The sequence below is a fragment of the Streptomyces sp. NPDC048196 genome (assembly GCF_040652715.1).
GTDB classification, from domain to species: Bacteria; Actinomycetota; Actinomycetes; order Streptomycetales; family Streptomycetaceae; genus Streptomyces; species Streptomyces siderophoricus.
The window spans coordinates 1-57671 of record NZ_JBEZMM010000016.1; the positions used below are offsets into that span (position 1 = coordinate 1).

Below are 57671 nucleotides of genomic sequence, written 5' to 3' on the forward strand. Positions count from 1 at the left end.
ACCACCCATCCGCCCACTCGCCCGGCCCCCCGCCGGCTCCCCCGCTGTGCTGGCCCGCGGGCCGCGCGGCCCTCCCCACCGCGCACGGGCGGCCCGGTCCGCCTACGCACTGCCCGAGCGGGCGCCGGACGCGCTCATCGACGAGCTCGGCGGGATGCTCTTCGCCTCGCTGGCCCGAAGTGACCAGCGGCGCAAGGGTGAGCAGTACCTGCGCGGCCTGCTGTCCGCGCAGGGCCGCAAGTCGATCCGCAACATCGCCTCCTTCGTCGGCGGCCGCACCGCCGAGCAGAGCCTGCACCACTTCATCAGCTCCTCCACCTGGCACTGGCGGCCGATGCGCGCGGCGCTGGCCCGCTACGTCGACCAGGTGCTGCGCCCGGAGGCCTGGGTGGTGCGGCCGATCGTCATCCCCAAGGCCGGACACCACTCCGTCGGCGTCGAGCGGCGCTACATCCCCTGGCTCGGCCAGGTCGTCAACGGCCAGCAGGCGCTGGGGGCGTGGGCCGCCACCGCACACGCCGCCGTCCCGGTCGACTGGCAGCTGCTCGGGGCCGGCGACCAGGACGGCGGCGCGCCGGACGAGCGGCTCGCGGCGACCCCGGTGGGCTGCGCCGCGGCGACCGTCACCGGGATCGGCGGCGGCTGGGGCGTCAGCGCCCGGCCGGTCGTTCTGGACCTCCCTGGCGCCGAACTCCCCGAAGCGGTCCGGCAGTTCGCGGAAATCGGACTGCCGCTGGTGGCCGTCGCCTCCGGGACCACCCGGGTCGTCCCGGCCGATCCGGCGCTGCCGGGCCCGGCCGGCCGGGAGTTCTCCGCCCAGCAGCTGCTGCACATGGTCCGTACCCTGCGCCGGCCGGTCGACTGGTACGACCCGCCGGCCGGAACGGTGCGCCGCACCCAGGTCGCGGGCGTCCGGGTGCACCTCGCCGGGGTGCCGCGGAGCCGGCCGTTCCTGCTGGCCGGTGAGTGGGACGCGGCGCGCGGCGGGTCCGGCCACTACTGGCTGAGCGATCTGCGCGGGGCCACCCCCGGCCAGGTGCTGCGGCTGGGCAAACTGGCGCTGCGGGTGGACCGGGACGTCGTCGAGGTCTCCTCGCAGGTCGGCCTGATGGACTTCGAGGGCCGGTCCTACGAGGGCTGGCACCGGCACACCACGCTCGCCTCGGCCGCACACGCGGTCCGCATCCTCGGCGGTGTGGAGAGCGTGCAGCGGGCCGGGTGAACCACGCTCCGCTCCCCGGCCGGTCTCAAGGCAGCAGGCGGTGGGCCGGCGGCGGTGCCGCGGAGCCGTCCTCGTACGGGCGGAGCGCGCCGCGCACCCGCTGGAGGCGCAGGGCGAGCTGGATCTCCAGGGTCTGGGCGGGCTTCTGCCAGTCCGGGCCGAGGAGTTCGGTGATCCGCTCCAGCCGCCGGGAGACGGTGTTGGGGTGGACGTGCAGCGCCTCGGCCGCGTACGTCGGGCTGCCGCCGGCGTCGAAGTACGCCTCCAGGGTCGGCACGAGCTGGGTGAACCGCTGGGCGTCGTAGGCGAGCACCGGGCCGATGGCGTCCTCGATGAAGCCGGAGACGTCCCGGACGTCACCCAGCAGTACGCCGAGGAAGCCCAGGTCGCGGGCGGAGGCGGTGGTGCCGTGGCAGTCCAGCGCGGCCAGCGCGTCCAGACAGCGCATCGCCTCCTGGAACGCCGGGCGCACCGGCTCCAGGCCGGTGAAGGGGCCCGCCGCGCCGACCGTGACGGGGTGGTCGAGCAGCGGGGTGAGCGCGTCGGAGACCGCCTTGGCGGCGGCGCCCGCGTCCTCGCCGGGCAGCAGCAGCGAGATCACCCCGTCCCGGATGCTGCGCAGCCCGCCCATCCGGTAGGTGTACGACGAGGCCCAGATCAGGGCCCGGCCCTGGGCGCCGCCCTCGGGCCGGGCGACCACCACGACGTGCGGCCGGTCCAGGTCGATGGAGAGCCGGCGGGCCCGCTCCTGGAGCTGCTCGGTCTGCCCGTGCGGGACGGTGAGCAGATCGTCGAAGAAGGCGTCGCGGATCTGGCTCTCGGCGATGGTCGTGCTGCGCAACATCAGCTGCATGACGGCGGCGGTGCGGGCGGTCTGCGCCAGCAGCCGCTGGTCGATCCCCTCGGTGCCGGACGGCCGGACCACGAGCGTGCCGAGGTCCTCGGCGCCGGCGGCGACCGGGGCGACCCAGGTGCCGTCCGGCAGCCGGGCCGGCCGGTGGTGGTGGTGCGCGTCGAGGGCGGCCCGGGCCAGCACCTCGGGCTCCGGGCCGGGCCGTTCGCCGGCCGGGGCGAGGGTGGCCCCGTCCGGTCCGACGACCAGCACCGCGGCCTCCAGCTCCTCGCCGGCCAGCTGGGCCAGCGCGTGCAGATCGCCGCCCTCCAGCAGCAGACCGGTCAGCCGGGCCTGCGCGTCCTGGCCGCGTAACGCCTCGGCCAGACCGGACTTGGCCGCGGACACGGCGAGTTCGAGCTCGGCGATCTCGGCCTGGACGGTGTTCAGGGTGCGGGACTTCTCGATCGCCACCGCGGCGAGGTCGGCGAGCGAGGTCATCAGCGCGATCTCGTCCGGGGTGAAGTGCCGGACCTTGCGGTCGGCGCAGTACAGCACCCCGAGGAAGGAGTCGGCGTGCCGCAGCGGGACCGCGAGGACCGCGCGCAGCCCCTCGGCGCGCACCACCCCGTCGATGACCTCGGAGTGCGCGATGCGCTCGTCGGAGAGGTAGTCCGGGGTCCAGAACGGGGCCGAGCCGCCCTGGACGTCCGAGGTGAGTCCGGAGGCGCCGGGCACCGGCATGCCCTCGGTCAGCGCGGTGGTCTGGCCGTCCGCGGTGTGGACGTAGAAGTCGCCGCCCGGGTCGCCGTCCGTCTCGGCCGGGAAGCTGATGTAGGACATGTCCACGTGCAGCAGCAGCCGGGCCCGCCGGGTGATCACCTTCAGCAGCGCGTGGAGGGTGTACGGGAGGGTGAGGTCGCGGGCCGTCTCCACCAGGGCGTTGAGGCCGGCCTCACGCTGTTCGCGGTGCTGGAAGAGGGCCTGGACCCGTAACCCGAGATCGCGGGCGCGGGAGAGCCGGGCGAGGTGTTCGGGCGGGGCGCCGGCGGCCCTGGCGTCATGGACGAGGGCGTCGAAGGCGCTGGGCGGGGCTTCCTGCGCGAGCAGTTCGAGTACGGCGACCACATCGGCAGCCGTCTCAGGACGCGAAAACACAAACAACCCCCCGCATGGCGAATCCCCCCTCGCGCCTGGGTTGAACGTAGAGGGTCGGGCCGGGGCAGTCAACGTGGGACTGAGCCAATGACGCGAAGGAAGACGTTTACCCAGCGGAGATGGAACAAATCCGTCCGGTCGAGGGTGTTCAGGACACCGGCCGGGGCCCCGGAGTGTGTTGCCTGGTGACCTTCTGGCCAAAGGTCCGCGTGAGACAGAGTGGGCACCCGGTGCGGCAGGAGAGCCGTACCGGCCACAATGTCAACGGCACGGGGGACCACGATGCGTGCAGCAATTCAGGACTACACCCGCTCGCTCGAACGCAGTGAGCGTGCCCGCACCCGCACGGACCGGCCGGACGTCTTCACCCTCCGCGGCCGCGAATGGGACCTCCTCGACGAGGTCTTCGCCCCGAACTACGCGCCCTCCAGCGGCGTTTCGCTGGAATTCCTGGGCTGCTTCGAGGAGGTGCAGCTGCCCCGCCGCGGCTCCCTGCTGGAGATCGGGTCGGGCACCGGCATCGTCGCGGTGATGGCGGCGCTGATGGGCTGCGACCGGGTGGTGGCCTCCGACATCAACCCGCAGGCCGTCCGCAACACCGCCCGCAACGCCCGCCGGCACGGCGTCGCCGGCCGGCTGCGCGCCGTCTACAGCGACCTGTTCGCGGCCCTGCCCGCCCACGAACGCTTCGACATGGTCTTCTGGCACTCCAACTACGTGCTCGCACCGGCCGATTACCGCTACCGCACCGCCCAGGAATGCGCCTACGTCGACCCCGGCTACGAGGCCCACCGCCGGTACCTCGCCGAGGCGCCCCGCTGGACCACACCGGGCGGCAGCGCCTACCTCCACTTCAGCAGCCGCGGCGACCTGGACGTGCTGTACGGCCTGGCCGAGGAGACCGGCCGGAAACTGCTCACCCGGCGCCGGCGGGAGATCCAGGACGGCCCGGACACCGTCGAGCACCTGCTCCTCCAGGTGGTGGCCGCCTGATGCGCATCCTCCTGGTCGACAACTACGACTCCTTCACCTACAACCTCGTCCACCACATAGCCGACGTCACCGGCGAGCAGCCGGTGGTGATCCGCAACGACGACCCGGACTGGCGCCCCGAGATGCTCGACGACTTCGACGCCGTCGTGCTCTCCCCGGGACCCGGCACCCCGGAACGCGCCGCCGACTTCGGCATCTGCCGCGAGATCGTGCAGACCTGCGAACTGCCGCTGCTCGGCATCTGCCTGGGCCACCAGGGCCTGGCCCACTGGCACGGCGGCACCGTCCGCCGCGCCCCCGAGCCCCGGCACGGCCGTACCTCCCCCGTCCTCCACGACGGCACCGGACTGTTCGCCGGCATCCCCTCGCCCACCGAAGTGGTGCGCTACCACTCGCTGACCGTCACCGACCTGCCCGCCGAACTGGAGGCGACCGCCTGGACACCGGACGGGGTGCTGATGGCGCTGCGCCACCGCCACCGGCCCCTGTGGGGCGTCCAGTTCCACCCCGAGTCCATCTGCACCGCGGACGGCCACCGGCTGATCCGCAACTTCGTCGAGCTGGCCCGGGCCCACCGGCCGGCCCGGCCACGGCCACAGCTCACCCCGGCGGCCCAGACGCCCGTGGACGACGCCCGCCCGCCGCGCCGCCTGGAAGTACTGGTCGAGACGGTGCCCACCCGCGCGGCCGACGAAGTGGTCTTCGACGCGCTCTTCCGCGGCGGGCCGTACGCCTACTGGCTGGACGCCTCCCGGCAGGACGCCGACCGCGGACGGTTCTCCGTCATGGGGAACGCCGCCGGCCCGCTCGCCCGGGTCGCGCACGCCGACGTCACCGCCACCACCGTCACCGTCACCGGCGCGGGCACCACCACGGTCAGCCACCGGCCGTTCCTGGACTGGCTCGACCACGACCTGCGCGGCCTCGACGTCCAACACCCCGATCTCCCCCGCGACTTCGCGCTCGGCTGGGTCGGCTACCTCGGCTACGAACTCAAGGCACAGTGCGGCGGCGAGCAGGCGCACCGCTCGACCGAACCGGACGCCACCATGGTCTTCGCCGACCGCGCCGTCGTCCTCGACCATCTGCACGGCACCACCTACCTGCTCGCCCTCGCCGAGGACGGGCACCCGGACGCCGCCCGCACCTGGCTCGCGGACACCGCCCGGCGGATCACCGCACTGGCCGGCCGCACCCCCGTCCCGCCGGCCGCCCCGCAGCCGCTGCGCGACCTGCGGCTGCGGCACGACCGGGAGCGGTACCTCCGGCTCATCGAGGAGTGCCAGGAGGAGATCGCCGCCGGCGAGACCTACGAGGTGTGCCTGACCAACATGGCCGAGGCGGACGGCGACCTCGACCCCTGGGACGCCTACCGGACGCTGCGGCGGGTCAGCCCGGCGCCGTTCGGGGCGCTGCTCGCCTTCGGAGAGACGGCCGTCCTGAGCACCTCCCCGGAACGGTTCCTCCGCATCGGCGCGGACCGGATCGCCGAATCCCGGCCCATCAAGGGCACCCGGCCGCGCGGCGCCACCCCCGCCGAGGACGCGGCGCTCCGCGACCGGCTGCGGACCGACGAGAAGGACCGCTCGGAGAACCTGATGATCGTCGACCTGGTCCGCAACGACCTGGGCCGCTGCGCCGAGCCGGGCAGCGTACGGGCCGACGACCTCTTCCGCGTGGAGAGCTACGAGACCGTGCACCAGCTCGTCAGCACCGTCCGCGCCCGGCTCCGCCCGGAACGCTCGGCGGTGGACTGCGTCCGGGCCGCCTTCCCCGGCGGCTCGATGACCGGCGCGCCCAAGATCCGCACGATGCGGATCATCGACCACCTGGAGGGCGGACCGCGCGGCGTCTACTCCGGGGCGATCGGCTACTTCTCGCTCTCCGGTGCCGCGGACCTCAGCATCGTCATCCGCACCGTGGTGCTCACCCCGGGCCGGGTCCGCTACGGCACCGGCGGCGCGATCGTCGCGCTGTCCTGCCCCGAGGCGGAGTTCGAGGAGACCGCGGTCAAGGCGGCGCCCCTGCTGGCCCTCACCGACGCGGACTTCCCCGGCCGCCGGCCGGCCCCGCAGCCCGCCTGACCACACCACCGGTCAGCCGACCGGGCCGCCCAGGAGCTTGCCGACGCGTTCGCGCAGCTCCTCCCAGGCGGCCCGGCGGTCGGCCAGCCAGGCCCGCTCCAACTCGCCCGCCAGCTGCCGCAGGCACACCCCGAACTCGGTGAGCACGGCCAGGTCCAGGCGGGCCGAGACATGCCGTCCGGAGAGCGTGTCACCGCTCAGCAGCGCCCGCCGGGACACCGCGTCCAGCGTCCGCCGGGTCAGCGCGCTGGTCACGCCCCAGGCCACCAGCCCGTCCGCATAGCGGGTGTCGGGCCCGGCCGGCCCGTGCGCCTCGGTGGCGGTCCACACCAGCCGCGGCGGCCGGGCACCCGCCGCGGCCAGCGCACGCCAGCGGTCCCCGGCCAGCCCGCGCTCGTACGCGTGGTAGACCAGCCGGGCGTGGGCGAGCGCGGTACGGCCCATGGGCGGGCGGCCGGGCGGCGCACCGGCCGCGGCGAGCCGGGCGTCGACCGCGGCGTCCAGCGGGGCGACCGGCAGCGACACGGCCGTGTGGACGCCTTCGAGCCGCAGTCCGGCCCGGCGGGCCCGCTCCAGACCGGTGAACAGGGCCTGTTGGACCTGTTCGTAGCGGTGCACGGAGAAGACCGGGGTGACGTCCACGCCGATGCCCTCGCCGACCAGCTCACCGATCGCCTCCAGCGACTCGTCGGTGGCCGGCAGCTTCAGCAGCAGATTGGGCCGGTCCACCGCCCACCACGCGGCCCGGGCCTCCGCGGCCAGGGCGCGTTCCACGACCGGCACCGGGTCGGCGGACACCAGCCCGGACCGGCCGCCGCTCGCCCGGTAGCGGCGCAGGAAGACGTCACAGCCCCACCGGGCATCGACGGCCAGCAGCCGGCGGGCCGCCTCCTCGGGGCGGCTGCCGCGTTCGGTGAAGTCGTCGAGCTGGGCCCGGTAGGCCGGCCCGGCCACCGCGTCGAGGAGGTCGTGACCCGAGGTGGTCAGGCCGGACAGCGGCCGTTTCGACGCCATCCTGGCCAGTTCGCCCGACGCCAGCAGGTCCCGTGCCAGGCCGTCGAGCCAGAGCGAAACGCCCTCACCGCACAGGCGTTGAAGACCGTCGCGGGTGTGCTGTCGCATGGTCATGGGCTCGGCTCTCCCTTCACGGCAACGCACGAGGGCAAGCGGCCGGGCGTTCCGGGGGATCGGGGACGGGGGACGGAGGGAGGGGCGGCGGGGGAGTCGGGCGGGGGGAGAGGAGGGAGCGGGAGGAGCGGGGGAGGGGAACGGCGGTGCACGGAAGGGACCGGGGGGAGGACGGAACGGGTACCGTCACCGGTCTGCTTCGACGATAGGGCGCAGGTGAGCGGCCCGGCAGCGGACGAACGGCTACTTCGTCAGGTGCCGTGCGGCGCCGGCGAGGAGCGCCGTCAGCACCGCGGCGAAGCCGCCGAGCGTGCCGAACAGCACGGTCAGCGCGCCGCGTTCGACCAGCGGGGCGGCCAGTGCCACGCCCGCGGCGCAGGCCAGCACGCCGGACATGGCGAGCACCGAGGCGGCGGTACCGCGGGCGCCGGGCGTCAGCAGCCGGGGCGCCCAGGTCTGCAGGGTGGTGTGCAGCGGGCCCCAGGCCAGGCCCAGCAGGACGGCCGCGGCGAACACCACCGGCACGGCCGGGCGCACCGCCAGCAGCACCGTCGCCAGCAGCCCCGCCGCGCCGCCCGCCGCGAGCAGTACCCGCGGCCGGCCGGGCCCGGGCAGCCGCCGCACCGCGACCGAACCGGCGCAGACGCTCGCGCCGTACACCACCGTGACCAGCAGCCCGGCCCGGTCGCCGGCGCCGACGGCGGTCAGCGTCGGGGCGAGCAGCGCGGGCACCCCGAGCAGGACCAGCCCCTCGGCCACGCCGAGCCCGGCCAGCACCCACAGCCCGCGGCTCCGTAAGAGCCGCAGCGACGGACGCGGCGACCGCAGCCGTGGGCCGTGGGTCCGTACGGGAGGAGGGGCGGCCGTCGGCGGCAGCGCGCGGGTGTGCCGGGCCAGCACCGCGGCGAGCAGGGCGACCGCCGCGAACACCGCCCGCCAGCTGGTGCATCGGGCCGCGAGACCGGCCAGCAGCGGGGCGCCGACGGCGACCGCGGAGGTCAGGGTCATCATCCGGGCGTAGGCGTGCCGGCGGTCGGCGAAGGCGCCCAGGGCGTCGTGGTAGAGCCCGGCGCAGGGCGCGACCGCGGCGAAGCCGGCGCCGCAGGCGGCCCGGGCGGCGACCCACAGCTGCGGATCGCCGGCCACCGCGGCCACCGCGGCGGACAGCGCGGCCACCGCCAGCCCCCAGCGCAGCGCCCGGCGCGGCCCGAACCGGTCGGACAGCCGGCCCCACAGCGGCAGTGTCAGGCCCTGGCCGAGGGAGTAGGCGCCGATCGCGGCCGTGACGGTGGCCAGGTCCGTGTGCAGCGCGGTGGCGAGCACCCCGAGCAGGGGCGCGGTGAGGTGCCAGTCGGCGTTGCCGACGGCGGCCGCGAGATGGAGGGCCGGCAGCCCGGCGGCGGTACGGCGCGCGGGCGCGGTTCCGGGCGCGGTTCCGGGCGCGGTCCCGGGTGCGGACCGCGCGGCGGCGGGCGCGGCCGGCGGGGAGAGCTGGGCGCTGGTGGACACTACGCCGCCTCACGGCCCTCGCCGGCGCCGGGGACGTCGTGGAGCAGCACATACCGGGTCAGCTCCACCCGGGAGCCGATGTCCAACTTGGTGAAGGAGTGCCGTAAATGGGTGTCGACGGTGTGCGGCGAGATGCCCAGCCGCCGGGCGACCGCGCGGTTGGTGAGCCCCTCCGCGACCAGCCGGGCGACCCGCAGTTCGGCCCGGGTGAGGCTGTCCCATCCGAAGGCGCGGGTGCCCGTGCGCCAGGTGCTGGAAAACGACTGAGTGGACATCGAGAAAGTCCCGTCCGTGAATTCGGCGGGCCGGTGAATTCGGCTGATCCGTAAGGGGAATTGCGGTGCGTTCACCGGCGCCGCGAGAACGACTGATCCACCGCCGAGTCTCGGCGCGGACGGGAAGGCGCGACAACGCGGGCGCGCCCACTCCGTCAAGTGGGCGCGACTAGGTCAACTCCGCATCATTCACCGGCCAGCCGGGGGAAGAGGGCCAGGGCGTTGGCCCGTCCGACGGCCGCCCGCTCCTCCTCGCCCCAGCCGTCGTATTCCGCGAAGCCGGCGGTGTTCTCCGCGGTGTGCGCGGCCGGCATGAACGGGAAATCACTGCCGTAGAGGATCCGCGCCGGATCGGCCAGCTTCTGCAGCGCCGGCAGGGCGAATTCATTGGCGGACATCGCGATGTCGTAATAAAGCCGGCGCAGGGTGCCGATGACGTCCGCGGGCGCCCGCTCGGTGAGGTACCGGCCGATGGTCGGCCCGTACGTCAGCCGCCGGGCGAGGAACGGCAGGGCGCCGCCCGCGTGCGACACGATCATCTTCAGCTCCGGCAGCCGGTCCAGCACCCCGTTGAAGAGCAGGCTGGCCACCGTGCGCGTGGTTTCGAAGGTGAACTCGTAGAGCGACGGCGGCAGATCGAAGGTCGCCAGGCCGGGGGTGGGCGGGGTCCCGGGGTGTACGTGCACCGGCACCCCGCGCTCGGCCAGCTCGGCCAGCACCGGCTCGAACACCGGATCGCCCAGGTAACGCCCCTGGTAGCTGGTCAGCACACCGGCCCCGTCCAGCTTCAACTCGTCCATCGCATAGGCGAGTTCGTCCTTGGCGGCGGCCGGGTCGGACAGCGGCAGCACGGCGAAGGCCGCGAACCGGTCCGGGTGCGCCTCGATCAGCCCGGCGAAGTACTCATTGACCGTACGGGCCATCCGGCGCGCCGCGGCGGGGTCCTCGTCCCCGTCGAGGAAGGTCACGCCCGGTGCGGTGATCGACAGCACCGCGGTGGCTATTCCGTTGCGGTCCATCACCGCGAGGCTTTCCTCCGGCGTCCAGGTCGGATAGTCGACCCCCGGAATCGCCACCCGGTTTCCCAGTGCCTTCGCATAGGCCGGCGGAATCGCGTGGTGGTGGATGTCGATCAGCGGCGGCAGGCGGTTCATGTGGGGTTCCTCTCGCTCACGGTGTGCGGGCCACGGCGTCGGACGTACGTCGCGCCGTTCAGACGTACGTCGCGCCGTACTTCTCGACGATCCGCATCGCGTTCGCCACGTCGTTCTCGTACTGCTCCGGCGGGGGCGGCGGGGTGTCCTCGTCCGCCGGCGTCCCGACCTCGGCGAAGAACTGCTCGACACCGCCCGGGAGGAACATGATCAGCATCTTGCAGGGCTGGTCGGACACGTTCTTGAAGCCGTGCACGGTGCCGTGCGGCACGAAGACGAACGACCCCGCCTCGGCGGTCAGTTTCCGGTCGCCGTTGAGCAGCTCCAGCTCCCCTTCGAGGAGGTAGAACGCCTCGTCCTCCTTGTGGTGGATGTGCGGCGGCGGCCCGCCACCGGGCGGCACGATGCCCTCCATCAGGCCCAGCGCCCCGTTCGTGGTGTGCACATCGGCCTTGATGGTGTAGCGGTCGCCGAAGACCCAGCGGCTCAGACCCGCGCCCGGCGGTACGTAGAGGGCCCGCGGCGCCCGCGGATGCGAAAAGCTCATGGTGACCTTCCCGGTAGAGGTGGTGGATGCGCCTACGCGCTGACGCCGCCGTCGAGGACCAGGTCGTGGCCGACCGCGAAGCCGGACTCCGCCGCGGCCAGCCACAGCACCGCCGAGCTGCACTCGTCCAGCGTCCCGGCGCGGCCCAGCGGCAGCCCGTTCGCCATCCGCTCGGCCCGCTGCGCCTCGGTCTCGCCGGGCAGCAGCGGCCACAGCGGGGTGTCGATCGGGCCGGGGCTGACCGCGTTGATCCGGATGCCGTCGGCGATGTACTCCTTCGCCGCGGTACGGGTCAGCTGGGAGACCGCGGCCTTGGTCGCCGAGTAGGCGCCGAGCCCCGGCAGCGTGATGTGGCCCAGGTTGGAGGCGTTGTTGACGATGACCCCGCCGCCGTGCTCCTTCATGAAGCCGATTTCATGCTTCATCGACAGGAAGACACTGGTGAGGTTGGTGGCCAGGATCCGCGCGAACTCCTCGTCCGGGACGTCCGCGAGCGGGCCCGCCGTGAAGGTGCCGGCGTTGTTGAAGGCGATGTCCAGCGCACCGTGCCGGTCCGCCGTGGTCGCCACGGCCCGTTCCACATCGGCCGGCACGGAGACGTCCGCCACCACGGCCGAGGCGGTACCGCCCGCGCTCTCGATCAGCTTCACGGTCTGCTCGATCGTCGCGGCCGTCCGCCCGGTGACCACCACGATGGCACCCTCCCGGGCGAAGGCCAGCGCCGTGTTGCGGCCGATGCCCGAACCGCCACCGGTGACCAGGGCGACCTTCCCGGCGAAACGCGCTGCCATGGGGAACTCCTCACGTCGTCATGCGGGTCAGAGCCCTCAGATGCACAACTGATCGCTGTCTGACCCGACTTGGATGGTCCGGTCCGGCCACGGGGGCCGGACCGGCACCCCGACAGTGGCCGGTTCCGGCCCGCCGGACATCCCCGGAACACGTGATGCGCACCGCCCCCGTACGGCGGGACGCTGGCCGGCAGTCCACCCCTCGCGCACGAGCGGGTTCCGCAACGTCCCCTGCCTGACCGGGAGTTCCGCATGACCGACATCGCCGACACCCACCTCCGGGCACGTCCCGGGGCCGGCGGCCGGGAAGGACCCGCCGCCCGGCCCCCCTGGGCGGTCTTCTTCCTGCTCGCCGTCATCCAGTTCATGGTCATCCTGGACGGCAGCATGGTCGTCTCGGCCATCCCGTCCATCCAGCGCGACCTGGACTTCTCGCCGTCCTCCATCGCCTGGGTGCTGGACGCCTACATGCTGGCGTACGGCGGATTCCTGCTGGTCGGCGGCAAGGCCGCGGACACCTTCGGCCGCCGCCGGCTGTTCTGCGCCGGCCTGGTGCTCTTCACCGTCGCCTCGCTCGCCTGCGCGCTGTCCGCCGACTCCTGGCAGCTGATCGCCGCCCGGGTCGCCCAGGGCCTGGGCGCCGCGCTGGTCTCACCGGCCGCGTTCGCGCTGGTCACCGACCTCTTCGAGGAGGGCCCGGTACGCAACCGGGCCATGGTGCTGTGGGGCGGTATGAACGGCGTCGGCGGCGCGGCCGGCGTGCTGCTCGGCGGCCTCTTCTCCGCCGTCGCCTGGCAGCTCGCCTTCCTGATCAACATCCCGGTCGGCGCGCTCGTCCTCGTCCTGGCACTGCGCAAGCTCCCCAAGGGCCGCCCCACCGCCACCGGCGGGATCGACCTGACCGGCGCCCTGGCCTGCACCGGCGGCCTGACCCTGGTCATCTACGCGGCGGTCCGCGGCGGCGCCCAGGGCTGGCTGGCCCCCGCCACCCTCCTCGAACTGGCCGGTGCGGCCGCGCTGTTCGCGGCCTTCGCCGTCCGCCAGCGCACCGCCCGCACCCCGCTCGTCCCCCGTGTGCTGTTCCGGATGCCGAACGTCGTCCTGGGCAATGCCGCCAACCTCCTCGCCGGCGCGATCCTGCTCGGCGGCTTCACCGTCGCCAGCCTCTACCTCCAGCAGGCGCGCGGCCTCGGCCCCGTACCGGCCGCGGCCCTGCTCGTCCCGCCGAACGTCGCCGCCCTGGTCGCCTCCCAGCTGTCCGGCCGTCTGATCACCCGGATCGGCGCGGTCGGCACGCTGCTGATCACCCTGCTGGTCCAGGCTGCCGCGGCCGCCTGGTGGGCCCTGGCCCTGGACGCCCACGCCCCGCTCCTGACCGCCTTCGTCCTGCCCTCGATGGTGTGGTGCGCGGCGCTCGGCGCGGCCCTGCCGTCCCTGTACGTGGTGTGCACCGGCGGCCTCACCGAGGACGTCGCGGGCAGCGCGTCCGGCTGGGTGCAGACGACGATGGCGGCCGGCAACGCGATCGGCGCCGCGGTGCTCACCGCGGTCGCCGCCGAACACACCACGTCCCTGGCGTCCCCCACCGGCGCCGACGCCCTCACCGCCGGCTACGCCACCGCCCTCTGGGTGGCCGCCGGACTCGCCGTGGCGGGCACGCTGTTGACGGTCCGCCTGCGGTTGCGACGCGAGGTGCCGGCGACGGCCTGACGGGACGGACACCTCCCCGTCCGGGGGCGGAGGAAAGGCAACGGTCTTTCCCCGCCCCCGCCGTGTTGCCGGCCGGGGCGCGGCGCGGGTCCGGAACTCAGTCCGGCTTCGGCCGGGACCGCAGGTGTCCCATCTGTGCGTGGCTGAGCTCGTGGGCCCGCCGCATGTGCCGGATGAGCACCTCCAGCTCGTCCTCGGTGTGCTCGTCGAGGAGCGCCTGCCAGCTCTGGCCGAGGTCGTCCCACACCGCGGCGACGCGGGCGATGCGGTCCGGCACCGGGGTGACCAGGACGCGGCGGCGGTCCTGCTGGTCGGGGGTGCGGGCAACGTAGCCGCCCCGTTCCAGCCGGTCGACCAGGCGGGTGGCCGAGCCGGTGGTCAGGCCGGTCATCTCGGCGATCTGCTTCACGGTGAGCGGTCCGGACTCCGCCGTCAGCAGGCTCAGGCACTGCACGTCGGTCGGGTGCAGCCCGAGATGGTCGGCGAGGGCCTGATTGAACAGGACGTAGGAGGCCAGGTAGCGGCGGGACTCGCTCGACAACTCCTCGTACAGCCGGGCCCGGTGCGGGTCTGTCATCTGGATCACACTCCAAATCGCTGCGCGGCGCAGCAATCTCCCCTAATCTTCTGCGTGACGCAGTTAATGCGTCGTGCAGCGATACTACCTCTTGGAGAATCCATGCTGACCATCGCCGTCACCGGAGCCACCGGCGCCCAGGGCGGAGCCACCGCCCGCGCCCTGCTGGCAGCCGGCCACCGGGTGCGCGCCCTCACCCGCCGTCCCGACTCACCCGCCGCCGACGCCCTGCGCGGCCTCGGCGCCGACGTACGCCACGCCGACTTCGACGACCGCCACTCGCTCCGGGCCGCCTGCACCGGAGCGGACTCGCTCTTCGCGGTCACCACCCCGTTCGGCACCGACACCACCACCGAAGTCCGGCACGGCAAGGCCCTCGTCGACGCCGCGGCCCAGGCCCGTCTCGGGCACGTCGTGTTCACCTCCGCCGCCCACGCCGACCGGGGCACCGGCATTCCGCACTACGAGAGCAAGCACCTGATCGAGGAGCACCTGCGGGCCGCCGGAGTGCCCTGGACGGTGATCGCCCCGGCGGCGTTCATGGACAACTACGCCGGCGGCTGGACCCTCGACGGACTGCGCCAAGGCACCTTCGGCTGGCCGATGCCTGCCGAGCGGCCGCTCACGCTCATTCCGGCCGCGGACATCGGCGCCTTCGCCGCGCTGGTCCTCCAGCGCCGTGACGAGTTCGCCGGCCACCGCATCGACATCGCCTCCGACGAGTGCACGCCCGGCCGGATGGCGGAGATCCTCGCGGCCGCCATGGGGTGCCCGGTCGCCCACCAGGAGGTACCCCTGGACTACGTCCGGGCCCGCTCGACGGACCTGGCGGCCATGTTCGAGTACTTCACCACCGTGGGCCTCGACGTCGATGTCGCCGGGCTGCGCCGCGACTACCCCGAAGTCGGCTGGCACCGCTTCACCGACTGGGCCGCCGCCCAGGACTGGCCCGCGCTGCTGGCCACCGCGCCTGAGCACCGGTGACGTCCTCCGCCGCGGCCGCGGCCGCGGCCATGGTCCGGATGACGCCCGGACGCGACCCACCCCATCCCACCCCACCCCCCTCTGGCTATCGAAGGAACGCACCCATGAAGCCGATCGGTTACTGGCTCAACCGCACCGACAAGGCCCTCACCCACCACATGAACGACATGCTGGCGGGCTTCGGCCTCACCCGGATCGCCTGGCAGGTCCTCAACGTCGTCCAGGACGCCCCCGACGTCCACGACACCGAAGTCCGGTCGGTCCTCGCCGCCAACGCCGACCCCGCCACGCTGACCGAGGTCATCGACGCCGTCCTCGCCGACGGCTGGGCGGCCCGCCCCGCACCGGACCGGCTCACCCTGACCCCCGACGGCCGCCGGCGCCTGGCCGAGGTGGCGGTGCGCGTCGATGCCTTCCGGGAACTGTCCATGACCGGCATCTCGTTGGACGAGTACCACACGGCCGTCCGCGTCCTGGAACGCATGTCCCTCAACCTCGAAGGGCCGACGAGCGACGGCCGTTGACCACGACGCGGAGGAGGGCCGGTGCGCCGGCTTCCGGCGTCGCCTCCCCGGGGCCCTGCCCACCGCGGACTCACACCGCCCAGGAACCCGCCGGCCCGGCCTCCGGATCGTCCAGCCACACCCGCTGCTCCTCAGCGGTCACGGTCAGCCCGAACCGGGAATGGCCCGGCCTCCCTTGCCCGACCCACCACCGATGGGCCGCCTCCACCTCGTCCCACAGCCGCCGCGGCCCGGACTGCCAGACCCGGGCCGCCTCCCCGTCCTGGAACCACACACAGGCCCATGAACGGTCGCCGCCCAACCCGTAGAACCACACCGGCCGGCCCCCGTCGCGCTTCTCGGCGACAACATGGCAGCAGTCCGGCACCTGCAGCCCGAGGGCGAACCGTTGCGGATCGAACTGCCCGCCCAGCACGTCCTGTTCGGTGAGCATCGTGGCCGACTCCTCCCCGTCGGCCACGCTCCCCGGCACGTAAGCGGAATGGTTGAGGACCGGCGCCCGCTGGGCCCGCAGCTTCATGAACTCCACCGGCCCGGTGAACCGCCCGGCCGCGCTCTTCCCGTCCGGCGCCACGACCAGCCGGGCCACCGCGTCCCCGTTCCCGAAGTGCGTCCCCCATGGGACGACGATGACGCCGCCGGGCCGGGTCTGCGTCACCCAGGAGTACGGAACAGCCCGCACCCCGCAGGTCGCAATGACCCGGTCGTACGGCGCACCCTCCGCATGCCCGTGGGCCCCATCCCCGTGCACCACCCGGATGCCGACCCCCGACCGCTCCGCCGCGGCGCGGGCCGCGGCGGCCACGGCCCCGTCCACCTCCACCGTGACGACGTTTTCGGGGCCGGCCCGGTGCGCCATCAGGGCTGCGTTCCAGCCTGTGGCGGTGCCGATCTCCAGGACCTTGTGCCCGGACCGGAGATCCAGTTCGTTGAGCATCCGGAAGACCACGGAGGGCATGGAGGCCGAGCTCGTGGGCACGGCGCCGGGTTCGGTCCCGGAGTGCTTCCCGTCGTCCCACTGCGTTACGACAGGCACGTCGGCGTCATCCGCGTACCCCCGCCACGCAGCCGGGTCGTCCCTCCGGCACACGGCCACACTCCGCCCGGCCGCCATGTCGAACGGCCAGATCAGCTCCGGGAGGAAGGCGGAACGGGGCACGGCGGCAAACACGGGCGCCCAATCCGAGGTCAGCGCGCCGGCCGCCATGAGGACGCGCCCCGGCGCGGCGTGGCCGGGGCGCGGCTCGTCGTGTCGCTCGGTGCTCAACGGTCGTCCCCCTTGGGTGGGTTGGGGATGCCGGGGCCGCCGTCGGGGGTGGGCGGCTGGTGCGGACCTGGGTAGGGCTCTCCAGGCAGCTTGTCGCCGCCGTGGTGCGTGGTTGTCCCGTTCATGGGGTCCCTCCCGAGGTGATTGTCCATGCGGTTGTGGTGAGGCTGATGACGTCGGAGGAGTACGCGGCAGTCGACGGCTTTGGAAAGGTCCCCCGACCTTTGGGCAGCCTCCAACTCACGTGCCAGGTCGGCACAATGGGCGCAGCTCACCGCTCACGCTCCCGGTAATCGTCGAGGAGCCATTGGCAGTCACGGGCGAGTTGACCGACCTGGACGTGGGCAGAGAGCCGACCATCGCCGAGCCCCTGCTCAGATTGGACGCGGATGCCGTTCAGGCGCTCCATGCGGCGGGACCAAGCGAAGCTCCCGCACTCGAACATCGCGGCATCGGCCTCGGAGTCGGGCAACAGAAGCGCGATATGTCCGCGCAGCAGCGTCTCGAAGTCGGCGAGTTCGCCAGTGGTAGGCGAGGAACCACGGAGCGCGTGCGCACCTTCGATGGTCTCTTCGATGGTGAGCACGTCGATCGGTGCCTGTGATGTCTTGAGACCAAGGGTGCTGGTGTGGCTGCCCATCGTTTCCCCTCGCGGCGGTTTCTTCTGGTTGAGACGACGATGTCGTCGGAGCGACGATGCGGGAATGACCGGCAGGGGTTACCGAGGCGGTAATGGACTCGTTGCCGATGGGGTACGACGATGGATCGTGTCGAGGAACATGTAGGGAAGCGGGTCTCATGGAAAACCCAGCACCGCTGCTGCCTCCAGAGGTGCTGGAGCGTGAGGACCTGCGCCGGGCACTCGACGAGCACGATTTCGCCGCAGCCCTCTCACTGATCAAGAAGTGGGGCGGGCTCAGTCAGAACAAGATCGCCGCCGTGTGCGGGCTCACGCCCGGGAAGGTGAGCAACGTCATCGCAGGGCATCACAGGATCACCTCGGTAGCTGTCATCCGACGCATCGCTGACGGCCTCCGGATTCCTGGGGCGTTCCTCGGGCTCGCCGCTCGTCCATGGGAGAAGGAGCCCCAAGGCTCCATGTCCTTAACAGAGGACTGCCGGCCCCGCGGAGAAGTGCCGTGGTGCCCTGGCGCCACCCTCGACTTGGCCGATCACCTGACCAGGAGCGATCTCGTGATGACCCGCCGCGCAGCCACGCGCGCTCTGTCCGCTGCTGCCGTGACAGGGACCGTACTCTTCGAATCCCTCGAAGGCTGGTGGCACCCTGCTCGGGCCGACGAGCGTCCTCGGCGTCCGGGGCGGCTCGGTGCGCGGGACCTGGACGATCTGGAAACCACCGCCCGCACCTTTCGAGCCTGGGATCACCGATACGGAGGAGGGCTGCGCCGCAAGGCAGTTCTTGGGCAGTTGAACGAAGTCGCATCTGCCCTCGACGAGCGCCAAAGCGCCGCCGTCGAACGGCGTTTGTACGGTGTCATGTCCCAACTTGCCGGAACGGCGGCAACCATGGCGTGGGACTCAGGTCTAGCAGGCAGGGCCCAGGAGTACTACCTCCTCGCGCTCCGGTCGGCACACGCGGCCGGTGATTCCGCATTCGGCGCCAACGTCCTGGCCGGCATGGCCCGGCAGATGATTTACGCCGGCCGTCCCCAAGACGCCCTGGAGCTCGTACGTCTCGCCCAAGACGGCGTACGGGACACCGCTGGGCCTCGGATGCAGGCGTTGCTGCGCACACGCGAGGCGTGGGCTCTTGCTGCGATGAGCCGCATTGCTGCCTTTCGGAGGGCAACAGCACAGGCAACCGAAGCCTTGGCCGGTGCCTCCGACTTCGAAGAGCCCTACTGGATCGCCTACTTCGATGAGGCCGAGCTTGCGGGCGTCACCGGCGGACGGCTCCTTGACCTGGCTCGGCAGGACCCGCGTCAGCATGCGGAGACGGCGTCGGAAGCAATTCGTAGGGCTCTGGAACTACGTGGGCAGGAGGCCGGCCGGAGCCATGCCCTGGACTGGATCGGTCTCGCCGAATGCCGGTTCCTGATCGGCGACATCACTGGTGCTGCGGAGGGGGCCCGGTACGCGGTCGATGCGGCAGCCCGTACCCGATCGCGGCGGGTCCGTGATCAGCTCGCCCAGCTCTATCCGTATACGGTCGGCAGAGATGCGCCCGGGCCCGTGCGCGAGGCGCGGGACGGGATCAGAGATCTGCTGGCCGCCTCAGAGAGACAGGGAGACAGCGCGTATGACCACCATCGCGGTGACCGGGCACACGGACCTCAGCGAGGCCACCGTGCCGCTGGTGCGGGAGGCCGTACGGGGGCTGCTGCGGGAGCACGGCCGTGGGGAACTGGTCGGTGTCTCCTGCCTCGCTCGTGGCGCCGACACGCTGTTCGCCGAGGAGGTCGTCGAGGCCGGGGGGCGGCTGGTGGTCGTGCTGCCGTCACGCGACTACCGGGGGGCCAAGGTGAAGCCCGACCACGCCCCGGTTTTCGATCGGCTGGCGGCGGCCGCCGAGGTGGTGACCATGCCGTACGACGTGGCCAATCGGCACGCATACGAGGCGGCCAACACAGAGATGCTGAAGCGGGCCGAGCGGCTGGTGGCGGTGTGGGACGGGGCGCCTCCCAGCGGTAAGGGAGGCACCGCGGACGCCGTCGCGCAGGCGCGGGCGCTCGGGCTGCCCGTGGACGTCGTCTGGCCGGTGGGGTCAGCACGCGGCGCGTAGCCGGACCTACGAGCAAGGCCCCGCGGACGACCGTCCGCGGGGCCTGTGCCGTAGGAAAGGCGCTGCGTTACGCCGTGCCCGCCTCCACCGGCTCGTTCGGAGCGGCGGCCGGGGCCGCCACCGCGTTCGGCGTGCGGGACCGGAGCCAGCTGCGGGTGCCCAGGACCGTGGCCAGGAGGACCAGGAAGGCGCAGGCGAGGGTGACCGCGCGGACGTCGAAGGTGTCGATGACCCGGCCGCCGTACCAGGAGCCCAGCGTGGCACCGACCTGGAGGGCGGAGACGTTCACCGTGACCGCCAGCGTGGGCGCCTCGGCGGCGGCGCTGAGGACGCGGCCCTGGAGGGCGGGGAGGATCGCGAACGTCGCGACGGCGAACAGGAAGAAGAAGGCCCAGGCGAGGGCCGTCACCGGGGCGGCCAGCCAGAAGAGGGCGCTGGTCGCGGTGAGCGCGGCCAGGGTGCCGGCGAGTGTCGGCAGCAGCGCCCGGTCGGCCAGCCGGCCGCCGATCCAGTTGCCGAGGATCGAGCCGATGCCGTAGACGACCAGCATGACGGGAACGGAGGCCGCCGGGAAGCCGCCCACCTGGGTGGCCAGCGGGACCATGTACGTCACCACCGTGAAGAAGCCGCCGGTGGCCAGCGCGGTGGTCAGGATGCCGATGCGGATTTCTTTTTTGGTGAAGACGCGCAGTTCGTCGCGGACGGAGGTGGGGGTGCCCTCCGTACCGCCGGGGATGAGGGCGGCGAGCAGGACGACGCAGACCAGGGAGAGGACGGCGGTCGTGCGGAACGGGGCCTGCCAGCCGAACTGCTGGCCGATCAGGGTGCCCAGCGGGACGCCGAGGACCGAGGCCAGGTTGAAACCGAGCAGCACCTTGGAGACGGCCGAACCGGCCTTCTCCGGCGGTACCAGGCTGGCCGCGACGACGAAGCTGGCCGCCGCGAACGTGCCGTGCGAGAGCGCGGCGACGATCCGGCCGGCGACCAGCACGGCGTAGTTCGGCGCGAACGCCGCGATCGCGTTGCCGACCGTGGCGGTGACCATCAGGGCGAGCAGCAGGCTGCGGCGGGACATCCGGGTGGTCAGGCCGGTGACCAGGGGGCCACCGAAGACCACCGTCGCGGCATAGGCCGTGATGACCAGACCCGCGGTCGGGATGGACACGCCCAGCCCGGCGGAGAGGTCTTCGATCACCCCGCCGGGCAGCAGCTCGCCGGTGCCGATGACGAAGAGCGACATGGTGAGGGCGAAGAACTTCAGGAACATCTGGGATCTCTCTCTGGGCGGGGCCCGTGAGGATGGAGAGGGAGGGGAGGGAGCGGGAGCGGTCAGCCGGCGGGGGCCGGCGGGGTGGGGAGGGCGTCGAGGTCGAAGCCGAAGTGGGTGCGGTAGGCCGCGAACACCGCCTCGTCGTCGGGGAGTTCCTCCTTGGTGCGGGTGCCGTCGACGACCTGGACGAGCTTGCGGCCGCTGAGGGTGACCCGGCCCTGGGCCGTCGGACGGGTGCAGAACAGCTGGGTGAGGAACGGGGAGTCGTCGGCGCTGCGGAACCACCACAGCGTGGGCCGGAAGTCGTCCACCGTGCGCGGGCGGGGCTCGATCCGGTACTGGTGGGAGCCGTTGCGGTAGACGTCGAGGTCGCCGTTCGGGGCCTCGCGGAGCTCGAAGGTGCCCTGCGGGTCCTCCTGCGGCGCACGGGAGTCGAGGCGGAGCGGGTGGCGGAAGCCGCGGCCGTAGCCGACGTCGACCAGCCAGGGCTCGGCGGAGTCCTCGGCGATCACCTTGAGGATCAAGTGGCCCATGAGCGGGCCGAGTTCGCCGTCCTCCAGGACGCGGCCGGCCATGACGGTGACGTCGTAGCCGAGGGCGCGCAGGACCTCGGAGAACGCGCCGTTGAGCTCGTAGCAGCCGCCGCCGCGCCGCTGCTCGGTGATCTTGGGTATGGCGTCCGCGCCCATGTTGATGGGCAGCCGGAGGTTGAAGTCGATGTTCTCGAAGGGGATGCAGAGGACATGGCGTTCGTGCAGCTCGCGCAGGGCGGCGACGGTGGGCTTCTCGGGCCGCTTGGTGCCCATGCGGTGCAGGTAGGCGTCGACCGCCTCGGGGGTCAGCATGACGGGCTCCTCAAGATCAGCAAGGGGGTTCGGTGGGGGCGGTCCGGCGGTCCTCGACGACCGGCCGGGTCGGGCGTCGTCAGCAGCGGACCAGGGCCAGCCCCGCCGCCATGCCGCCGCCGAAGCCGGCCAGCAGCGTCAGGTCGCCGGGGCGTACCGCGCCGGAGTCGACGGCCGCGTCGAGGGTGACGGGGACGGAGGCGGCGCCGGTGTTGCCGTAGTCGGCGACGGTCGTGTGCAGGCGGGCGTTCGGCAGCCCGAGGGCGTCCGCGAGCTCGTCGAGCATGATCGCGTTGGCCTGGTGGGGCACGAGGTGGTCGATCTCGTCGGGGCGGACGCCGGCCCGGCGCAGCATCTCGTGCACGGCCGGCGGGACGTGCTCGGCGACGAACTCGCGCACCGCACGCCCGTTCATCCGGAAGTAGTGGGCGCCCTCGGCGAGGGTCTCCTCCGAGGCCGGGCGGCGGCTGCCGCCCGCGGCCACCTCGATCAGGTCCCGGTAGGCGGGGAAGGTGGCGAGATGGGTGGCCAGCACGCCGCGGCCGGCGTCGGTGGGTCCCAGCACCACGGCGCCCGCGCCGTCACCGAACAGCACCGTCGTCCGGCGGTCGGTGCGGTCCAGGATCCGCGAGTAGACGTCCGCGCCGATCACCAGCGCATGGCCGCCGGAGGCCAGCAGGGTGCGCTGCACCACGGACAGCGCGAAGACGAAACCGCTGCACACGGCGTTGAGGTCGAAGGCGGCGGTGGCCGGGGTCGCCCCGATCAGATCGGCGACGACGGCGGCGGTCGGCGGCTGGGGGGTGTCGGGGGTGGAGGTCGCCACGACGACCAGCGACAGATCGCGGGCGCTGATGCCGGCGCTCCTGAGCGCGGCCCGGCCGGCCGCGGCGGCCAGATCGCTGGTCGCCTCGTCCGGCTTGGCCCAACGCCGGGCCCGGATACCGGTCTTGCGCACGATCCAGGCGTCGTCCACCCCTGCGGGCTCGCCGGCCTCGTCGTTGCCGACCACATGGCCCGGGAGATACGAGCCGGTGCCCAGCACGCCGACCGGCGACTGCCCGCCGGGCGGGCGGCCGTGCGCTGTCGTTGCCAATGTCATCTCGCATCCTTCGTCGGGTGAGAAGAACGTGCGGTGTTTTCCCGGTCCACGATGGCGAGACGGTTGAATGAGCGTCAATTTGCTTCGGATTACTTTGTCAACTGGCCGGTACTTTGTCATTACCCGGGCCGGAAAACGGGCCCGGGCAGTTCCCGCGCGCGGCGCGGCCGGACCCACTTGACTGAGTACCGGAATCTGTATTGGTGTTCGACTATTACGCGCCACAGACTTCCCGGTGCGTGGCTAGCTGCTGCCGCTGATTAATCGGGAGGAATGAAGTGCGTAGTCTGGAACGCCTGCATTCGTTGCCGGCGGAACAACAGCCGGATTGGCCGGACACCGGAGCGCTGGAGGCCGTACGCGAGGAACTGGCGCGGGCCGAACCGCTGGTGCGCGCCGCGGACGTGCGGGAACTGCGCGGGTTGCTCGCCCGGGCCGCGGCCGGTGAGCTCCAGGTGATACAGACCGGCGACTGTGCCGAGGACCCGGCCGAGAGCACCCCCGGCGACGTCGCCCGCAAGACCGCGCTGCTCGACATGCTCGCCGGCACCATGAAGCTCAACACCGACAAGCCGGTCATCCGGGTCGGCCGGATCGCCGGGCAGTACGGCAAGCCCCGGTCCCGGCCCACCGAGGTCGTCGGCGGCGTCGAACTGCCCGTCTACCGCGGCCACATGGTCAACCGCCCGGAGCCCGACCCGGAGCTGCGTCGCCCGGACCCGGGCCGGATGCTCTTGGGGCTGAGCGCCGCCCGGCAGGTCACCGAGCAGCTCGGCTGGACCGGCGCGGCCCGCCGGCGCGGCGTCGAGGCACCCGTGTGGACCAGCCACGAGGCGCTGCTGCTCGACTACGAACTGGCCATGGTCCGTGCGCAGGACGACGGCGGACTGCTGCTGACCTCGACGCACTGGCCGTGGATCGGCGAGCGCACCCGCCAGGTCGACGGCGCCCACGTCGCGCTGCTCGCCGCCGTCGGCAACCCGGTGGCCTGCAAGGTCGGCCCGAGCATGACGCCGGACGGGATCCGTCGGCTGTGCGAGCGCCTCGACCCGCACCGCGAGCCCGGCCGGCTCACCCTGATCGCCCGGATGGGCGCCGACGCGGTGCGCGCCCAACTGCCCGTGCTGGTCCGCACGGTGCGCGAGGCCGGCCATCCGGTGAGCTGGCTGACCGACCCGATGCACGGCAACACCGTCACCGGCCCGGTCGGGCTGAAGACCCGCTGTGTGGAAACCGTGATCCGTGAGGTGACGGAATTCCAGAGCGCGGTTTCCGAGGCGGGCGGAGTGGACGGCGGACTGCATCTGGAAACCACCCCGGACCAGGTCACCGAATGCGGTGTCGGCGCGGACGGCTTCCCCGGAATAGGGGAGAAGTACACGACGCTGTGCGACCCCCGGCTCAATCCGTCCCAGGCGGTTGCGGTGGCCGCCGCCTGGCGTGGCTGACCGGCCCCGGAATTCGCGTCGCAGCACGAATTCGCGGCGCGGCACGCAATGGAGGTAGCGAGAATATGTCAGGTATGGAAGGCAAGGTCGCCCTCGTCACGGGGGCGGCCGGCGGGATAGGCGCGGCGGTCGTACGGTCCCTCGGCGAGCGCGGCGCGGCGGTGGCCGCCGTCGACCGTGACGCCGAGCGGCTGGCCGACGTGGTCGACAAGCTCCGGGCCGACGGCCTTCAGGCGGCGGCGTTCCCCGCGGACGTCACCTCCAGCGCCGAGGTCGAGGCGGTGGTGGACCGCGTCGAACGCACCCTCGGCCCGCTGGACTTCCTCGTCAACGCCGCCGGGGTGCTGCGGCTCTCGGAGGCCCGCGCGCTCACCGACGAGGACTGGGCGGTCACCTTCGCGGTCAACACCACCGGCGTCTTCTTCGTCTCCCGCGCCGTGGTCAACCGCATGATCGGCCGCGGCACCGGCGGCGCCCTGGTCACCGTCGCGTCCAACGCGGCCGGCACGGCACGGGTGGAGATGGCCGCCTACGCCGCCTCCAAGGCCGCCGCGACCATGTTCACCAAGTGCCTGGGGCTGGAGGTGGCCAAGGAGGGCATCCGCTGCAACCTGGTCGCCCCCGGATCCACCGAGACGCCGATGCTCAGCTCCATGTGGCACGACGAGTCCGGGCCGCGCGGCACCATCGACGGCCGGTCCGACGCCTACCGCGTCGGCATCCCGCTGGGCAAGATCGCCCGCCCCGAGGACGTGGCGGACGCGGTGGCCTTCCTGCTCTCCGATCAGGCCGCCCACATCACCATGCACGACCTCACGGTCGACGGCGGCGCCACGCTCGGCGTCTGACCGTGGGCCCACGAGCCCCTGGAGGAACCATGGCGGGGATCCCCCCGATCGAGCCCTACCCGATGCCCGGCCCGGGCGACCTGCCCGGCAACACCGTCGACTGGACCGCCGACCCGGACCGGGCCGTGCTGCTCGTCCACGACATGCAGCGCTACTTCCTGCGGCCGCTGCCCGCGTCCGTACGCGACGCCCTGGTGGCCAACGCCGCGCTGCTCCGCGACCGCGCCGCCGAACTTGGCATACCGGTCGCCTACACCGCCCAGCCCGGCGGGATGACCGAGGAACAGCGCGGCCTGCTCAAGGACTTCTGGGGCCCGGGCATGACCCCCGGACCCGAGGACCGCACCGTGGTCGCCCCGCTCGAACCCCGGCCCGGCGACTGGGAGTTCACCAAGTGGCGCTACAGCGCCTTCCACAACTCCGACCTGCTCGCCCGCATCCGGGAGACCGGCCGCGACCAGCTGCTGATCTGCGGGGTGTACGCGCACGTCGGCGTGCTGATGAGCGCCGTCGAGGCGTTCACCCACGACATCCGGCCGTTCCTCGCCGCGGACGCGGTCGCCGACTTCTCGGCCGCCGACCACCGGATGGCCCTGGACTACGCCGCCCGGCGCTGCGCCGCCGTCGCCACCACCAAGGAACTCCTCACCCACCTCGACGGGGGGCACCGATGACCGACGACCTGCTGGGGCGCGTACTGGCCTCGCCACCACCGGCGTTCGCGCTGCTGCACCGCCCCGAGGCGACCGGCCGCGGCCTGCTGGAGGTGATCCGCGGCACCGCGTCCACCGTGGACACCCTCGCCGGCATCCCGCTGCCGGACGGACCGGCCGACGGCGACGCGGACGGCGACACGGACGGCGCCGGCGCCCGGCACGAGGTGCTCGCCCTCATCCCCTACCGCCAGCTCGCCGAGCGCGGCTTCGACGCCCCCGACGACGGCGCACCGCTGATCACCCTCACCGTCGAGGAACAGGACACGGTGCCGGTCGCCGAGGCCCTGGCCCGCATCCCCGACGTCCCGATCACCCTGTCCGACGGGGCGTTCGACGTCGACGACGACGCCTACGCGGCCACCGTGCGCCGGATCATCGCCGAGGAGATCGGCACCGGCGAGGGCGCCAACTTCGTCATCAAGCGCTCCTTCGTCACCGACATCACCGACTACGGACCGCACAGCGCGCCGACCTTCTTCCGGCGGCTGCTGGAGCGCGAGGCCGGGGCGTACTGGACGTTCCTGGTGCACACCGGCGGGCGGACGTTCGTCGGCGCCTCGCCGGAGCGCCACATCAGCGTGCACGGCGGCGAGGCCGTGATGAACCCGATCAGCGGCACCTACCGCTACCCGCCCGCCGGGCCCACCCTGCCCGAGGTCATGGACTTCCTCGCCGATCGCAAGGAAGCCGACGAGCTCTACATGGTCGTCGACGAAGAGCTGAAGATGATGGCCCGCATCTGCGAGTCCGGCGGCCGGGTCGTCGGACCGTACCTGCGGGAGATGGCCCGGCTCGCGCACACCGAGTACTTCATCGAGGGCCACACGACCCGCGACGTGCGTCAGATCCTGCACGAGACGCTGTTCGCGCCCACCGTCACCGGCAGCCCCCTGGAGAGCGCGGCCCGGGTGGTGGCCCGCTACGAGCCGGCCGGCCGCGGCTACTACAGCGGCGTCGCCGCCCTCATCGGCCGGGACGCGGCGGGCGGCCGCACGCTCGACTCGGCGATCCTCATCCGGACCGCGGAACTCGACCCGCGCGGCCGGGTCCGGATCGGCGTCGGCGCCACCCTCGTCCGCCACTCCGACCCACTGTCCGAGGTCGCCGAGACCCGCGCCAAGGCCGCCGGGCTGCTCTCCGCACTGGCGGAACCGGGACGCGGCAGGTTCGGTGGGCACGCCACCGTGCAGGCGGCGCTCGCCGAACGCAACGCCACGATCGCCGGGTTCTGGCTCGCCGCCGAGGAGGACCGGACCGGCCACGCGGTCGCCGGGCTCACCGGCCGGCGGGTGCTGGTCGTCGACGCCGAGGACACCTTCACCTCGATGATCGGCCACCAGCTGCGCTCCATGGGCCTTGACGTGACCGTACGCCGCTTCGACGAGCCGTACGCCTTCGACGGCTACGACCTGGTGGTGATGGGCCCCGGCCCGGGCGATCCGCGGCAGACCGGCCACCCCAAGATCGCCCATCTGCGGACCGCGATCAGCCAACTCCTCGACGAGCGGCGGCCGTTCCTCGCGGTCTGCCTCAGCCACCAGGTGCTTTGCACCCTGCTCGGCCTCGACCTCGTCCGCCGCGCGGTCCCCAACCAGGGCGTCCAGCGGACCGTCGACCTCTTCGGCGACCGGGTACGGGTCGGGTTCTACAACACCTTCGCCGCGCACAGCACCGAGGACAAGGCGGAGACCGCGGCCGGGGTGATCGAGATCAGCCGGGACCCGGACACCGGCGAGGTGCACGCACTGCGCGGACCCGGATACGCGTCGATGCAGTTCCATTCCGAATCCGTGCTGACCGAGGACGGCGTCCGCATCGTCAGCGGACTGCTCGCCGAAGTCCTGGCGCAATCGGAGGCGGTCGCCCGGTGAAAGCGGTCATTGCCTGGTGGGATCTCGAGGAATCCGACCAGACCACGGAAACGCTCAGGGAATTCCTGCGGGAGGAGGCGGTCGAGCGCTTTTCCCGGTGGCCCGGGCTCCGGATGAAATTCTGGATCTCGGATGCCGGGGGCGGGGGTTGGGGCGCGGTCTTCCTGTGGGAATCGGAGGCCGCCGCGAGCCGGCCGCTGCCCACCCGGGCCGCCGAACTCATCGGCTACCCGCCCACCGTGGTGCACCGCTTGAACGTCGAGGCGGCCACCGAGGGAGAACACACCGTCCCCGATCTGACCGGGCTGGGACTCGCCTTCGCACGGTGACCGGCCGGGAACCGCCGGAAACCGGAACGCCCCGAATCCAGCACCCACGGAATATCAGCGAACCCGGAAAACCGCCGCGGCGCCGGGCCGGAAGAAACCCTTCCGGGCTCCGCGCCGCGGCCTTTCCGGCCCGGCCGGCCGCGGCATCTGACGGAGTACCGGGCTTTTGACGGAGTGCCGTGGCCGCCGTTGTCCGAAATGGCGCCCGGCAACCAGAGTTCATGCCACGGCATCCCGCCGGCTGCCGCCGGCCCAGCGGAAACAGGAGAAGCACAATGCCCGCACGATTCGACGGCAAGGTCGCGCTCGTCGCCGGTGGCGACGACGCCATCGGCCGGGCCGGCGCGCTCGCCTTCGCCCGCCAGGGCGCGACCGTCGTGGTCGCCGGACCGGACGCCCGGACCCTGGACGCCACGGTCGCCACCATCCGCCGGGCCGGCGGCCGCGCCGAGCGGGTGGTGGCCGATGTGACCCGCGGCGGACCCGAGGCCGCCGAGCGGATGGTCGCGGTCACGGTGGAGCGCTGCGGCGGACTCGACATCGCCTTCAACAACGTCACCGTCACCGGCCCGGCCCGCCCGGTCGCCGAGACCTGCGAGACCGTCTGGACCGAACTGCTCGCCCACAACCTCACCGGCGTGTGGACGTCCATGAAGCACGAGATCGCCTACATGAAGGAGCACCACGGCGGGGTCATCGTCAACACCGCCTGCAACCTCCTCAGCAACGGCCTCCGCCCCGGCCTGGGCGCCTACGCCGCCTCCAAGGCCGCCCTGACCACCCTGACCCGCGCGGCCGCCGGCGAGTACCTCTCCGCGGGCATCCGGATCAACGCCATCAGCCCCGGCCCGGTCGACGGACCCGCCGCCGGGCCCGGCCCGGCCGGCCCCGGCCACGCCACCGCCGACGAGATCGCCGACTCCGTGGTCTGGCTCTGCTCGGACGAGTCCTCGTACGTCGTCGGCCACGACCTCGTCCTCGACCGGAAGCGAGCCGCCTGATGACCACCGCACCCACCGCCCCCGCCCGGGCCGCCACCACGGCCCCTCTGGAGTGGACAGCCCTCGACCGCCGCGCCGTGGACACCGCCCGCGCGCTCGCCGTCGACGCCGTCGAACGCGCCGGCCACGGCCACCCCGGCACCGCCATGAGCCTGGCCCCCGCCGCCCACCTGCTCTTCCAGCGGCTGCTGCGGCACGACCCGGCCGATCCGCACTGGGCCGGCCGGGACCGCTTCGTCCTCTCCTGCGGCCACGCCGGCCTCACCCTCTACATCCAGCTCTACCTCTCCGGCTACGGGCTGACCCTCGACGACCTCAAGTCCCTGCGCACCGCCGGCAGTTTGACCCCCGCCCACCCCGAATTCGGTCACACCCCGGGCGTGGAGACCACCACCGGCCCGCTCGGCCAGGGCCTCGGCAACGCCGTCGGCATGGCCATGGCCGCCCGGCGCGAACGCGGTCTGTTCGACCCCGACGCACCCGAGGGCACCAGCCCCTTCGACCACACCATCTGGGCGTTCGTCTCCGACGGCGACCTCGCCGAGGGCCTCAGCCACGAGGCCGGCTCGCTCGCCGGCCACCAGCGCCTCGGCAACCTCGTCGTCCTCTACGACGACAACCGCATCTCCATCGAGGACGACACCCGCATCGCCCAGTCCGAGGACGTCCTCGCCCGGTTCGCCGCCTACGGCTGGCACGTCCAGCGCGTCGACTGGACCACCGGCGACGGCTACCACGAGGACGTGCCCGCCCTCCACCGGGCGCTCGTCACCGCCCGCGCGGAGACCGGCCGCCCCTCGATCGTCGCGCTGCGCACCCTCATCGGCTGGCCCTCACCGGGCAAGCAGAACACCGGCAAGATCCACGGCGCCGCGCTCGGCGCCGACGAGGCGGCCGCCACCAAGGCCGCCATGGGGCTCGACCCCGCGCGCTCCTTCCACGTCCCCGCCGAGGTGCTCGAACGGACCCGCCGGGCCGGCGTCCGCGGCCGGGCCCTTCGCGCGGAGTGGGAACGGCGCCACCAGGACTGGCGGTCCGCATTCCCCCGGCGGGCCGCCGCACACGACCGGATCGCCGCCCGCACCCTGCCCGACAACTGGCAGGCGGCGCTCCCGGAATTCGCCCCCGGCCGGCAGATGGCCACCCGCAAAGCCTCCGGCGCGGTGCTCGCCGCGCTCGCCGACACCCTGCCGGAACTGTGGGGCGGCTCGGCCGACCTCGCCGAGTCCAACAACACCACCATGCCCGGCCAACCCTCCTTCGTGCCCGAGGAGTTCGCCACCGACGCCTTCCCCGGCCACCGCTACGGCCGCACCCTGCACTTCGGCATCCGCGAACACGCCATGGGCGCGGTCCTCAACGGCATCGCCCTGCACGGCGGCACCCGCCCCTACGGCGGCACCTTCCTGGTGTTCTCCGACTACATGCGCCCCGCCGTCCGGCTCGCCGCCATGATGCGGCTGCCCGTCACCTACGTGTGGACCCACGACTCCATCGGGCTCGGCGAGGACGGCCCCACCCACCAGCCCGTGGAACACCTGTGGTCGCTGCGCGGCATCCCCGGACTCGACGTGGTCCGCCCCGCCGACGCCAACGAGACCGCGATCGCCTGGCGCACCGTCCTCACGCACACCGACCGGCCCGCCGGCCTCTGCCTCACCCGGCAGAACCTGCCCGTCCTCGACCGTTCGCCCGGCACCGGCCTGGCCCCGGCCGACGGCGTGGCCAGGGGCGGCTACGTCCTCGCCGAGGCCCACACCCCCGACGGCGCCCCCACCACCCCGGACGTCGTCCTCATCGGCACCGGCAGCGAGGTGCACCTCGCCCTCGACGCCAGGCGGCTGCTGCACGACGAGGGAATCGCCGCCCGGGTGGTCTCGCTGCCCTGCCTGGAGTGGTTCCGCGCGCAGCGCCAGGAGTACCGCGACCAGGTACTGCCGCCGGACGTCCCGGCCCGGATCTCCGTCGAGGCCGGCTCGGTCCTCGGCTGGCACGCCCTGGTCGGCGACGCCGGGGCCGCCCTGGGCCTGGACCAGTTCGGTGCGTCGGCCCCCTACCAGACGCTGTACGAGCAGTACGGGCTGACCGCCACCCGGGTCGCCGCGGCCGCCCGCGCCTCGCTCGCCCGGGTGCGGGCCCGCCACCGGGAGCACACCCGATGAAGGTCACCGTCCCCGGCTCCAAGAGCATCACCCACCGGTCCCTGCTGCCGGCCGCGGCCGCCGACGGCCGCTCCACCCTGCGCGCCCGCTGGTCAGCGACGACACGGTGACCCCGCGCGCCCCCGGCATCACCCTCGACGCCCCCGGCTGCGTCAGCCGGACGTTCCGCGGCACCCACACCGCACTCCGGCGCTGCTTCCCGGCGCACGCGGCGCACGCACCCGCCGTGTGACCACCGCCGCGGGCTCGGGCAACGCGCGCACAACTACGCAACGAAAGGCATGACATGGCGAAGATACTCATCGCCGGCGGCGGCGTGGGCGGCCTCGCGGCGGCACTGGCCACCGCCCGGCACGGACACCGGGTGACCGTCCTGGAACGCCGGGACTCCTTCACCGAACTCGGCGCCGGCATCCAGCTCGGCCCCAACGCCTTCCACGCCCTGGACCGGCTCGGCGTCGGCGACGCGGTCCGCCGACGGGCCGTCTTCATCGACGAGTTGCGCTTCATGGACGGCACCACCGGCCGCAAGGTCCGGTCGATGCCGCTCACCGGCGCCTACCGCACCCGCTTCGGCAACCCCTACGCCGTGGTCCACCGCACCTGCCTGTACGAGCCGCTGCTGGCCGCCTGCCGGGCCACCGACGGCATCGAACTGCGCACCGACAGCCCGGTCGTCCGCTACGCGCAGGACACCGGCTCGGTCACCGCCGTACTCGCCGGCGGCGAACGGCTCACCGGAGACGCCCTGATCGGCGCCGACGGCATCCGCTCCACCGTCCGCGGTCAGCTCCTCGGCGACGGCGACCCCCGGGTCTCCGGCCACACCATCTACCGCTCCGTCATCCCCATGGCCAAGGTTCCCGAGGACCTGCGCTGGAACACCGTCACCCTGTGGGCCGGACCCAAGTGGCACTTCGTCCACTACCCCGTCGGCGGCGGTGAGTTCCTCAACCTCGCCGCCACCCGCGACGACGGCGCGACCGAGGCGGTGGCCGGCCTCCCCGCCGACCGCGACCGGGTGCTCGCCGAATTCCCCGACCTCGGCAGCACCGCCCGCCGGCTGCTGGAGCTCGGCGAGAACTGGAAGTCCTGGGTCCTCTGCGACCGCGACCCGGCCGACCGCTGGACCGACGGCCGGGTGGCCCTCCTCGGCGACGCCGCGCACCCGATGCTCCAGTACGCCGCCCAGGGCGCCTGCCAGGCCCTGGAGGACGCCGTGGTCCTCGGCGCACTCCTCGACGGCCCGGCCGCCGACGTCGTCCAGCGCCTGGAGAAGTACCACGCGGTCCGGCACGAACGCACCGCGAAGACCCAGCTGGTGGCCCGGGAGATGGGCCGGCAGCTCTACCACCCGGCCGGCCGGGCGGCCCGCGAGCGCAACGCCAGGCTCGCCGCCATGACCGTGGACGACCTGTACGACACCGTCCAATGGCTGCACGGCGAACGGGACTTCGGCGCCGGAGCGGACCGTTGAGCAGGTTGCGCTGGCTGACGGCGGGGGAGTCGCACGGCCCCGCACTGGTGGCGACGCTGGAGGGCCTGCCGGCCGGGGTCCCGGTCACCACGGAGCTGGTGGCGGACGCGCTGGCCCGCCGCCGGCTGGGCCACGGACGCGGTGCCCGGATGGCCTTCGAGCGGGACGAGGTCACGTTCCTGGGCGGGGTACGGCACGGCCGCTCGCTCGGCTCACCGGTGGCGGTCATGGTCGGCAACACCGAGTGGCCCAAGTGGGAGCAGGTGATGGCGGCCGACCCGGTGGACGAGGCGGAGCTCGCGTCACTGGCCCGTAACGCCCCGCTGACCCGCCCCCGCCCCGGCCACGCCGACCTCGCCGGAATGCAGAAGTACGGTTTCGCCGAGGCCCGCCCCATCCTGGAGCGCGCCTCGGCGCGGGAGACCGCGGCCCGGGTCGCCCTGGGCGCGGTGGCCCGCTCCTTCCTCAAGGAGACCGCCGGCATCGAGATCGTCTCGCACGTGGTGGAGCTGGCGGCGGCCAAGGCACCGTACGGGGCCCACCCCGAGCCCTCCGACGCCGAGCGGCTGGACGCCGACCCGGTGCGCTGCCTGGACGCGGAGGCCTCGAAGGCGATGGTCGCGGAGATCGACCGGGCCCACACGGACGGCGACACCCTGGGCGGGGTGGTCGAGGTGCTGGCCTACGGGGTGCCGGTCGGCCTGGGCTCGCACGTCCACTGGGACCGTCGTCTGGACGCCCGGCTTGCCGCCGCGCTCATGGGCATTCAGGCGATCAAGGGGGTGGAGGTCGGTGACGGCTTCGCGCTGGCCCGGGTGCCGGGTTCGCGGGCGCATGACGAGATCGTTCGCACCGGCCAGGGCATCCGCCGCGCCTCGGGCCGCTCCGGCGGTACCGAGGGCGGGCTGTCGACGGGCGAGCCGCTGCGCGTCCGGGCGGCCATGAAGCCGATCGCGACGGTGCCGCGGGCGCTGGCGACGGTGGACGTCAGCACCGGCGAGGCGGCCACGGCGCACCACCAGCGCTCCGACGTCTGTGCGGTGCCGGCCGCCGGGATCGTGGCCGAGGCCATGGTCGCGCTCGTCCTCGCCGACGCAATAGTGGAGAAATTCGGGGGCGACAGCGTGGCCGAGACCCGCCGCAACGTCCGGGGCTTCCTCGACACCCTGGCGATCAGCTGACCCGTCCGCCGAGGTGGCCGGGGCAGCGGTGTCAACCGGTGGCCGCTCCCCGGGGGTGGTTGCCGGGCCGGCCCGGGAGCGCGCGCAGTGTGGCGTTCGTGACACCCCGGGCCGGACCTGGCGGTGAGCGCCCCGGGGCGTCCTGGGCGCCGAGTAAGGTCGGCCAGCACGGGGCGTCAGAGGGCCTTCGCGGCCACGAACGGAACGGAAGTCCATATGTCGACTGTTCAGTCTGGGGTCAGGTCCGGCGCGCAGCAGGCCGGCCCGGCATCCCTGTACGCCGAGCTGGTGCGCCGGAACCCGGGTGAGCCCGAGTTCCACCAGGCGGCCCTGGAGGTGCTGGAGACGCTGGAGCCCGTGCTCGCCGCCCGTCCGGAGTTCGCCGAGGCGAAGATCCTGGAGCGGATCTGCGAGCCCGAGCGGCAGATCATGTTCCGGGTGCCCTGGCAGGACGACGCCGGCACGGTCCACGTCAACCGCGGCTTCCGGGTGGAGTTCAACAGCGCCCTCGGCCCGTACAAGGGCGGGCTGCGCTTCCACGCGTCGGTGAACCTCGGGATCGTGAAGTTCCTCGGCTTCGAGCAGATCTTCAAGAACGCCCTGACCGGCCTGAACATCGGCGGCGGCAAGGGCGGCAGCGACTTCGACCCGCACGGGAGGTCGGACGCCGAGGTGATGCGGTTCTGCCAGTCGTTCATGACCGAACTGCACCGCCACCTCGGCGAGCACACCGACGTACCGGCCGGTGACATCGGCGTCGGCGGCCGGGAGATCGGCTACCTCTTCGGCCAGTACCGGCGGATCACCAACCGCTGGGAGGCCGGGGTGCTGACCGGCAAGGGGCTGTCCTGGGGCGGCTCCAAGGCCCGTACGGAGGCCACCGGTTACGGCAATGTGCTGTTCACGCAGGAGATGCTCAAGGTGCGCGGGGAGGAGCTGGACGGCCAGCAGGTCGTGGTGTCCGGTTCCGGCAACGTCGCCCTCTACACCATCGAGAAGGCGCAGGCCCTCGGAGCCAACGTGGTGACCGCCTCCGACTCCGGCGGCTACGTCGTCGACGAGAAGGGCATCGACCTGGCCCTGCTGCGGCAGATCAAGGAGGTCGAGCGCGGCCGGATCAGCGCGTACGCCGAGCGGCGCGGGGTGTCGGCCCGGTACGTGCCCGGCGGCCGGGTGTGGGACGTCGCCTGCGACGTCGCGCTGCCCTCGGCGACCCAGAACGAGCTGGACGCGGAGGCGGCCCGGATCCTGGTCCGCAACGGCGTCAAGGCGGTGTCCGAGGGCGCGAACATGCCGACCACGCCGGACGCGGTGGCGCTCTTCAAGGAGGCCGGGGTGGCCTTCGGCCCCGGCAAGGCCGCCAACGCGGGCGGGGTGGCGACCAGCGCGCTGGAGATGCGGCAGAACTCCGCGCGGGACACCTGGTCCTTCGAGCGGGCCGAGGGCGAGCTGGCCGCGATCATGCGCAGCATCCACCGCACCTGCCACGAGACCGCCGACCGGTTCGGTCGGCCCGGCGACTACGTCGCGGGCGCCAACATCGCGGGCTTCGAGCGGGTCGCGGACGCGATGCTCGACCAGGGCCTGATCTGACCGCGGGCGGCGGGGCGCGCGCCGGAGCGGCGGCCGCCCCGCCGCCCCCGGCTCGTAAGGTGGCCCGCATGAACATCTGCGTCTTCTGCTCCGCCGCCGACCTCGACGACCGCTATGTCGTCCCGGCCCGCCAGTTCGCCGAGCTGATCGGCAAGGGCGGGCACGCGCTGGTGTGGGGCGGTTCGGACACCGGGCTGATGAAGGTGATGGCCGACGGGGTGCAGGAGGCCGGCGGGAAGCTGATCGGGATCTCGGTGGAGTTCCTGGCGCACAAGGCGCGCGCGGGCGCCGACGAGATGGTCGTCACCAAGGACCTCGCCGAGCGCAAGGCGGAGATGCTGGCCCGCGCCGACGCCATCGTCATCATGGTCGGCGGCACCGGCACCCTCGACGAGGCCACCGAGATCCTGGAGCTGCGCAAGCACGGGCTGCACAGCAAGCCCGTCGTGCTGCTGAACACCGCCGGCTTCTACGACGGGCTGCACGAGCAGTTCCGGCGCATGGAGGACGAGGGTTTCCTGCCGCTTCCCCTCACCGACCTGGTGTTCTTCGCGGCGGACGGCGTCGGCGCGCTGGCCTACCTGGAGGAGAAGGCGGGCTACCCGGCCTGAGCCGCCGCCCCGCCGCCCGGTGGGCCGGCTCGTTAGGATCGGGCCCATGGGTACGCACTTGATCACGGGCGCAGGGTCGGGCATCGGAGCGGCGGTCGCACGGCGGCTGGCGGAGCGCGGCGAGGAGCTGTGGCTGCTGGCGCGCAGCGCGCCCCGCGCGAAGGAGCTGGCCGCGCAGTTCCCCACCGCCCATGTGATCGTGGGCGACCTGACCAACCCCGAGAAGCTGTCCTTCGCGCTCGGCCAGCAGTCGCTGCCGGACCGGATCGACTCCCTCCAGCACATCGCGGGCGTCATCGAGCTGGGCGCGGTCGGCGAGCTGCCGGCCAAGGCGTGGCAGCGGCAGCTCGCCGCCAACCTGGTGGCGCCGGCCGAGCTGACCCGGCTGCTGCTGCCGCTGGTGCGGCTGGCCAAGGGGCATGTGGTCTTCGTCAACTCCGGCGCCGGGCTGAACGCGCACGCCAACTGGAGCGCGTACGCGGCGAGCAAGCACGGCCTGAAGGCGCTGGCCGACTCCCTGCGGGCGGAGGAGCACGGCAACGGCGTGCGGGTGACCTCGGTCTACCCGGGGCGCACGGCCACGCCGATGCAGGAGAGCACCCACCAGCAGGAGGGCAAGGCGTACGACCCGTCCCGCTGGATCGACCCCGAGTCGGTGGCCACCGCGATCCTCGCCGCCGTCGACCTGCCGCGGGACGCGGAGATCAACGACGTCTCGGTGCGCCCGGGACGCTGAGGTTGGTGGCCCAGGGGGCCGCCGGAGGGCCGCCGCGGCGACGTACGCTGCAAGAGTGACCACTGAAGCGAAGTCGACCGCGGCGGCGGGGTGCGGGTTCCGGGAGATCCGGGGACTGGTGACCGAACTGAGCCGCCGGCTGGACGCCCATCAGCGCAGCCGGATCGCCGAGCTGGACCTGACCCCGACGCAGGCCAAGGCGCTGGAGGAGCTCGGCGAGCCGAAGACCGCGCGGGAGCTGGCCGGGGTGCTCTGCTGCGAACCGCCCAATGTCACCTATGTCATCTCCAAGCTGGAGAAGCAGGGCATGGTGGTGCGGCAGCCGCATCCGCTCGACGGCCGGGCCAAGCAGCTCGTACTGACCGAGGCGGGGCGGGAGTTGCGGCTCGACCTGCTGCGCCGGATGGGCACCGCGTCGCCGCTGGACCACCTCACGCACGAGGAGCGGGCCGCGTTCCGTGACGACCTGCTGAAGGCCCTGGGGCGGGGCGACTGATCCCTGCGCCGGGAGGGCGCCGGCGGTTCCGTATGCCTTTCGTAAAGTTATAGCTGTAACCATTGCGCCGAGTGATGGTTACAGCTTTAACTGCATTGCATGATCACTGAGAAGGCGACGGCGCGCGACTCGGCGCGCAAGACCTCCGAGGCGCCGGCCGCACCGGTCACCCCGGCGGCCCGTGGTGGGCTCCAACTCCTCGTCCTGGCCCTCGGATTCGTGATGGCCAGCCTGGACACCGGCATCATGAACGTCGCGGCACACGACCTGCGGGCCCGCCTCGGCCTGAGCATGGCCGGCCTGACCTGGGTCGTCGACGGCTATGTCCTCGCCTTCGCCGCGCTGCTGCTGCTCGCCGGCTCGCTGGCGAAGCGGTACGGCGCCCGCCGTATCTACCTCGTCGGGCTCGCCGCGTTCACCGCCGCCTCCCTGCTCGGCGCGGTGGCCCCGGACGGCACCGTCCTGGTGGCGGCCCGCTTCGCCCAGGGCATCGGCGCCGCGCTGTTCATGCCCAGCTCGCTGTCGCTGCTGATGAACGCCTTCCCCGAACCCGCCCGCCGGGCCAGGATCCTCGGCATCTGGTCGGCGATCGTCTCCACCTCCGTGGGGCTCGCCCCGACCATCGGCGGCCTCCTGGTCGGCACCCTGGGCTGGCGCTCCATCTTCCTGGTCAACCTCCCCATCGGCATCGCCGGGCTGCTGCTCACCCGCCGGGTGATCGCGGCGGTCCCGGCCCGCGGTTCGGCGCTCGGCGGCACCGGCCACGTCCTCGGGCTGGTCGCCCTCGGATCGCTCAGCTACGCCCTCATCGAAGGACCGGACCAGGGCTGGTCCGCGCCGCTCGTGCTGGGCGCCTTCGCGCTCACCGTGGTCGCGGTGGCCGGTTTCGTCCTCCGGGAACGGACCGCCCGTACGCCGATCCTCCCGGCCGCGCTCTTCTCGGACAGCCGGTTCTCGGCGGCCAACGTGGTCGGCTTCCTCTTCAACTTCGCCTTCTATGGCGCCCTGTTCGTCCTCGGGCTGTTCCTCCAGACGGCCCGCGGCGCGAGCGCGGTGACCGCCGGCCTCCAGATGCTCCCGGCCGTGCTGATCCTGCCGTTCGGCAACATGCTCTACGCCCGGATCGGGCACCGTCTCGGCAACCGGACCGCGCTCACCGCCTCCCTCGCCGTCTCCGCCGCCGGATATGTCGTGCTCTTCCTGATCGTCCGGCCCGGACTGCCGTACTGGGTCCTCGCGGTGGTCCTCGCCGTCACCAACATCGGCAGCGGGATCAGCTCCCCGGCACTGACCGGCGTCCTGATGGAGGCCGCCGGCCGCGAGCACGCCGACATCGGCAGCGCCACCCTCAACGCCAACCGCCAGATCGGCTCGCTGGTCGGCATCGCCGGGATGGGCGCGGTGCTCACCGCGGCCGGCGGCGGGCACCCGGGCGCCCGGGCCGCCTTCGCCCTCACCGCCGGAGCGCTGGCGGTGGCCGCGGTGACCGGCTGGCTGGGCGTACGCGGCCGGCGGTGACGCGACGCCCGTCCCGCGGGCGGGCGCGTGCGGCGGCGGGCCCGGGGTACGCACCCCGCGCCCGCCGCCGCATACCCTTCCGGGGTGAGCGAGAACAGCACGTACGAGTGGGCAGCGGGCGCGGCGACCGGTATCGGGTCGATGCCCGGCGGGGACGCGCGGGAGGCGGCCAAGACCGTCACCGGGTCGCTGGAGACCTTCCCGTATCTGCCGGAGCTCCCGGCGCGGGGCCCCGGCGCCGACATGATCGGACGCACCCTGGGGATGCTCGTCGAGGTCTACGGCCATGTGGAGCCCAGCGGCTGGCGGATCAGCGACCGGCCCGGCCGGGACACCCGGCGGGCGCACTCCTGGCTCGGCGAGGACCTCGACGCCCTGGAGGAATTCACCCAGGGCTACCAGGGCCCGCTGAAGGTCTCCGCGGTCGGCCCCTGGACGCTGGCCACCGCCCTGGAACTGCGCAACGGCGAGGCCGCGCTCAGCGACCCCGGCGCCTGCCGGGACCTCGCGGCGTCGCTGGCGGAGGGGCTGCGCGGCCACCTCGCGGACGTCCGGCGCCGGGTGCCGGGCGCCGAGGTCGTCCTCCAGCTCGACGAGCCCTCCCTGACCGCGGTGCTCCAGGGGCGGGTCAGGACGGCGAGCGGGTACCGGACCCACCGGGCCGTGGACCGGGCCGTGGTCGAGGGCGCGCTGCGCGATCTCGTGGCGGTGGCGCAGGGCGGGCCCGTGGTCGTCCACTCCTGCGCGCCCGAGGTGCCGTTCGGGCTGCTGCGGCGGGCCGGCGTCACGGGCATCTCGTTCGATTTCGCGCTGCTCACCGAGCGTGAGGAGGAGGCGATCGGGGAAGCCGTCGAGAGCGGTACGGCGCTGTTCGCGGGCGTGGTGCCGGGCGTGGACGGCCGATTGTCAGACCCTGCCGGTAGCGTCATGGGTGTCAGGACGCTCTGGCGCAGGCTGGGGCTGGCACCGGGGACTCTCGGCGAGTCCGTGGTCGTCACCCCGTCGTGCGGGCTCGCGGGCGCTTCGCCCGGATATGCCCGCTCGGTGCTCGCCCATTGCGTCCGGGCGGCGAGGTCGCTCGCAGACAACCCTGAGTGACCGCACTCAAGGACCACGGGAGGACAAGACGGTGGCTGGCGAACAGCACGCAGCGCAATCCAAGGTGCCCACAGCGGCGCGGGAGAAGCACGCGCAGCTCGCTGAGCAGATCGAGGAGCACCGATTCCGCTATTACGTGAAGGACGCTCCGGTCATCAGCGACGCCGAGTTCGACCGGCTGCTGCGCTCCCTGGAAGCACTGGAGAACGAGCACCCCGAGCTGCGCACCCCGGATTCCCCGACCCAGAAGGTCGCCGGTGCGTACGCAACCGAATTCACCGAGGTCGCGCACCGCGAGCGGATGCTCTCGCTCGACAACGCCTTCGACCAGGAGGAGTTGGCGGCCTGGGCGGAGCGGCTCGCCGGTGAGCTGGGCGGCGCCCCCAAGGGCGCGGGCTACCACTTCCTGTGCGAGCTCAAGGTCGACGGCCTCGCCGTCAACCTCACCTACGAGCACGGCCGGCTGACCCGCGCCGCCACCCGCGGCGACGGCCGCACCGGCGAGGACATCACCCCCAATGTCCGGACGATCGCCGACATCCCCAACCGCCTGAAGGGTGACCGGATTCCGGCCCTGGTCGAGGTGCGCGGCGAGGTCTACTTCCCGATGGAGAAGTTCCTCCAGCTCAACGAGCGGCTGGTGGCCGACGGCAAGCCGCCGTTCGCCAACCCCCGTAACGCCGCGGCCGGTTCGCTGCGCCAGAAGGACCCCAAGATCACGGCCAGTCGCCCGCTGCACATGGTCGTCCACGGCCTCGGCGCCCGCGACGGCCTGGAGATCGACCGGCTCTCGGAGGCGTACGGCCTGCTGAAGGAGTGGGGCCTGCCGACGGCCACCCACAACAGGGTCGTCGACTCCCTCGAAGCGGTACGGGAGTTCATCGCCCACTACGGCGACCCCGAGACCCGCCGCACGGCCGTGGAGCACGAGATCGACGGCGTGGTCGTCAAGCTGGACGAGATCCGCCTCCAGGGCCGGCTGGGCTCGACGTCCCGCGCCCCGCGCTGGGCGATCGCCTGGAAGTACCCCCCGGAGGAGGTCAACACCAAGCTGGTGGACATCCGGGTCGGCGTCGGCCGCACCGGCCGGGTCACGCCGTACGCCGTGGTCGAGCCGGTCACGGTCGCCGGGTCCGAGGTGGAGTTCGCGACCCTGCACAACCAGGACGTGGTCAAGGCCAAGGGGGTGCTGATCGGGGACACCGTCGTGATCCGCAAGGCCGGCGACGTCATCCCCGAGATCCTGGGCCCGGTGGTCGACCTGCGGGACGGCACCGAGCGGGAGTTCGTGATGCCGGCCGAGTGCCCCGAGTGCGGCACGGCCCTGCAGCCCGCCAAGGAAGGCGACATCGACCTGCGGTGCCCCAACAACCGCTCCTGCCCCGCGCAGATCCGTGAGCGGCTGTTCTACCTCGCCGGCCGCAAATGCCTGGACATCGAGAATTTCGGATATGTCGCGGCCACCGCGCTGAGCCAGCCGCTGGAGCCCGCCGAGGCGCCGCTGAAGGACGAGGGCGATCTGTTCGGCCTCTCCGTCGAGCAGTTGCTGCCCATCAAGTCGTACGTCCTCGACCCCGATTCCGGGCTGCCCAAGCGCGACCCGAAGACCGGCGAGGAGAAGGTCGTCACGTTCTTCGCCAACCAGAAGGGCGAGCCGAAGAAGAACACCCTCGCGATGCTGGAGAACATCCAGGCCGCCAAGGAGCGCCCGCTGGCCCGCATCCTGACCGGTCTGTCCATCCGGCACGTGGGGCCCGTGGCGGCCGAGGCGCTGGCGCGGGAGTTCCGCTCGATCGACCGCATCCGGGACGCGGACGAGGCCGAGCTGGCCGCCGTGGACGGCGTCGGGCCCACCATCGCCGCGTCGTTGAAGCAGTGGTTCACCGAGGACTGGCACCGCGGGGTCATCGAGAAGTGGCGGGCCGCCGGCGTCCGGATGGAGGAGGAGCAAACGGGTGAGGAGGGCCCGCGCCCCCTCGAAGGCGTCACCGTCGTCGTAACGGGCACACTTCAGTCACACACAAGAGATGGCGCGAAAGAGGCCCTCCAGAACCTCGGAGCGAAGGTGACCGGTTCCGTTTCGAAGAAGACCGGTTTCGTAGTGGTGGGCGACAACCCCGGTTCGAAGTACGACAAGGCGATGCAGTTGAAGGTCCCGGTACTGGACGATGACGGCTTCGCGGTGCTGCTGGAACAGGGTCCCGAGGCGGCACGAGCGGTAGCTGTCACTCCGCCTGAGGAGGAGTGAGGTGTCACCCCATCGGCGCATACCAGATTGATCCAGGATGCCGGGTCGCATTCGGGCAACCGTCGGCGATCGCTGCCCGCGGCGGCCTTCCGCGGCCTACTGTTGAGGAGTGCGCCTGCCGTGGCGCGGGCACAGCCGGCTGTGAGAGGGATCGGAATGAAACCGACCGACAGCGCCGCTCCGGCGTCGCGGCTCCGGCAGCTCGTCGTGCCCGCGTTGCCCGCGGCCATCGTCACCGTGGCGAGCCTCGCGCTCGCCACGGGCGTGTTCCGGACTCTGGGCGTAGGTGACGCGCTGTTCCCCGGAGGCTCGGTGGGATGGTCGCTGGCGATCCTGACCGGCGTCATCGTCGGCCACCTGGTCGCCCTCGGCCGCGACCGCTGGTGGGGCGGCACGGGCTCCGGCGCGGCGCTCGCCCTCGCCGTCCTGCTGCTCTACGGCTGGGTCCCGGCCACCCTCGTCAGCCTCTCCGTCGTCGTGCTGGTCGGCGCCGCCCGCCGGCACCGCTGGCGGCAGGCCGTGGTGCACGGCGCCGTCGACGTCCTCGGCATCGGCGCCGCGGCGCTCGGCCTCGCCGCGTTCGGCGTGGTCTCCACCGTCCGCCAGCCGTGGACCCCGCTCGCCTGGGACCTCTCCGTCCTCCCCGAAGTGGTCGTCACCGCGGGCGGCTATCTGTTCGTCAGCCGCGGCCTGCTGTGGCTCAGCCTCACCCCGCGCAGCGGCCAGCTCCCCGCCATCCCCCGCACCGCGGTCGTCCGCCAGGCGCTGGTCGGCATCGCCCTGCTCGGCATCGCCCCGCTGATCGCCGTCTGCGCGGTCAACGCCCCGCTGCTGCTGCCGCTGTTCGCGGTGCCGCTGATCGCGCTGGACTCCACCCTCTGGATAGCCCGGGCCCGCGCCGAGGAGCAGCTGCGCGACCCGCTCACCGGACTGCCCAACCGCCAGTGGCTGCTGGAGCGCACCTGGACCGCGCTGGACGAGGCCGAGCGGATCGGCGCCCGCTCCGCCCTGGTCCTCATCGACCTGGACCGCTTCCGCTCCGTCAACGACACCCTCGGCCACCTCGCCGGCGACCGCCTGCTGCTGCAGATCGCCGACCGGCTGCGGCACGCCCTGCCGCGCGGCGCCGAGGCGGCCCGGCTCGGCGGCGACGAGTTCGCCGTCCTGCTGCCCACCACCGACTCCCTCACCAGCTCCCAGCGGGTGGCCCGCAATCTTGTCGCCGCCCTCAGTTCGCCGCTGGACCTCGACGGTCTGACCCTCGTGCTCGAAGCCAGCGCGGGGGTCGCCGTCTTTCCCGACCACGCCCTGGACGCCGAAGGGCTGCTGCGCCGCGCCGATGTGGCGATGTACCAGGCCAAGAGGGACCGCAGCGGCGTCGAGCTCTACGAGGCCAAGCGCGACGGCAACACCCCCGACCGGCTGGGCCTGCTGGGCGATCTGCGGCGCGCCCTGGACGCCGGTGACGTCGAGCTGCACTACCAGCCCAAGGTCGGATTCGACGGACATGTCGCCGGGCTGGAGGCGCTGGTCCGCTGGGTGCACCCCGACCGCGGCCGGGTGCCCCCCGACGAGTTCATCGCGATCGCCGAATCCTCCGGCCTGATGCCCCGGCTCACCGAGTACGTCCTCGAAACCGCGCTCGCCCAGGTGGCGCGCTGGCGCGCGATGGGCCTGGAGGTCCCGGTCGCGGTCAACGTCTCCCCCCGCGACGTGCACTCCCCGGGCTTCGCCGGCGCCGTCGCGGCCCGGCTCGCCCGACATCGCGTCCCACCGGGCGCCCTCCAACTGGAGATAACCGAGCACGTCCTGCTGGAGGATCCACAGCGGGCCGCCGACACGCTCGCCGGGCTCACCGCCCACGGCGTGAAGATGTCGCTGGACGACTTCGGCACCGGCTACTCCTCCCTCGTCCACCTCCGCCGCCTCCCGGTCAGCGAGCTGAAGATCGACCGTTCCTTCGTGGCCCGGCTGGCCGTCGACACGGAGGACGCCGAGATCGTCCGCTGCACCCTCGACCTGGCCCATTCGCTCGGCCTGCTGGTCGTCGCCGAGGGCGTGGAGGACGACGAGACCTGGGAACGGCTGCGCGACCTCGGCTGCGACGCCGTCCAGGGCTGGCTGGTGGCGGCCGCGATGCCGCCCGACGAGACCACGGCCTGGCTGAGGGCCCGCGGTGAGCACGGCTGGCACCGCGAATCGGAGACGGCCGCCCTGGCGGCGGAGAAGGCAGCCGAGCGCCCTTCGGGACAGGTCCTGAACTGACCCGGCCACCGGCCGTCCCGTGTCCCCGCTCCGAACCCACCCCAGCCGAGAACACCAGCGAAGCCGAAACGGACACCGAACCCGAGAACGCCGACGAAGCCGAAACCGAAGCCGACTGCGAAGCCGAAGCCGAAGCCGACCGCGAAACCGAAGCCACCAGCCAAGCCGAAGCCGAAGCCGAAGGCGACCGCGCCACCGAAGGCGACAGCGAAGCCGAAACCAGCCGCGAAGCCGAAGCCGACTGCGAAACCGAAGCCGAAGCCGCCAGCCAAGCCGAAGCCGAAGGCGACCGCGCCACCGGAGCCGACTGCGAAGCCGAAGCCGACGGCAGCCGGACCGAAGCCGCCGCAGAACCCGCGGAGAGCGGCGAACCGGAGGCCGACGGTGACCGGACCGACGGGCCCGACCAGGCCCCCGGGCCCCGCTGACCGGGGCGCGCCCGCCCGCCGGGCCGCGCCCCGGCGAAACGGTTTCGCGGCCGCTGACCCGTACGCCATAGGATTGGGCCGGAAAAAGTTCACCGGAGTGCTCGCCGAGATCACTCCACGGGGAACACTCCGCCCAGAACACTCCGCCAAGAACACCAGAGGATCTCTGCATGCCTGGCATCACGCGCGAGGAGGTCGCCCACCTCGCCCGGCTGGCACGTCTGGAGCTGAAGGACGAAGAGCTCGACCACTTCGCCACCCAGCTCGACGACATCATCGGCGCGGTCGCCCGCGTCTCCGAGGTCGCCGACCAAGACGTTCCGCCGACCTCCCACCCGCTGCCCCTGACCAACGTCATGCGGCCGGACGAGGTCCGTCCGTCGCTGACCCCCGAGCAGGCGCTCTCCGGCGCCCCGGCCCAGGAGCAGCAGCGTTTCAAGGTGCCGCAGATCCTGGGTGAGGAGTGACCGACATGGCCGACCTGATCAAGCTCACCGCCGCCGAGATCGCGGACAAGATCGCCGCCGGCGAGCTCACCGCCGTCGAGGTGACCGAGGCCCACCTGGCCCGCATCGAGGCCGTCGACGAGAAGGTGCACGCCTTCCTCCACATCGACCGCGAGGGCGCGCTCGCGCAGGCCCGCGCCGTCGACGAGAAGCGGGCCCGCGGCGAGAAGCTCGGCCCGCTGGCCGGCGTCCCGCTCGCGCTCAAGGACATCTTCACCACCGAGGGCGTCCCGACCACCGTCGGTTCCAAGATCCTCGAAGGCTGGCTGCCGCCGTACGACGCCACGGTCACCAAGAAGCTCAAGGCCGCCGACGTCGTCATCCTCGGCAAGACCAACATGGACGAGTTCGCCATGGGGTCCTCCACCGAGAACAGCGCCTACGGCCCGACCGGCAACCCCTGGGACCTGACCAAGATCCCCGGCGGCTCCGGCGGCGGCTCCTCCGCCGCCCTCGCCTCCTTCGAGGCCCCGCTCGCCATCGGCACGGACACCGGCGGCTCCATCCGCCAGCCCGCCGCCGTCACCGGCACGGTCGGCGTCAAGCCCACCTACGGCGGCGTCTCCCGCTACGGCATGGTCGCCTTCTCGTCCTCCCTCGACCAGGGCGGGCCCTGCGCCCGTACGGTCCTGGACGCCGCGCTGCTCCACGAGGTGATCGCCGGGCACGACCCGATGGACTCCACCTCCATCGACGCCCCCGTCCCGCCGGTCGTCGAGGCGGCCCGCAACGGCAGCGTCGAGGGCATGCGGGTCGGCGTCGTCAAGCAGTTCCGCGGCGAGGGCTACCAGGCCGGTGTCATCCAGCGCTTCGACGAGTCGGTCGCGCTGATGAAGGAGCTGGGCGCCGAGATCGTCGAGCTGGACTGCCCGTCCTTCGACCTCGCGCTCGCCGCGTACTACCTGATCGCGCCGTCCGAGTGCTCCTCCAACCTCGCCCGCTTCGACGCCATGCGCTACGGCCTGCGGGTCGGCGACGACGGCACGAAGTCCGCCGAGGACGTCACCGCCCTGACCCGCGAGGCCGGCTTCGGCCCCGAGGTCAAGCGCCGGATCATGCTCGGCACCTACGCGCTGAGCTCCGGCTACTACGACGCGTACTACGGCTCCGCCCAGAAGGTGCGGACGCTGATCACCCGCGACTTCGAGAAGGCCTTCGAGCAGGTCGACGTGATCGTCTCGCCGACGACGCCGACCACCGCCTTCCCGATCGGCGAGCGTGCCGACGACCCGATGGCGATGTACCTCGCCGACGTGTGCACGCTCCCCGTCAACCTGGCAGGCAACGCAGCCATGTCGCTGCCCTGCGGCCTGGCGCCCGAGGACGGGCTGCCGGTGGGCCTGCAGATCGTCGCCCCCGCCATGAAGGACGACCGGCTCTACAAGGTCGGCGCCGCGGTCGAGGCAGCGTTCACCGCCAAGTGGGGTCACCCGCTGCTTGAGGAGGCACCGGCACTGTGAGCGTCGCACCCGCGGCCGCCGGGCCGCAGGCAACTACGACAGCCGCACCTCTGCGCCGCGGGGGCGGAGAAGCGAACGAGGAGGCAGCACTGTGAGTGGAAAGCTCGCCAAGGCCAAGGGCTTCAAGAAGTCCAAGCCCGGCACGTACCTGTCCATCGGCACCACGCTGTTCGGCGCGGTGAGCGTCGTCAAGCAGGCGAAGAAGGCGCGGGTGGAGCAGGACACGCTCCAGCTGGTCGACGCCGTCGTCTCCGCCGCCGCCATCGTCACCGGCGTCGCCCTGCTCATCCGCGAACTGCGCCGTCTGGGCGACGACGACGTCCTCGCGGACTGACCGGCGCCGGACCCTGAGAGGTTAGTTTCACCGTGACTGTCACCGACCTGGTGTCGTACGAGGACGCGCTGGCCGCCTACGACCCCGTCATGGGGCTCGAGGTCCACGTCGAACTCGGCACCAAGACCAAGATGTTCTGCGGGTGTTCCACCGCCCTCGGCGCCGACGCCAACGCGCAGACCTGTCCCACCTGCCTCGGCCTGCCCGGCTCGCTCCCGGTCGTCAACGCGACCGGCGTCGAGTCGGCGATCAAGATCGGCCTGGCGCTCAACTGCAAGATCGCGGACTGGTGCCGCTTCGCCCGGAAGAACTACTTCTATCCGGACATGCCGAAGAACTTCCAGACCTCCCAGTACGACGAGCCGATCGCCTTCGACGGCTACCTCGACGTACAGCTGGAGGACGGCGAGGTCTTCCGGGTGCACATCGAGCGCGCCCACATGGAGGAGGACACCGGCAAGTCGACGCACGTCGGCGGCGCCACCGGCCGCATCCACGGTGCCCGGCACTCCCTCCTGGACTACAACCGCGCCGGCATCCCGCTCATCGAGATCGTCACCAAGCCCATCGAGGGCGCGGGCGAGCGGGCCCCCGAGGTCGCCAAGGCGTACGTCGCCGAACTCCGCGAGCTCATCAAGGCGCTCGGCGTCTCCGAGGCCCGCATGGAGCAGGGCCAGATGCGCTGCGACGTGAACCTCTCGCTGCGCCCCAACGGCACCGAGAAGTTCGGCACGCGTTCGGAGACCAAGAACGTCAACTCCCTGCGCTCCGTGGAGCGGGCGGCCCGCTTCGAGATCCAGCGGCACGCCGCGGTGCTCTCCTCCGGCGGCACGATCGTCCAGGAGACCCGTCACTTCCACGAGGAGGACGGCTCCACGACGCCCGGCCGGATCAAGGAGGAGGCGGAGGACTACCGCTACTTCCCCGAGCCGGACCTGGTGCCGGTGGCCCCCTCCCGCGAGTGGGTCGAGGAACTGCGTGCGACCCTGCCCGAACTGCCGCGCCTGCGCCGCAACCGCCTCCGCGAGGAGTGGGGCGTCAGCGAGCACGACATGCAGTCGATCCTCAACGCGGGTGCGGTCGACCTGATCGTCGCCACCGTCGAGGCCGGTGCGGACGCCGCCGCGGCCCGTAAGTGGTGGATGGGCGAACTGGCCCGCCGCGCCAACGAGGACGGCGTGGAGCTCGCGGCCCTGCCGATCACCCCCGAGCAGGTCGCCCGGGTCGCCGAGCTGGTCGCCAAGGGCGATCTGAACGACAAGCTGGCCCGTCAGGTCATCGAGGGCGTTCTCGCCGGCGAGGGCGCCCCGGACGAGGTCGTCGAGAAGCGCGGCCTGAAGGTCGTCTCCGACGAGGGCGCCCTGGGCACCGCCGTCGACGAGGCGATCGCCGCCAACGCCGCCATCGCCGACAAGATCCGCGGCGGCAAGGTGGCCGCGGCCGGCGCCCTGGTCGGCGCGGTCATGAAGGCCACCCGCGGCCAGGCCGACGCGGCCCGCGTGCGCGAGCTGATCCTGGAGAAGCTGGGCGTCGAGGGCTGATCCCGCTCTGCCTGGTTGTCTGCTCCAGCGGCCGTCCTCCTCCGGGAGGGCGGCCGCTTCGCGTACGACCGGATGATGCGGGCGACCGGATGACGCGGGCGCGGAATGCCGGGCCCCGGCCGGACGCTGTGCAAAAGTACGGATCTTCATCCCTCAGCCAGTGGAGGAACGGGTGCCGGAGCAAAGGGCGCAGGAGGAACGCGTGCAGCACGAGGGTCTCGCCGCACGGATCGGCCGGGTCGGGGTCTGGCACGGTGGACTCGGCCGGGAACCGGCGGCGACCGCCCGCCGGGCAGCCGCGGAGATCGAGCAACTCGGTTACGGCGCCCTGTGGTTCGGCGAAGGTCCCGCCACCAAGGAGGCGTTCAGCCACGCCGGACTCCTCCTCGCCGCCACCGAACGCCTCACCGTCGCCACCGGCATCGCCAACATCTGGGGCCGCGACGCCGCAGCGGCGAACGGCGCCGCACACACCCTCGCCGAGGCGTACGACGGCCGCTTCGTCCTCGGCCTCGGCGCCAGCCACGCCCCGATCGTCAGCCTCCGCGGCCACATCTACGCCAAGCCGCTGGCCGCGATGCGCGGGTACCTCGACGCGCTGGACCGCGCCCCCTACGAGGGTCCGATCACCGACCCCGCACCGCCCCGCGTCCTGGCGGCCCTCGGCCCCAAGATGCTCGAACTCGCCCGGGACCGCGCGGCCGGCGCCCACCCGTACTTCGTCCCCACGGAGCACACCGCCCGCGCCCGCGAGACGCTCGGGCAGGGCCCGCTGCTCGCCCCCGAACAGGCCGTCCTCCTGGAGACCGACCCGGCCAAGGCCCGTGCCCTGGCCCGCGAGCACCACACCCGCTTCTACCTGCAACTCCCCAACTATGTGGGCAATCTGCGCCGCTTCGGCTTCGACGACGACGACTTCACGGGCGGCGGCAGCGACCGCCTGGTCGACGCGCTCGTCGCATGGGGTGACGTGGACGCCGTCCGGCGCCGCGTCCAGGACCACCTCGACGCGGGCGCCGACCATGTCGCGATCCAGCCCTTGGCCGCCGACCGGGGGCTGGGGCTGGACCAACTCCGGGAGCTGGCCCCGGCGTTGATCGAGGGCTGAGCTCGGGAGAGCGGCCGGCGCCCGTCGCGCAAGGGCAGGGAGCGAACGCGGCTCTTTACGCCCCCCGGTCAGACGGTGTGGTGTGCGCCGGTCCGCTCGGGCGGGGTGTCCTTGTGGCTGATCGCCAGGTAGCCCACGAGCAGCACGATCGGCACCGTGAGCGCGAGCGTGGCCGGCCCCGTCCCCCAGCCGAGGCCACCGCGAGCGGTGGAGACGCCCATCCAGTCGGCGAAGGAGGCCCCGAGCGGGCGGGTCAGCACGTACGCCCCCCAGAAGGCGGCGACGGCGTTCAGCCCGAGGAACCGCCCGGACAGCGCGGGCACCGCGATGAGCACGGCGAACAGCACGCCGGAGGGGAGGTATCCCAGGTGGAAGGTGCCCGCGGTGAGGTCGCCCACCGCGGTGCCGAGCGCGAAGGTGGCGAGCACCGTCGCCCAGTAGAACGTCTCCCGGCGGCGGGTGTGGACGCTGTGGATCGAGAGCGTCCCCTCGGCCCGGTACCAGGACGTCAGGAGGACTGTCAGCGCGACGGTGAAGGCGACCGCCGAGACCGTGTAGGGGATGCCGGCCATGACATGCACGACGTCGGCGGCCATCGTGCCGAACACGCTGACCATGACGATCGCGGACCAGTACGTCCAGGGCCGGTAGCGGGCGGCCCGGAACTGGAGGACCAGGAACAGCAGGAAACCGGCCAGTCCGAGGCAGCCCGCCGGTATCGGCCCGAGCGTCCGGCCGAGGTAGTCCGAGGCCGTCTCGCCCATGCCGGTGGTGAGCACCTTCACTCCCCAGAACAGGGCCGTGACCTGCGGTACCTTGCTCCAGCCGGGGCCCTGTCCCGCCTGGGGCAGGGGCTCGTGACCCCACCCTTCCCCCGTGGTGGGCAGGGTCGTTGCCCCACCGGTCGACTGCGTCATCGTTCCGTCCGCCCTCCCGGCGCGGTACGTCGCGCCTCGGCAACCAACTGCACATCGGGCGCTGTTCAGCGGACCACACGCGGTCGGTGGGCGCTGCTCAGCGAGCTATTGTCTACAGGACTGTAGACGATAGCCGACGCACCTCACGCACGGCGGTGGCGGGTGGCCTGCCACGTACCCCGCTTCCCGGCCCGGGTGCTCCCGCGCGGTCGGCGCACAGCGCTCCCCGCCCACCGCGCCGTCGGGCGTACCGGCGGCCGCCGTCACCGGCGAGGCGGAGGCCGGGCGGGGGCTGCTGCTCGTGGCCGCGCTCGCCGACGCGTGGGGCATCGGCGAGCGCGTACCGGGGAAGGTCGTGTGGTGCGACTTCCGCCGTGACGGTGGCGGTGAGGAGGACAGTGCGGGCTACGGGAGACCGTGAACGTGCGGCCCGACCGCGTTCGACCACGCATTGCCGCTCGCCGCGTCCCAGTTCGTGGACCAGGTCATGGCGCCCCGTACGCCCGGATACGTACGGGACGGCTTGAACGAGCCGCAGCCCGTGCCCTTGGTGAGGCAGTCCAGGGCGGCGTTGACGACGCTCGGGGCGACGTACCCGCTGCCCGCGCCCCGCGTGGAGGCGGGCAGGCCCAGGCCCACCTGGGACGGGTCGAGGCCGCCTTCGAGCTGGATGCAGGCCAGCGCGGTCAGGAAGTCCACGCTCCCCTGGGAGTACACCTTTCCGTCGCATCCCAACATCGAACCGCTGTTGTAGTACTGCATGTTGACGACGGTGAGGATGTCCTTCACGTTCAGCGCCGTACGGAAATAGCTGCCGGACGTCGACTGCATGTCGATCGTCTGCGGCGCCATGGTGAGCACGAGCTTCCCGCCCGCCTTCTGGGACAGCGAGCGCAGGGCCTGGCTCATATAGGTCGGGTTGAGGCCGTTTTCGAGGTCGATGTCGACGCCGTCGAAGCCGTATTGCTGCATCAGCGCGTAGACGCTGTCGGCGAAATTGGCGGCCGAGGCGGAATCGTTGACGGAGACCGTGCCCTTCTCGCCGCCGACGGAGATGATGACGGACTTGCCGGCCGCCTGCTTGGCCTTGATGTCGGCCTTGAACTGATCGACGGTGTAGCCGCCGAGACCGGCCGAGTCGAGGTTGAAGGTGACCGCACCCGGCGTGGTCGTGGCATCGGCGAAGGCGACCGCGATGATGTCGTACTGGTTCGGTACGTCGCTGATCTTCTGGACCGTCGCGCCGTTGTTGAAGTTCTGCCAGTAGCCGGTGATCGCGTGCTTGGGGACGGAGGGGTCGGTTCCGCCGCCTGAGGGGGAGGTCGTCGCGGTGACCTCGGTCGAACGGGCCGACTCCCCGGCGGCGTTGGTGGCGGTGACCTGGAAGCGGTAGGTGGTGGAGGGGGAGAGTCCGGTCACCGTCGCCGAACTTCCGCTCACCGTCCGGTCCTTGGTGCCGTCCCGGTAGACGGTGTAGTTGGTGGCCCCGGAGACCGGGGCCCATGACAGGGCGACCGATGACGACGTCACGGATCCCGCCGCCAAGCCCCCGGGCGCCGCCGGAACCTGGGGCCCGGGATCGGTACCGCCCCCGCCGTCCGGCCCCAGCACGCTGAAGTCGTCGGCGTAGTAGGCCGGTTGCCCGTACCAGCCATGGGTGTACACGGTGACGGAGGTCGTGCTCGGGCCCGTGGTGAAGCTGGTGACGAGCTGCTGCCACCCGGTGGCCGACGGCGTCCAGGTCGACACGTCCGTGGTACCGGTGCCCGACGCACCCAGGTACACGTACGAGCCCTGGACGTACGTGCTGAGCCGGTACGTCGAGTTGGGCTTGACGGCGACGGTTTGCCAGCAGTTGGCGTTGTCCGAGGCGGTGGGGGTCGCCTTGAGTGCGGCGCTGCCGCCGTGCACGGGCGAATTGACGGCGGTCCCGCTCCCCGCCGAACAGGTCCAGCTGCTCAACCCCGACTCATAGCCGGCGTTCTTGACGACGTTGACGTCTGCGGCGGAAGCGGCGTCTGCGGCGGCCGCGGCCGGGGTGGCCGCCGTCATGCCGGCGGCCACGGCGGCCACGCTGGCGAGAACCGCCACCACGGCCGTGCGCAGACGTCTGTGGCGCGAGGATCTGACGCGGGTTCTGCTCCATGAACGTGCTGCAGTGCGAGGCATACCTGTCTCCTGTGCCGAAGGGGGAAACCCGAGGACTGCACGAGACGGTGGCCACCGCTGACGAGGGCCGTTCCCGACCCTGCGCACAGAATGGTTCAGACCAATGCCCCGGTCAAGGGGTGCGACGCGGGTGGCCGGACCGGCAGGGAGCGGCTGCGGGCGGCGCGGAGGGGGCGGGGTCGATTACAGGGGTGGCGGCCAGTATTTGCGAGCGAATCCCCACCTCGCCCAAACGGCAAGGTAATTGAAGCCGCAAGGAATGGCGGGTCGGTTTCCCTCGGTCCGACCTTTCCCCGGCATCCCAGCCCGCGTCTCGGCCCCCGTTGTCCGTGCCGTATGCGAAAGTGTGTAGGGCAGTTGAGCAGGGAAACGGGGGAGGGCTCGGTCCGTTATGTCTTTGATCGGTGAGGTGGCGGCGATTCATGCCGGTCAACCAGATCCGGCCGCGCTAGTGGGGGAATTCCGGCGCACGCATGTCTTGATTCCGACGGTCAACGACACGCTTCTCTCCACGGAGTTGGGCGGCATCCGCTGGCTGTACGTCTTCACCGACGAGGAGGCGCTGGCGTGCTTCGCGCTGGGACGTGGCGCGGAGCCCGGCGACGAGTGGCAGTACCTGACCGTCTCCGGCGCTCGCGTCCTTGACGTGCTGATTCCCGCCATCGAGGGCCCTACAGGGGTGGCCCTGGACGCGGGCAGCGAACAGGGTGCGCTCTTCCCGCCGGTGACCGGAATCGTGCCCGACCGAGTGGCCATTGACGCCACGCCCGCACCGGGTGGCGGCACATCTGACCGCACATCTGACGGCATATCGGATGTTTCGCGCGAGGGGGAGCGTAAATGGGCCTGATGAGCGGAGACGGCTACCAACTCGAACCGGAGGCATTCGAGCAGCTCACCAAGGGCATCAGGGCCGCAACGTCCGAACTGAAAGAGCTCGGCTTCGATGTGGAGGCCCAACTGGGCCGCGGTTTCGGCCGATTGTCCCTGGACAACATGGAATGCGGCGATGACGGGCTGGCCGCCGTTCTGGACTCCTTCTGCGACCGCTGGGGCTGGGGCGTACGCACCCTGATGCAGGACGCCAACGAATTCTCCAAGAAGCTGGGTATCACGGCTGGGCTTTACTACGAGCAGGAGCAGTACTTCTCGGACGCCATGAAGCAGACCGTGAACGCGGCGATGGGTGACCCGGACCTGACCCCGGAGCAGTTGCACAAGCGGTCCTGGGACAAGGTCATCGGTGACAACCCGATCTCCCAGGTCGCCAACGCCGACTTCGACCCGAACTCCGAGGCGTCGAGGAAGTCGCGTAAGGAGATGCTGCAGGCGGGCGACCAGTTGCTCCAGGACGCGCATTCGGTCCCCGACCGCATCAAGAACGGCGGGGAGGACGTGGAGGTCACCACGGGCTTCTACGAGGCGGGGAAGCCGCACGGGCAGCAGGGGCAGCAGGGGCAGCAGGGGCAGCAACAGCAGCAGGGCCAGGGGGACAACGACAAGTGAGCATCTTCGGTGATGCCATCGACGCGGTCGGTGAGGGCGCGAGCAAGATCACGGGCGCCATCGAGCGCGGCGCGGGGGAGGTGGTCGAGAAGGGCGCCGAGCTGACCGGCGACGCGTTGGAGACGGTCGGTCTGGACGACGCGGCGCACGCGGTCCGTAGTGGTGGCGCGAAACTCGCCGGCGCCCTTGGTGCCCACGTCGACGAACGCCAGCTCGGCGAGACCGACGACCCCAAGGAGCTCATCCACGGCGACCCCGGCAAGATCGCCGAAACCGCGTCCCACCTCAAGGACTTCTCCGCCGCCTTCGACCGCGTGGCGAACGGCATGCGCAAGCTCGGCTCGGGCCAGCACTGGAGCGGCAAGGCCGCCGACGCCTTCCGCGAGGCGTTCGACATGCACCCCAAGCAGTGGATGCATGCCGCCGACGCCTGCGACGACGCCTCCAAGGCCCTGACGTCGTACGTGGAGACGGTGATCTGGGCGCAAGGCAAAGCCGCCGACGCGATCGAGAAGTACCACAACGCCCAGGAGGCCACCCGGCGTTCCTTCGAGGCGTACAAGGCGAAGGTCGACAGATTCAACGCCCAGGCCGACGCCTACAACGCCGCCGTCGACCAGGGCCAGGACCCCGGCCCGATGCCGCAGGAGCCGACGGTCGAGGCCGACCCGGGAGCCGAGGGCCGCGAGGCGGCGCAGGACATGCTCAAGGAGGCCCGCAGCCAGCGCAACGAAGCGGCCGAGCGAGCCCGCAACACCATCAAGGCCGCCCTGGCCCACGCACCCGAGAAGCCCTCCCTGACCCAACTCGCGGGCGCGGCCCTCAAGGACGGCAGCGAGGCGCTCGTCCTTGAACACCTGCACATGGCCGGCGGTGCCCTGAAGGCCGGCGCCGACACCCTCAAGCTCGGCCGCAAGATAAACCCGCTGGACCCCTACAACGTCACCCACCCCTTCCAGTTCATGGACAACACCGCCATGACCCTCATGGGCCTGGCCCAGGCGCCCCTCCACCCGGTGGAGACGGCCAAGGGGATGCTGGGCTCGGGCTGGGGCAGCGACCCCTTCGATGCCTACGGTTCCCTGCTGGTGAACGCCATCGGGGGGAAAGGCGCAGGAGGGCTCGGCAAGAGCATGGCCAAGGCGGGCGCGAAGGAGGCCGCCGAGAACGCGGCCCGCACCGCGGCCAAAGAAGGCGGCAAGCGCACCGTCCGGGACCGTCTACGTACGGCATGGTGCAAGACCTTTGGCAGCGACCCCATCGACATGGCCACCGGCCGGATGCACCTGCCGCAAACCGACATCACCCTCCCCGGCAGCCTCCCGCTCACCTTCACCCGCACCTTCGAGTCGTCCTACCGCACCGGCCGCTGGTTCGGCCCGACCTGGATGTCCACGGTCGACCAGCGCCTGGAGATCGACTCCGAGGGCGTCATCCTCATCGGCGAAGAGGGCAACTTCCTCCTCTACCCCCACCCGGCAGTCGGCGTCCCCACCCGCCCGCTAGAGGGCGACGGCGCGCCGCTAGAACTCACCCCCGACGGCGACTACTTGCTTGTCGACCCGGTGACGGGCCTACGCCGCTACTTCACCACCTACACCGACAACCTCGCCGTCCTCGACGAGATCTCCGACCGCCACGGCAACCACCACACCTTCGACTACACCGAAGACGGCACCCCGCTCGCGCTCACCCACAGCGCCGGCTACCGCCTTCTCCTCACCACGGACGAAGGCCGCATCACCGCCCTCCACCTGGCCGGTGCCGCTCCCGACGGCAGCGACCAACTCCTCGTCACGTACGGCTACGACGAGCTCGGCAACCTCACCACCGTCACCAAGTCCACCCACCTCCCCCTCCGCTTCACCTACGACGACGCCGGCCGCATCACCTCCTGGACCGACACCAACAACAGCAGCTACCACTACGTCTACGACGACGCCGACCGCTGCATCACCCAGGGCGGCATCGAAGGCCACCTCCGCGGCGACTTCACCTGGGGCGACCCCGACCCGGAAACCGGCCTGCGCACCAACCACCACCGCAACTCCCTCGGCCAGGTCACCACCTACCAGGTCAACGACCACCACCACATCGTCGCCACTACGGACCCCACCGGTGCCACCACCCGCACGGTGCGGGATGCGGCCCACCGCATCCTGTCGACCACGGACCCGCTGGGCCGCACCACGCACATCGACTACGACGATGCGGGCCGCCCGGTAACCGTCACTCTCCCCGACGGCTCCACGTCCACCACCACTTACGACGCCAACGGCAATCCGGTGTCGGTCACCGGGCCGGACGGCGCCACCTGGACCCACGCTTACGACGCCACCGGCAACCGAACAGCGTCAACGGACCCCACCGGTGCCACCACCACCTACACCCACGACATCCGCGGCAACCTCGCCTCCGTCACGGACGCCCTCGGCAACACCACCCACCTCTACTGCAACGCAGCCGGCCTGCCTCTCTCCGTCACCGACCCCCTCGGCGCGGTGACCCACTACCGCCGCGACGCCTTCGGCCGCACCACCTCCATCACGGACCCGTTGGGCGAAACGACCCACATGCTCTGGTCCGTCGAAGGAAAGCTGGTGGCCCGAATAGACCCCACCGGCGCCACCGAGGAATGGACCTACGACGGCGAGGGCAACCGCGCCTCCCACACCGACCCCATCGGCCAGACGACCACCTACGAATACGGCCACTTCGACCTCCTGGTGGCCCGCACCGACCCCGACGGCGTCCGCCACGAGTTCACCCACGACACCGAACTCCGCCTCACCCAGGTCACCAACCCCCAGGGCCTGACCTGGAACTACGCCTACGACGCAGCAGGCCGCCTGACATCGGAGTCGGACTTCGACAACCGGGTGCTCACCTACACCCACGACCCCGCCGGTCAGCTCACCACCCGAACCAACACCCTCGGCGAGGTCACCACCTACACCCGAGACACCCTCGGCCGCATCACGCACAAGGACGCCGCGGGCCTCCTCACCACCTACACCCACGACGCCTCCGGCAACCTCCAGCAGGCCACCAACCCCGACGCGACGGTCACCTACACCCGCGACATCCTGGGCCGCGTCACCGCCGAATCCGTCAACGGCCGCACCATGACGTTCACCTACGACGCCCTGGGCCGCCGCACCAGCCGCACCACCCCCACCGGTCACACCACCACCTACACCTACGACGCCGCCGGCAACCGCACCGCCATGGACATCGCCGGCCACGTCCTCACCTTCGACCACGACGCCGCCGGCCAAGAACTCACCCGCACCATCGGCGACAACTTCACCCTCTCCCACACCTGGGACCCCACCGGCCGCCTCACTTCCCAGTCCCTCACCACAGCCGGAACCGGCACCTCCCAAACC

The 57671-nt window shown here is 72.2% G+C and carries 48 protein-coding genes and 2 pseudogenes (1 of these 50 running past the window's edge); 34 read left to right on the forward strand and 16 right to left on the reverse strand.

What is annotated here, in order from left to right; all coding sequences use genetic code 11:
• On the forward strand, positions 1 to 1222 hold a 1222-nt coding region (locus AB0E02_RS18025; protein ID WP_362140380.1), incomplete at its 5' end, for a transposase.
• A 25-nt stretch (positions 1223 to 1247) separates the two neighbouring features.
• Here AB0E02_RS18025 and AB0E02_RS18030 read toward each other — a convergent pair.
• A complete protein-coding gene (locus tag AB0E02_RS18030) occupies positions 1248 to 3212 on the reverse strand; it encodes a helix-turn-helix domain-containing protein (protein WP_362140383.1) in 1965 nt (654 codons plus the stop codon).
• A 282-nt stretch (positions 3213 to 3494) separates the two neighbouring features.
• Between AB0E02_RS18030 and AB0E02_RS18035 the strand changes: the two genes are divergently transcribed.
• Positions 3495 to 4205 (forward strand): 50S ribosomal protein L11 methyltransferase, encoded by a 711-nt coding sequence (locus AB0E02_RS18035; protein ID WP_362140386.1) that lies wholly within the window; start codon positions 3495 to 3497, stop codon positions 4203 to 4205.
• A complete protein-coding gene (gene pabB / locus AB0E02_RS18040; protein WP_362140388.1) occupies positions 4205 to 6289 on the forward strand; it encodes an aminodeoxychorismate synthase component I in 2085 nt (694 codons plus the stop codon). The genes AB0E02_RS18035 and pabB overlap by 1 nt, the downstream gene beginning before the upstream one ends.
• 12 nt (positions 6290 to 6301) lie before the next feature.
• Here pabB and AB0E02_RS18045 read toward each other — a convergent pair whose 3' ends face one another.
• From AB0E02_RS18045 to AB0E02_RS18070, 6 genes and pseudogenes are all read right to left on the reverse strand, one after another.
• Positions 6302 to 7417, reverse strand: coding sequence for a transaldolase family protein (locus AB0E02_RS18045; protein WP_362140391.1), 1116 nt, complete (start codon positions 7415 to 7417; stop codon positions 6302 to 6304).
• A 243-nt stretch (positions 7418 to 7660) separates the two neighbouring features.
• Entirely contained in the window at positions 7661 to 8926 is a 1266-nt protein-coding gene (locus tag AB0E02_RS18050) for an MFS transporter (protein ID WP_362140394.1), read from the reverse strand.
• A pseudogene (locus tag AB0E02_RS18055) lies at positions 8926 to 9138 on the reverse strand (helix-turn-helix transcriptional regulator); the annotation flags it as partial. The gene AB0E02_RS18050 and the pseudogene AB0E02_RS18055, both read right to left, overlap by 1 nt.
• 248 nt (positions 9139 to 9386) lie before the next feature.
• Positions 9387 to 10355, reverse strand: coding sequence for an amidohydrolase family protein (locus AB0E02_RS18060; RefSeq protein WP_362140396.1), 969 nt, complete (start codon positions 10353 to 10355; stop codon positions 9387 to 9389).
• A gap of 58 nt (positions 10356 to 10413) precedes the next feature.
• Positions 10414 to 10902, reverse strand: coding sequence for a cupin domain-containing protein (locus AB0E02_RS18065; RefSeq protein ID WP_362140399.1), 489 nt, complete (start codon positions 10900 to 10902; stop codon positions 10414 to 10416).
• Between the two features lie 32 nt (positions 10903 to 10934).
• Positions 10935 to 11693 carry a glucose 1-dehydrogenase gene (locus AB0E02_RS18070; RefSeq protein ID WP_362140401.1) on the reverse strand — a complete coding sequence of 253 codons (759 nt, stop codon included), beginning with the start codon at positions 11691 to 11693 and terminating at the stop codon, positions 10935 to 10937.
• Positions 11694 to 11945: 252 nt separating this feature from the next.
• Between AB0E02_RS18070 and AB0E02_RS18075 the strand changes: the two genes are divergently transcribed.
• Complete coding sequence (locus AB0E02_RS18075; RefSeq protein ID WP_362140404.1) at positions 11946 to 13403, forward strand: MFS transporter; 1458 nt, start codon at positions 11946 to 11948, stop codon at positions 13401 to 13403.
• Positions 13404 to 13500: 97 nt separating this feature from the next.
• Here AB0E02_RS18075 and AB0E02_RS18080 read toward each other — a convergent pair whose 3' ends face one another.
• Positions 13501 to 13980 (reverse strand): MarR family transcriptional regulator, encoded by a 480-nt coding sequence (locus tag AB0E02_RS18080; protein ID WP_362140407.1) that lies wholly within the window; start codon positions 13978 to 13980, stop codon positions 13501 to 13503.
• A gap of 102 nt (positions 13981 to 14082) precedes the next feature.
• Between AB0E02_RS18080 and AB0E02_RS18085 the strand changes: the two genes are divergently transcribed.
• A complete protein-coding gene (locus AB0E02_RS18085) occupies positions 14083 to 14964 on the forward strand; it encodes an NmrA/HSCARG family protein (protein WP_362140410.1) in 882 nt (293 codons plus the stop codon).
• 104 nt (positions 14965 to 15068) lie between these two features.
• Entirely contained in the window at positions 15069 to 15488 is a 420-nt protein-coding gene (locus AB0E02_RS18090; RefSeq protein WP_362140412.1) for a MarR family winged helix-turn-helix transcriptional regulator, read from the forward strand.
• Between the two features lie 70 nt (positions 15489 to 15558).
• Here the strand turns inward: AB0E02_RS18090 and AB0E02_RS18095 are convergent, their stop codons facing one another.
• The 3 genes from AB0E02_RS18095 to AB0E02_RS18105 form a co-directional block, all read right to left on the reverse strand.
• Positions 15559 to 16695, reverse strand: coding sequence for a methyltransferase domain-containing protein (locus AB0E02_RS18095; RefSeq protein ID WP_362140645.1), 1137 nt, complete (start codon positions 16693 to 16695; stop codon positions 15559 to 15561).
• A 56-nt stretch (positions 16696 to 16751) separates the two neighbouring features.
• Positions 16752 to 16880: a hypothetical protein gene (locus tag AB0E02_RS18100; RefSeq protein ID WP_362140415.1), complete on the reverse strand. Its 129-nt coding sequence runs from the start codon at positions 16878 to 16880 to the stop codon at positions 16752 to 16754.
• A gap of 146 nt (positions 16881 to 17026) precedes the next feature.
• On the reverse strand, positions 17027 to 17395 hold the full coding sequence (locus AB0E02_RS18105; protein ID WP_030412813.1) for a DUF6415 family natural product biosynthesis protein: 369 nt from the start codon (positions 17393 to 17395) through the stop codon (positions 17027 to 17029).
• A 1620-nt stretch (positions 17396 to 19015) separates the two neighbouring features.
• On the opposite strand from AB0E02_RS18105, the gene AB0E02_RS18110 reads away from it, so the two are divergent.
• Positions 19016 to 19498 carry a hypothetical protein gene (locus AB0E02_RS18110; protein ID WP_362140418.1) on the forward strand — a complete coding sequence of 161 codons (483 nt, stop codon included), beginning with the start codon at positions 19016 to 19018 and terminating at the stop codon, positions 19496 to 19498.
• Positions 19499 to 19565: 67 nt separating this feature from the next.
• On the opposite strand, the gene AB0E02_RS18115 is transcribed toward AB0E02_RS18110, so the two are convergent.
• From AB0E02_RS18115 to AB0E02_RS18125, 3 genes are all read right to left on the reverse strand, one after another.
• Complete coding sequence (locus AB0E02_RS18115) at positions 19566 to 20765, reverse strand: MFS transporter (protein ID WP_362140421.1); 1200 nt, start codon at positions 20763 to 20765, stop codon at positions 19566 to 19568.
• 62 nt (positions 20766 to 20827) lie between these two features.
• Positions 20828 to 21613 (reverse strand): arylamine N-acetyltransferase, encoded by a 786-nt coding sequence (locus AB0E02_RS18120; protein WP_362140424.1) that lies wholly within the window; start codon positions 21611 to 21613, stop codon positions 20828 to 20830.
• 79 nt (positions 21614 to 21692) lie between these two features.
• Entirely contained in the window at positions 21693 to 22715 is a 1023-nt protein-coding gene (locus AB0E02_RS18125) for a ketoacyl-ACP synthase III (RefSeq protein ID WP_362140427.1), read from the reverse strand.
• A gap of 278 nt (positions 22716 to 22993) precedes the next feature.
• On the opposite strand from AB0E02_RS18125, the gene AB0E02_RS18130 reads away from it, so the two are divergent.
• From AB0E02_RS18130 to AB0E02_RS18240, 23 genes are all read left to right on the forward strand, one after another.
• Positions 22994 to 24163: a 3-deoxy-7-phosphoheptulonate synthase gene (locus tag AB0E02_RS18130; protein WP_362140430.1), complete on the forward strand. Its 1170-nt coding sequence runs from the start codon at positions 22994 to 22996 to the stop codon at positions 24161 to 24163.
• A 74-nt stretch (positions 24164 to 24237) separates the two neighbouring features.
• Positions 24238 to 25011 (forward strand): 2,3-dihydro-2,3-dihydroxybenzoate dehydrogenase, encoded by a 774-nt coding sequence (locus AB0E02_RS18135; protein WP_362140648.1) that lies wholly within the window; start codon positions 24238 to 24240, stop codon positions 25009 to 25011.
• 29 nt (positions 25012 to 25040) lie between these two features.
• Positions 25041 to 25685: an isochorismatase family protein gene (locus AB0E02_RS18140; protein WP_362140433.1), complete on the forward strand. Its 645-nt coding sequence runs from the start codon at positions 25041 to 25043 to the stop codon at positions 25683 to 25685.
• The gene (locus AB0E02_RS18145) at positions 25682 to 27598 is read left to right on the forward strand and encodes an anthranilate synthase family protein (RefSeq protein WP_362140436.1); all 1917 of its coding nucleotides are present in this window, start codon (positions 25682 to 25684) and stop codon (positions 27596 to 27598) included. The genes AB0E02_RS18140 and AB0E02_RS18145 overlap by 4 nt, the downstream gene beginning before the upstream one ends.
• The gene (locus AB0E02_RS18150; RefSeq protein ID WP_362140439.1) at positions 27595 to 27927 is read left to right on the forward strand and encodes a hypothetical protein; all 333 of its coding nucleotides are present in this window, start codon (positions 27595 to 27597) and stop codon (positions 27925 to 27927) included. The genes AB0E02_RS18145 and AB0E02_RS18150 overlap by 4 nt, the downstream gene beginning before the upstream one ends.
• Before the next feature lie 275 nt (positions 27928 to 28202).
• Positions 28203 to 28928 carry an SDR family oxidoreductase gene (locus AB0E02_RS18155; protein WP_362140442.1) on the forward strand — a complete coding sequence of 242 codons (726 nt, stop codon included), beginning with the start codon at positions 28203 to 28205 and terminating at the stop codon, positions 28926 to 28928.
• Positions 28928 to 31090: a transketolase gene (gene tkt, locus AB0E02_RS18160; protein ID WP_362140445.1), complete on the forward strand. Its 2163-nt coding sequence runs from the start codon at positions 28928 to 28930 to the stop codon at positions 31088 to 31090. The genes AB0E02_RS18155 and tkt overlap by 1 nt, the downstream gene beginning before the upstream one ends.
• 106 nt (positions 31091 to 31196) lie before the next feature.
• Entirely contained in the window at positions 31197 to 31322 is a 126-nt protein-coding gene (locus AB0E02_RS18165; protein ID WP_362140448.1) for a hypothetical protein, read from the forward strand.
• A 54-nt stretch (positions 31323 to 31376) separates the two neighbouring features.
• The gene (locus AB0E02_RS18170; protein WP_362140451.1) at positions 31377 to 32567 is read left to right on the forward strand and encodes a 3-hydroxybenzoate 6-monooxygenase; all 1191 of its coding nucleotides are present in this window, start codon (positions 31377 to 31379) and stop codon (positions 32565 to 32567) included.
• The gene (gene aroC / locus AB0E02_RS18175; RefSeq protein WP_362140454.1) at positions 32564 to 33748 is read left to right on the forward strand and encodes a chorismate synthase; all 1185 of its coding nucleotides are present in this window, start codon (positions 32564 to 32566) and stop codon (positions 33746 to 33748) included. The genes AB0E02_RS18170 and aroC overlap by 4 nt, the downstream gene beginning before the upstream one ends.
• A 216-nt stretch (positions 33749 to 33964) precedes the next feature.
• On the forward strand, positions 33965 to 35341 hold the full coding sequence (gene gdhA / locus AB0E02_RS18180; RefSeq protein ID WP_362140456.1) for an NADP-specific glutamate dehydrogenase: 1377 nt from the start codon (positions 33965 to 33967) through the stop codon (positions 35339 to 35341).
• 68 nt (positions 35342 to 35409) lie between these two features.
• Positions 35410 to 35952, forward strand: a complete 543-nt coding sequence (locus AB0E02_RS18185; protein ID WP_362140460.1) for a TIGR00730 family Rossman fold protein — start codon at positions 35410 to 35412, stop codon at positions 35950 to 35952.
• 46 nt (positions 35953 to 35998) lie between these two features.
• The gene (locus AB0E02_RS18190) at positions 35999 to 36688 is read left to right on the forward strand and encodes an SDR family oxidoreductase (RefSeq protein WP_362140463.1); all 690 of its coding nucleotides are present in this window, start codon (positions 35999 to 36001) and stop codon (positions 36686 to 36688) included.
• Positions 36689 to 36743: 55 nt separating this feature from the next.
• On the forward strand, positions 36744 to 37184 hold the full coding sequence (locus AB0E02_RS18195) for a MarR family transcriptional regulator (protein WP_362140466.1): 441 nt from the start codon (positions 36744 to 36746) through the stop codon (positions 37182 to 37184).
• A gap of 99 nt (positions 37185 to 37283) precedes the next feature.
• Complete coding sequence (locus AB0E02_RS18200) at positions 37284 to 38702, forward strand: DHA2 family efflux MFS transporter permease subunit (protein ID WP_362140469.1); 1419 nt, start codon at positions 37284 to 37286, stop codon at positions 38700 to 38702.
• An 84-nt stretch (positions 38703 to 38786) separates the two neighbouring features.
• Positions 38787 to 39800 (forward strand): methionine synthase, encoded by a 1014-nt coding sequence (locus AB0E02_RS18205; RefSeq protein WP_362140472.1) that lies wholly within the window; start codon positions 38787 to 38789, stop codon positions 39798 to 39800.
• 31 nt (positions 39801 to 39831) lie between these two features.
• Positions 39832 to 42048 carry an NAD-dependent DNA ligase LigA gene (ligA, locus tag AB0E02_RS18210; RefSeq protein WP_362140474.1) on the forward strand — a complete coding sequence of 739 codons (2217 nt, stop codon included), beginning with the start codon at positions 39832 to 39834 and terminating at the stop codon, positions 42046 to 42048.
• 156 nt (positions 42049 to 42204) lie between these two features.
• Positions 42205 to 44313: a bifunctional diguanylate cyclase/phosphodiesterase gene (locus tag AB0E02_RS18215; protein ID WP_310723970.1), complete on the forward strand. Its 2109-nt coding sequence runs from the start codon at positions 42205 to 42207 to the stop codon at positions 44311 to 44313.
• A gap of 598 nt (positions 44314 to 44911) precedes the next feature.
• Complete coding sequence (gene gatC, locus AB0E02_RS18220) at positions 44912 to 45208, forward strand: Asp-tRNA(Asn)/Glu-tRNA(Gln) amidotransferase subunit GatC (protein ID WP_030799488.1); 297 nt, start codon at positions 44912 to 44914, stop codon at positions 45206 to 45208.
• The gene (gene gatA / locus AB0E02_RS18225; RefSeq protein WP_362140477.1) at positions 45205 to 46707 is read left to right on the forward strand and encodes an Asp-tRNA(Asn)/Glu-tRNA(Gln) amidotransferase subunit GatA; all 1503 of its coding nucleotides are present in this window, start codon (positions 45205 to 45207) and stop codon (positions 46705 to 46707) included. Before gatC ends, gatA begins: the two co-directional genes overlap by 4 nt.
• 91 nt (positions 46708 to 46798) lie before the next feature.
• Positions 46799 to 47041 (forward strand): hypothetical protein, encoded by a 243-nt coding sequence (locus tag AB0E02_RS18230; protein WP_030412837.1) that lies wholly within the window; start codon positions 46799 to 46801, stop codon positions 47039 to 47041.
• A gap of 32 nt (positions 47042 to 47073) precedes the next feature.
• Positions 47074 to 48582 carry an Asp-tRNA(Asn)/Glu-tRNA(Gln) amidotransferase subunit GatB gene (gatB, locus tag AB0E02_RS18235; protein ID WP_362140481.1) on the forward strand — a complete coding sequence of 503 codons (1509 nt, stop codon included), beginning with the start codon at positions 47074 to 47076 and terminating at the stop codon, positions 48580 to 48582.
• Positions 48583 to 48784: 202 nt separating this feature from the next.
• Positions 48785 to 49690 (forward strand): LLM class F420-dependent oxidoreductase, encoded by a 906-nt coding sequence (locus AB0E02_RS18240; RefSeq protein ID WP_362140484.1) that lies wholly within the window; start codon positions 48785 to 48787, stop codon positions 49688 to 49690.
• A gap of 68 nt (positions 49691 to 49758) precedes the next feature.
• Here the strand turns inward: AB0E02_RS18240 and AB0E02_RS18245 are convergent, their stop codons facing one another.
• Entirely contained in the window at positions 49759 to 50607 is an 849-nt protein-coding gene (locus AB0E02_RS18245; RefSeq protein WP_362140487.1) for a hypothetical protein, read from the reverse strand.
• A gap of 268 nt (positions 50608 to 50875) precedes the next feature.
• Between AB0E02_RS18245 and AB0E02_RS18250 the strand changes: the two are divergent.
• Positions 50876 to 51028 (forward strand): annotated as a pseudogene (locus AB0E02_RS18250) (ATP-binding protein); the annotation flags it as partial.
• Here AB0E02_RS18250 and AB0E02_RS18255 read toward each other — a convergent pair.
• Positions 51013 to 52659 (reverse strand): glycoside hydrolase family 18 protein, encoded by a 1647-nt coding sequence (locus AB0E02_RS18255; protein WP_362140651.1) that lies wholly within the window; start codon positions 52657 to 52659, stop codon positions 51013 to 51015. The pseudogene AB0E02_RS18250 and the gene AB0E02_RS18255 overlap by 16 nt on opposite strands.
• 508 nt (positions 52660 to 53167) lie before the next feature.
• Between AB0E02_RS18255 and AB0E02_RS18260 the strand changes: the two genes are divergently transcribed.
• The 3 genes in view from AB0E02_RS18260 to AB0E02_RS18270 are tightly spaced (each overlapping or abutting the next) and all read left to right on the forward strand, a layout consistent with a single transcriptional unit that may run on beyond the window.
• Positions 53168 to 53626 (forward strand): SseB family protein, encoded by a 459-nt coding sequence (locus AB0E02_RS18260; protein WP_362140489.1) that lies wholly within the window; start codon positions 53168 to 53170, stop codon positions 53624 to 53626.
• A complete protein-coding gene (locus tag AB0E02_RS18265) occupies positions 53617 to 54282 on the forward strand; it encodes a hypothetical protein (RefSeq protein WP_362140492.1) in 666 nt (221 codons plus the stop codon). Before AB0E02_RS18260 ends, AB0E02_RS18265 begins: the two co-directional genes overlap by 10 nt.
• On the forward strand, positions 54279 to 57671 hold the 5' portion of the coding sequence (locus AB0E02_RS18270; RefSeq protein ID WP_362140495.1) for a putative T7SS-secreted protein. The gene runs 1368 nt beyond the window's last position; 3393 of the gene's 4761 nt are visible here — the first part of the coding sequence; it begins with the start codon at positions 54279 to 54281; its stop codon lies beyond the right edge, outside the window. The genes AB0E02_RS18265 and AB0E02_RS18270 overlap by 4 nt, the downstream gene beginning before the upstream one ends.

Excerpts from the sequence above, each read along its gene's own strand:
- AB0E02_RS18035 (WP_362140386.1), top strand. The coding sequence starts at position 3,495 with ATGCGTGCAGCAATTCAGGACTACACCCGCTCGCTCGAACGCAGTGAG.
- pabB (WP_362140388.1), top strand. The coding sequence starts at position 4,205 with ATGCGCATCCTCCTGGTCGACAACTACGACTCCTTCACCTACAACCTC.
- AB0E02_RS18045 (WP_362140391.1), bottom strand. The coding sequence starts at position 7,417 with ATGACCATGCGACAGCACACCCGCGACGGTCTTCAACGCCTGTGCGGT.
- AB0E02_RS18060 (WP_362140396.1), bottom strand. The coding sequence starts at position 10,355 with ATGAACCGCCTGCCGCCGCTGATCGACATCCACCACCACGCGATTCCG.
- AB0E02_RS18065 (WP_362140399.1), bottom strand. The coding sequence starts at position 10,902 with ATGAGCTTTTCGCATCCGCGGGCGCCGCGGGCCCTCTACGTACCGCCG.
- AB0E02_RS18070 (WP_362140401.1), bottom strand. The coding sequence starts at position 11,693 with ATGGCAGCGCGTTTCGCCGGGAAGGTCGCCCTGGTCACCGGTGGCGGT.
- AB0E02_RS18075 (WP_362140404.1), top strand. The coding sequence starts at position 11,946 with ATGACCGACATCGCCGACACCCACCTCCGGGCACGTCCCGGGGCCGGC.
- AB0E02_RS18080 (WP_362140407.1), bottom strand. The coding sequence starts at position 13,980 with ATGACAGACCCGCACCGGGCCCGGCTGTACGAGGAGTTGTCGAGCGAG.
- AB0E02_RS18085 (WP_362140410.1), top strand. The coding sequence starts at position 14,083 with ATGCTGACCATCGCCGTCACCGGAGCCACCGGCGCCCAGGGCGGAGCC.
- AB0E02_RS18090 (WP_362140412.1), top strand. The coding sequence starts at position 15,069 with ATGAAGCCGATCGGTTACTGGCTCAACCGCACCGACAAGGCCCTCACC.
- AB0E02_RS18095 (WP_362140645.1), bottom strand. The coding sequence starts at position 16,695 with ATGGCGGCCGGCGCGCTGACCTCGGATTGGGCGCCCGTGTTTGCCGCC.
- AB0E02_RS18100 (WP_362140415.1), bottom strand. The coding sequence starts at position 16,880 with ATGAACGGGACAACCACGCACCACGGCGGCGACAAGCTGCCTGGAGAG.
- AB0E02_RS18105 (WP_030412813.1), bottom strand. The coding sequence starts at position 17,395 with ATGGGCAGCCACACCAGCACCCTTGGTCTCAAGACATCACAGGCACCG.
- AB0E02_RS18110 (WP_362140418.1), top strand. The coding sequence starts at position 19,016 with ATGACCACCATCGCGGTGACCGGGCACACGGACCTCAGCGAGGCCACC.
- AB0E02_RS18115 (WP_362140421.1), bottom strand. The coding sequence starts at position 20,765 with ATGTTCCTGAAGTTCTTCGCCCTCACCATGTCGCTCTTCGTCATCGGC.
- AB0E02_RS18120 (WP_362140424.1), bottom strand. The coding sequence starts at position 21,613 with ATGCTGACCCCCGAGGCGGTCGACGCCTACCTGCACCGCATGGGCACC.
- AB0E02_RS18125 (WP_362140427.1), bottom strand. The coding sequence starts at position 22,715 with ATGACATTGGCAACGACAGCGCACGGCCGCCCGCCCGGCGGGCAGTCG.
- AB0E02_RS18135 (WP_362140648.1), top strand. The coding sequence starts at position 24,238 with ATGGAAGGCAAGGTCGCCCTCGTCACGGGGGCGGCCGGCGGGATAGGC.
- AB0E02_RS18140 (WP_362140433.1), top strand. The coding sequence starts at position 25,041 with ATGGCGGGGATCCCCCCGATCGAGCCCTACCCGATGCCCGGCCCGGGC.
- AB0E02_RS18145 (WP_362140436.1), top strand. The coding sequence starts at position 25,682 with ATGACCGACGACCTGCTGGGGCGCGTACTGGCCTCGCCACCACCGGCG.
- AB0E02_RS18155 (WP_362140442.1), top strand. The coding sequence starts at position 28,203 with ATGCCCGCACGATTCGACGGCAAGGTCGCGCTCGTCGCCGGTGGCGAC.
- tkt (WP_362140445.1), top strand. The coding sequence starts at position 28,928 with ATGACCACCGCACCCACCGCCCCCGCCCGGGCCGCCACCACGGCCCCT.
- AB0E02_RS18170 (WP_362140451.1), top strand. The coding sequence starts at position 31,377 with ATGGCGAAGATACTCATCGCCGGCGGCGGCGTGGGCGGCCTCGCGGCG.
- gdhA (WP_362140456.1), top strand. The coding sequence starts at position 33,965 with ATGTCGACTGTTCAGTCTGGGGTCAGGTCCGGCGCGCAGCAGGCCGGC.
- AB0E02_RS18185 (WP_362140460.1), top strand. The coding sequence starts at position 35,410 with ATGAACATCTGCGTCTTCTGCTCCGCCGCCGACCTCGACGACCGCTAT.
- AB0E02_RS18190 (WP_362140463.1), top strand. The coding sequence starts at position 35,999 with ATGGGTACGCACTTGATCACGGGCGCAGGGTCGGGCATCGGAGCGGCG.
- AB0E02_RS18200 (WP_362140469.1), top strand. The coding sequence starts at position 37,284 with ATGATCACTGAGAAGGCGACGGCGCGCGACTCGGCGCGCAAGACCTCC.
- AB0E02_RS18215 (WP_310723970.1), top strand. The coding sequence starts at position 42,205 with ATGAAACCGACCGACAGCGCCGCTCCGGCGTCGCGGCTCCGGCAGCTC.
- gatC (WP_030799488.1), top strand. The coding sequence starts at position 44,912 with ATGCCTGGCATCACGCGCGAGGAGGTCGCCCACCTCGCCCGGCTGGCA.
- AB0E02_RS18245 (WP_362140487.1), bottom strand. The coding sequence starts at position 50,607 with ATGACGCAGTCGACCGGTGGGGCAACGACCCTGCCCACCACGGGGGAA.
- AB0E02_RS18255 (WP_362140651.1), bottom strand. The coding sequence starts at position 52,659 with ATGACGGCGGCCACCCCGGCCGCGGCCGCCGCAGACGCCGCTTCCGCC.
- AB0E02_RS18260 (WP_362140489.1), top strand. The coding sequence starts at position 53,168 with ATGTCTTTGATCGGTGAGGTGGCGGCGATTCATGCCGGTCAACCAGAT.
- AB0E02_RS18265 (WP_362140492.1), top strand. The coding sequence starts at position 53,617 with ATGGGCCTGATGAGCGGAGACGGCTACCAACTCGAACCGGAGGCATTC.